Source organism: Actinomadura sp. NBRC 104412, from assembly GCF_030269515.1.
Taxonomy (GTDB): Bacteria; Actinomycetota; Actinomycetes; order Streptosporangiales; family Streptosporangiaceae; genus Spirillospora.
This window is the reverse complement of record NZ_BSTM01000024.1, coordinates 1-57,671: the sequence shown is the minus strand read 5'-3', so window position 1 is coordinate 57,671 and position 57,671 is coordinate 1. Positions and strand designations below refer to the sequence as shown.

Below are 57,671 nucleotides of genomic sequence, written 5' to 3'. Positions count from 1 at the left end.
CGGTCACCGCGTACGAGATCCATCACGGGATCGTGGAGGTGGAAGGCGGGGAGCCGTTCCTGGACGGGTGCCGCGTGGGCGCGGTGTGGGGGACCGCCTGGCACGGGGCGATGGAGAACGACGGTTTCCGCCGCGCATTCCTGGCCGATGTGGCGCGCCGGGCGGGACGGGACTTCACCCCCGCTCCGGACGTCGAGTTCTCGGCGTTGCGCGAGGCGGCGCTGGACGCGCTCGGCGATCTGGTCGAGGAGCACCTGGACACCGAGGCGATCTGGCGGCTGATCGAGCATGGAGCGCCCCGGGGCCTGCCGGTCGTCCCGCCCGCCGGCGGAGACCGGTGATTCACGGCGTGTGCTTGGGGCGCCTGGGGGTGCGCGGGCCGGTAGTGTGATCCGCTCGGAACCTCACCGGCCTCAGGAGGATCGTGCCGTGACCGAGCCGCGGACCAGTCTCATCGTCCCGATGATGAAGGCACGGGTGCCGGCGGAGGTGCAGTTGGAGTTCCCGCTGCCGGCGGAGGAGGAGCCGATCCGCGACCCGTTCGCGGGCGACCTGTACGTCACCTACGCGCTGGAGTCGGCGGGTGAGCCGGGCGCCGGGTCGCTGCGTCCCGAACTCGGGGGACGGCGGTACGAGCACGTCGCCCGCAGGCATTGCGCGGAACTGGGGATCGACCCCGGGGACCTGCGCCGCCTGGCGACGGTGAACCTCCGCAATCTCCGTCCCGACCTGCGGATGAGCTGGTACCCGGACGCCCGCGCCGTGACGGTCTCGCTCGGCCCCGGCTCCACGGCCCCGCCCCCGGAGGCCGGTGCGGTGGCCGGGCTCGAGGCGGGACTGATCCTGGACGACGGGTTCCTGGAAAAGCTGGCCCAGGACGTGGAGGGCGATCTGGTGGTGGCGACGCCCGCCAGGGACGTGTTCGTCGCGTCCGGCACGGCCCACCCCGACGGCCTGGACAAGCTGCGCTGGGCCGTCGAGCGGGTGTGGTCGGAGGACCGGGACGAGGACGACGACCCGGCATGGGACGTTCCACCAGGCCACCTGCTGACCCGCGACCTCATGGTGTGGCGCGAAGGGAACTGGACGGCTCTCGCCTGAGTCCTCCCTCGTCGGGGTCCGGGACGCCTGGTACGGTGCCTGACCGTGGATGGACGTAAGGGTGAGTCCCTGGCCGGGCAGGTTCCCGGCCCGGTCTGGAGGGTGAAGGGGGATCCCCTGGTGCGCGGCTCCGGCAGCGGGCCGCTTGCCGGGACCAGGGTCGCCGTCAAGGATCTCTACGCGGTCGCGGGGCAGCGGATCGGCGCGGGCAATCCCGACTGGCTCGCGGAGGCGCCCGTACAGGAACGCAACGCCTGGGCCGTGCAGGCGCTCCTGGACGCCGGCGCGGACATCACGGGGATCACGCAGACCGATGAGCTCGCCTTCAGCCTGAACGGCACGAACAAGCACTACGGCACCCCGCCCAATCCCGCGGCGCCGGGCCGTATCACCGGAGGTTCCAGCAACGGTTCCGCGTCGGCGGTCGCGCTCGGCGTGGTCGACCTCGGGCTGGGCACGGACACCGCGGGTTCGGTACGTGTCCCGGCCTCGCACTGCCGGCTGTTCGGGTTGCGTCCCACGCATGGTGTGGTGTCCACGGAAGGGTTGCAGCCGCTGGCGTCCTCGTTCGACACGGTGGGCTGGTTCGCCCGCGACGCCGGGCTGCTCCGGCGGGCGGGCGACGTGCTCCTCCCGCCCGCCGAGGTCGAGCCCGTCCGCACCTTCCTGATCGCCGAGGACGTGCTGGAGCTGGCCGAACCCGCGACCCGGGCGACCTTCGAGGAGGCCGCCCGCACGCTGGCCGAGCGTCGCGCCGGCAAGGTACGGCGTGTGGAGTCGCTGCTCGGTGGACGCGTGGAGACGTGGTTCGCGGCGTTCCGTGCCGTCCAGGCCGCACAGGCGTGGGCGGAGCACGGCGCGTGGATCGAGGCGCACCCCGGTTCGCTGGGCGAGGGCGTGATGGCGCGGTTCGCGCTCGGCCGCGACCTGGACCCGCGCGACCGCGAGACCTCCGAGGCCCTTCTGGACGAGGCGCGCGGCGTGCTGTACGCGGCGCTCGAGCCGGGCACGGTGCTCCTCCTGCCGGCCGCGACCGCCCCGGCGCCGCTCGTGGGCCTGGAACGCGCCGCGATGGAGGAGTACCGCTTCAGGACGCTACGCCTGACCAGCCTGTCCTCGATCGCCGGACTGCCCGCCGTGGTGATGCCCATGGCGCCGGTGGACGCGCTCCCGGTCGGCCTTTGCGCGGTCGGCCCCCGCGGCACCGACCGCACGCTGCTCGACCTCGCCGCGTCCTTCGCCGATGGGGGCGCCGCCTCGCCGGAGGCATGACACGGGATCGGGCCTGGTCATGGCCCGGATAATGCGATGCGAGCCGCGTCCCGCCGTGCCTACAGTGCGGGGATGGTCTCGATCGAGCAGGTGCTGGGGTTCTCGGCGATCGCCGTGGTGATCATCGTGATCCCCGGCCCGAGCGTTCTCTTCGTGGTCGGCCGGGCCCTGGCGCACGGCCGGCGGACGGCGCTGACCAGCGTCGTCGGCAACGAGCTCGGCGCGCTGGTGGCGGTCGTGGCGGTGGGGCTCGGGGTCGGGTCGGTCATCGAGCGTTCCGCGCTGCTGTTCACGGTCCTCAAGCTGGCCGGTGCCGCGTACCTGTGCTACCTGGGCGTCCAGGCGTTCCGGCACCGCCGTTCCCTGGAGGGCGCGCTGGACGAGCTGGGCGCCGCGTCCCGCGCGGCCGGGAGACGCGAGCTGTGGCAGGGATTCGTGGTCGGTGTGACCAACCCCAAGACGCTGGTGTTCTTCGCGGCGGTGCTGCCGCAGTTCGCCGACCCCGCGCGCGGCCACGTGCCGCTGCAAATGATGACGTTCGGCCTGATCTTCTGCCTGATCGCGCTGCTGTGCGACAGCATGTGGGGCCTGGCCGCCGCCACCGCGCGCCAGTGGTTCGCACGGTCCCCGCGCCGCCTGTCCGTGGTCGGCGGCACCGGCGGGCTCATGATGATCGGCCTGGCGGTGACCGTGGCGGCCACCGGACGGAAGGACTGAGCACGGCATGCCCGAGACCCCGCGCGAGACCCCGCCTGAGATCATCCGGCACTACCGTTCGGCCGACGAGGGGGCGCGGATCACCTCCGGCTTCGGGCGGCTGGAGCTACTGCGCACCCAGGAGATCGTGCGCCGGCATCTCGCGGGCGACGGCCGGACCCTCGACCTCCTCGACATCGGCGGCGGCACCGGTGTGCACGCGGCCTGGCTCGTGGCCGACGGGCACCGGGTCCGGTTGTTCGACGTCGTCCCCGAGCATGTGGAGGCGGCCCGGCGGCTGGCGGAAGCGGCCCCGGGCCTCACCGCGTCCCTCGGGGACGCCCGGGAGCTGCCCGTCCCCGACTCGGCGTTCGACGGCGCCCTGCTGCTCGGCCCGCTCTACCACCTCACCGGACGGGACGACCGCGTGGCGGCGTTGCGCGAGGCGGGACGCGCCGTCCGTCCCGGCGGACCCGTCTTCGCCGCCGCGATCTCACGTTTCGCGTCGCTGTTCGACGGGCTGGCCCGCGGTTTCCTGTTCGACCCGGAGTTCCGGCGGATCGTGGAGGACGACCTGGCCACGGGTCGGCACCGCAACGAGCGCGACCGGCCCGGCTGGTTCACCACCGCCTACTTCCACCACCCCGACGAGCTGCGCGGCGAGTGCCTGGACGCGGGCCTGGACGTGGTGGAGATCGTGGGGGTCGAAGGGCTGGCGGGCTGGCTGCCGCAGCTGTCCGACCGGTGGGACGACCCCGCGTCCCAGGAGATCATCCTTCAGGCGGCCAGGGCCACCGAGACCGAGCCGGGCCTGCGCGGGCTCAGCGGCCACCTGATCGCTGTGACCCGCGTCCCCGGATGAGCACGGCGCCGGGTTCAGCCTTCTCGCCAGTTCAGGTGGATGAGGCGGTTCCTGGCGTCCTCGGCCACCTCGGCGTCGGCCACCACGTCGTAGGAGGAGGCGACGATCTGGCTGCGGGACGTGAAGTCCCGGCGGCCCCGGGTCAGGGCGTGGGCGATGAAGCCGAACACGGCCCCGAACACCGCGCCGATGACGATCGCGCCGAGGAACAGCGGGACGGCGGCGCCGCGCTCGATGGTGAAGAGGGTGAGCAGGAGCCCGACCAGGAGACCGAACCAGGCGCCGCTGCCCGCTCCGGCCATGGCGGCACGGGACGTGGTGAGGCGGCCCAGGACGGTCTCGACCATCTTGAGGTCCGAACCGATGATCGCGGTCCGTTCGACCGGGAACCCTGCGTCCGACAGGAAGTCGACCGCCCGTTGCGCGGACGCGTAGTCGTCGTAGGAGCCGACGACCGGGCGTCCGGTCGCGGGCGGGATGGATGGCATGGACATGCCCATGCCCTACCCGAAGACGGCGGGGCTACGATGGCGGGGCGATGGCGGGTGAGGAATCCGGTGTGAGTCCGGAGCTGTCCCGCAACTGTGACCGGGGAGTCCTCCCTCGACTAGGGCCACGGCGGTGACGCTGGAAGGCCGGGGGCAGGGCGCCGATCCGGGAGCCAGGAGACTCCGCGTCGTCGTTGCCCTCGTCACCCGAGCCGGGGCGTGGAGACCCCGGGGGAGGCTTGCCGATGCGTGTCCTGCTGCTGTCCACGGCCGATACCGAACTGCTCGCCGCACGCGCGGCGGACGCCGGGTACGTGACCGCCAACCCCGTCCGGCTCGACCTCGATGAACTGGAACGGCTCGTCGACGGCGTGGACGTCGCGGTCGTGCGGCTGCTGGGGGGACGCAAGACCTGGCCCGAGGGCGTGGAACGGCTGAGGGACACCGGGCTCCCGCTCGTCCTGCTGGGCGGGGAGGCCGATCCGGACGCGGAGCTGATGGCCCTGTCGACCGTCCCGGCGGGTGTGGCGGCGGAGACGCTCGATTACCTGCGCGAGGGCGGCGTCGAGAATCTGCGGCAGTTGTCGCGTTTCCTGAGCGATACGGTCCTGCTGACCGGTGAGGGATTCGCTCCGCCGGTGCCCATGCCCTCGTACGGAATCCACGGCGACCGCCCGCGGAAGGACGGGCCGACGGTCGGGGTCGTCTTCTATCGGGCCCATGAACTGTCGGGCAACACCGCCTTCGTGGACGTCCTGTGCGAACGCATCGAGGCGCACGGGGCCAACGCGCTGCCCGTTTTCTGCGGCTCCCTTCGCGGTGCCGGCCAAGGGCTGCTCGACCTTCTGGGACGGGCGGACGCCCTCGTCGTCACCGTGCTCGCGGCCGGTGGCGCGGTGGCCGCGGACGCGGCGGCGGGCGGGGACGAGGACGCCTGGGACGCCGGCGCCCTGGCCGCCCTCGATGTCCCGGTCGTCCAGGGGCTGTGCCTGACCTCCAGCAGGGCGGCCTGGCGGGACTCGGACGGCGCGCTGACCCCCATGGACGCCGCCATGCAGGTCGCGATCCCCGAATTCGACGGCCGCCTGATCTCCGTGCCGTTCTCGTTCAAGGAACACGGACCGGACGGGATCCCCGTCTACGTCGCCGACGAGGAACGCGCGGATCGGGTCGCGGGAATCGCCGTACGGCACGCCGCGCTGAGGCACAAGCCGAACGCGGAGAAACGGGTGGCGCTCGTCCTGTCGTCGTATCCGACCAAGCATGCGCGTGTCGGGAACGCCGTGGGGCTCGACACGCCCGTGTCGGCGGTCCGGCTGCTGAGGCGCATGGCCGAGGCCGGATACCACCTGGGCGACGACCACGGCCTGTGGGCGGATCCCGACGACGGCGACCCGCTGATCCACCGGCTGATCGCCGCCGGGGGGCACGACGTGGAATGGCTCACCGAGGAACAGCTCCGCCAGGCGCCCGTGCGCGTCCGGCTCGACGATTACCGGGAATGGTTCGAGGCCCTGCCGGAGCCGCTGCGCGCGGGCGTCCGGGAGCACTGGGGCGAGCCGCCGGGCGACCTCTATGTCGACGGGGACGAGATCGTGCTCGCCTCCCTCCGCTTCGGCAACGTGATCCTGATGATCCAGCCGCCCCGCGGCTTCGGGGAGAACCCGGTCGCGATCTACCATGACCCCGCCCTGCCGCCCTCGCACCACTACCTGGCCGCGTACCGCTGGCTCGATCGCGGGTTCGGCGCGGACGCGGTCGTCCACCTGGGCAAGCACGGCACGCTGGAGTGGCTGCCCGGCAAGGGGCTCGGCCTGTCGGACGGGTGCGCCCCGGACGCGGCGCTCGGCGACCTGCCGCTGATCTACCCGTTCATCGTGAACGACCCGGGCGAGGGGACGCAGGCCAAGCGGCGCGGCCACGCCACCGTCGTCGATCATCTGGTGCCGCCGATGGCCCGCGCCGAGTCGTACGGCGACCTGGCGAGACTGGAGCAGCTCCTGGACGAGTACGCGACCGTCGCCGATCTCGACCCGGACAAGCTGCCCGCCGTACGGGCGCAGATCTGGACGCTGGTGCAGGCCGCGCAACTGCACCACGACCTGCGCCAGGACGAGATGCCCGGCGAGGCCGAGTTCGATGACTTCGTCCTGCACATCGACGGGTACCTGTGCGAGATCAAGGACGTGCAGATCCGCGACGGCCTGCACGTCCTGGGGCAGCGCCCGGAGGGGGAGGCGCGCGTCAACCTCGTCCTGGCGGTGCTGCGCGCGTCGCAGGTGTGGGGCGGGGTCGCGGGGGCGATGCCCGGCCTGCGCGCCGCCCTGGCCGCCGAGCACGGCCTGGACGAGCGGCGCCTTCTGGACGACCCCGGCCGCCCGTTGGAGCATCCCGTCCCGGGGCTGGGCGACGGCCCGTCCCGCACCGCGTCCGACGCGATCGACCTGCTGGAACGCACCGCGCGGACGCTCGTCCAGGGCATGGAGGACGCGGGATGGGACGTCGGCGCCGCCAAGGCCGTCTGCGACACGGTGCTGGGCCGCGAGGTGCCCGATGTGGTGCGCCTGCTGGAGTTCGGGGCGTCGGAGCTGGTGCCGCGGCTGAACGCCACGGAGGGTGAGGTCACCGCCGTCCTGCACGCCCTGGACGGCGGGCACGTCCCGTCCGGGCCGTCGGGCTCGCCCACCCGCGGCCTGGTCAACGTGCTCCCCACCGGCCGCAACTTCTACTCGGTCGACCCGAAGGCGATCCCGTCCCGCAACGCCTGGGAGGTGGGCGTCGCGCTGGCCGACTCGCTGATCGCGCGGCATCTGGCCGACACCGGCGAGTACCCGTCCAGCGTGGGCCTCACCGTGTGGGGGACGTCCGCGATGCGCACCCAGGGCGACGACATCGCCGAGGTGCTCGCGCTGATCGGCTGCCGTCCCGTGTGGGACGACGCGTCCCGCCGCGTCACCGGCTTCGAGATCGTCCCGGCGGCGGAGCTGGGACGGCCGCGCATCGACGTCACGCTCCGCGTCTCCGGTTTCTTCCGGGACGCGTTCCCGCACGTCATCGCGCTCCTCGACGACGCGATCAGCGCGGTCGCCGACCTGGACGAGCCGGCCGACGCCAACCATCTGCGGCGGCACGCCCTCCAGGACCACGCCGCGCACGGCGACTGGCGGCGCGCCACGTCCCGGATCTTCGGGTCCAAGCCCGGCGCCTACGGGGCGGGCCTGCTGCCCCTGATCGACGCCCGCAACTGGCGTGACGACCGTGACCTGGCCGAGGTGTACGCGGTGTGGGGCGGCTACGCCTACGGACGCGGGCTGGACGGGCGTGAGGCGCGCGCCGACATGGAGAACGCGTTCCGCCGCATCGCGGTCGCCGCCAAGAACCAGGACACCCGCGAACACGACATCGTCGACTCCGACGACTACTTCCAGTACCACGGCGGCATGGTCGCCATGGTCCGTTCCCTCACGGGGACGAGCCCCGCCGCCTACATCGGCGACTCCGCGCTACCGGACCAGGTGAAGACCCGTACCCTCGCCGAGGAGACCCACCGCGTCTTCCGCGCGCGCGTGGTCAACCCCCGCTGGATCGCCGCCATGCGCAGGCACGGCTACAAGGGCGCGTTCGAGCTGGCCGCGACGGTGGACTACCTGTTCGGTTACGACGCGACCGCCGGTGTGGTGGACGACTGGATGTACCAGAGGCTCGCCGAGGAGTACGTGTTCGACGAGGAGACCCGCTCGTTCATGGAGCAGTCGAACCCGTGGGCGCTGCGCGGCATCACCGAACGCCTTCTTGAGGCGGCGGACCGGAACCTGTGGGCCGAGCCCGACCCGGACGTCCTGCGCCGCCTCCAGGCGACCTATCTGGAACTGGAGGGGAACCTGGAGGACGGCGCGTAGGCGGGGCGTCGTCCTATGGCTTGCGGCCGACCGCGCCGTAGGCGTCGACCGCCTCGGGCTCGCCGAAGGGATTCGGGTCCGGGCGCCACTGGCTGACCGGGACCAGGCCCGGCTCCAGGATGTCCAGCCCCTTGAAGAACCGGGCGATCTGCTCGGGACTGCGCAGGACGAGCGGCGCGTTCCCGGACTCGTTCCACACCTCCACGATCCGGTCCGACGCCTCCCCGTGAATGACGTTCGTCCCGTCGTACATCACCAGGTAACTTCCGGGGGCCAGCGCGCCGACCAGGTGGTCCACGATCCGGTACGCCTCCTCGTCGTCGGTGATGAACTCCAAAATGCCCATCAGCATCAACGCGACCGGCCGGTCGAAATCCAGGGTGCGTGCCGCATTCTCCAAGATGTACTCAGGATTCCGCAGGTCGGCGTCGATGTAGTCGCACGCCCCCTCCTCGGTGCTGGTGAGCATCGCCTGGGCGTGCGTCAGGACCAGCGGGTCATTGTCGACGTACACGATCCTGGCATCGGGCGCGAGGCGCTGCGCGACCTCATGGGTGTTGTCGACGGTGGGCAGGCCCGTACCGATGTCGAGGAACTGCCGGACCCCCGCCTCCCCGGCCAGATGGCTGACCGCCCGGTTGAGGAATTGCCGCGACGCCCGCGCGAGCACGGGCACGGTCGGCAGCATCCGCGTGATCTCGTCGCCGACCTGCTGGTCCACCTCGTAGTTGTCCTTGCCGCCCAGCCAGTAATTCCAGATCCGCGCCACATGCGGCACCGTCGTGTCGATCTTCGGCCGATCTCCGGAACCGTCCACCAACGTCTCCTCCGTCCATAGGCGATTCCCAGAGCATCGCATTTTCCGGGCGGTTCCGGTGGACCGAATGGGGACAATTGCGCTGCGGCCGTGGGCACGTGGTGCGCCGCTACGGATGGCGCATGAAGTCGATGCCGCCGGCTATGGCGGGGCGCCGGTCATGTGCCGGGCGGATCCATGATGCTCTCCGGGGTCATGGGCAGTCGCCGCACCCGGTGGCCGGTCGCGTGGTAGACGGCGTTGGCGATCGCGGCGGCCGCGCCGACCTGGCCGATCTCGCCGACCCCCTTGGCTCCCAGAGGGCCGACCAGCTCGTCGTCGACCTCGACGAATTCGACGGTCACCTCGGGGGCGTCGGCGTTGACGGGGACGAGGTACTCGGCCAGGTTGCTCGCGGCCCAGCGGCCCTGGCGCGGGTCCATGTGGTTGCCCTCCATGAGCGCCTGGCCGAGGCCCCACAGCATGCCGCCCATGAGCTGGCTGCGGGCCAGCTTCGGGTTGAGGACGTGACCGGGCGCGAAGACGCCGACCATCCGGCGCACCCGGGTCAGTCCCAGGTCGGGGTCGACGGCGACCTCCGCGAACTGGGCGCCGAAGGTGAGCAGGCCGTGCGGGGTCTCCGGGGACGGCGGCGTCCAGCTTCCCAGCGCCTCGACATCGGCCAGGCGGTGCCGCTGCATCAGCTCGCTGTAGGTCTCCGAGATGCCCGGCTGCTCGGGGAGCGTCATGCCGCCGTCGGCGATCCGTACCGACGCGGGGTCGACGCCGTGCAGGGGGGACTCCTCGTCGGCGACCGCCATGCGCACCAGCTTGTCGCGCAGGTTGGTGACGGCGGCATGGACGGCGGAGCCGATCATGAACGCGCCGGACGAGCCGACCGGGGCGGAGGTGTTGGGCAGGTCGGTGTCGCCGATCTCGGGCCGTACCGAACGCACCGACAGGCCGAGGACGTCCGCGCAGATCTGCGCCATGATCGTCATGACGCCGGTGCCGAACTCCGGGGTGCCGGTCGCCACGGTGGCGCTGCCGTCCGCGTACAGGCGGGCGCGGGCGCGCTGGGTGGGCATGAAGAACGCCACCGGGTACCCTGCCGCGGCCATGCCGGTGCCGAGCAGCCAGTGGCCGTCGCGGCGGACGCGCGGCCGCGGGTCGCGGGTGCCCCAGCCGAACAGGTCCGCGCCCCGCCGGACGCAGTCCGCCAGGCCGTCGCTGGACCAGGGGTTGCCATGCTGGTCGACGCCGGTGTGGTTGAGGAGCCGCAGCTCGACCGGATCCATCCCGAGCTCGTAGGCGAGTTCGTCCATGGCCGTCTCCAGGGTGAACACGCCCAGCGTCTCGCCCGGTCCCCGGGTGAAGGTCGGGGTCATGGTGTTGCCGCGGATCAGCTTGTGGACGCCCTGGTAGTTCTCGCACGCGTACATCTGCGACGACACGCCCGTCGCTGGCTCCGCCCAGTCGTCGAACGGCGACCCGACCGACAGCTTGTGGTGCCGTATGGCGGTCAGCCGCCCGTCCCGCGTCGCGCCCAGCGTCATCCGCTGCTCCTGCTCCTCCCGGTGGCCGTGGGAGGTGAACGTCTGCGCGCGGGTGAGCGACAGCCGTACCGGGCGGCCGACCTTGCGGGCGGCCATCGCGGCGAGCGTCACGTGCGGCCAGGTCATCGCCTTGGAGCCGAAGGCGCCGCCGACGAAGCGGGTGATGACGCGGACGTCCGCGAGGGGCATCCCGAGCAGGTGCGCCACGGTGAGCTGCGTCGACCGGACGCTCATCGTCGAGTCGTAGAGCGTCAGCCTCCCGTCGTCCCAGCACGCCGTGGTGGCGGACGGCTCGATCGGGTTGTGGTTGTTGGCGGCGAGCCGGTGCGCCACGTCGACGCGCACGTCCGCGGCGGCGAGCCCGGCCTCGACGTCCCCCCGCTCGTCGCGGGCGGGCATCAGCCCGCCGAACAGCCGCTCGGGCTCGTAGGCGGCGTCGCGGCCCTCCTCGATGGTGGTGACCGACTCGTCCGCCTCGTAGGTCACCGTCACCAGCGACGCCGCGTACCGCATGCGCTCCTGGGTGTCGGCGACGACGATGGCGATGGGCTGGCCCGCGTAGTGCACCTTCTCGTCCTGCATCGGGAAGAAGCTCTCGCCGGGGGAGGGCCCGCCGGCGAGGGACGGCAGCAGGCGCGGCTGCGCGGCGATCCTGCCGATGTCGCGGTGGGTGAGGACGGCCAGCACGCCCTCCTGCGCGAGGGCGGCGCGGACGTCGATCCCGACCACCCGCCCGCTGGGGATCGTGGCGCCGACGATGACGGCGTGCACCAGGCCGGGCAGGTCGATCTCGGTGGTGTAGCGGGCGGCCCCGGTGACCTTCAGGTGCCCGTCGACCCGGTCGTGCGGCTTGCCGATCACCGTGCCGGTGCCGGTCGCCGTGGACGCGACGCTCATGGCCGGCCTCCGTCGGTCGTTCCCATGACCTGGTGCAGTGCCCGGACGATGGCGCGCCGCGCGAACGCCACCTTGAACGCGTTGTGCCGGCGTACCGACGCGGCCGCGAGCTCGGCGTCGGCCGCCTCGGCGAAGGACTCCGTGGTGGGGGCGGCGCCGCGCAGCCGTTCCTCCGCGCGGCGGGCGCGCCACGGCTTGGTGCCGACGCCGCCGAGGGCGAGCCGGACCTCGCTGATCGTCCCGTCCGCCACGCGCAGCGCGGCGCACACCGACACCAGGGCGAACTCGTAGGACTGCCGGTCGCGGTACTTCAGGTAGAGCGAGCGCGCCGCCACCGGCGCCGCGGGTATCTCGATCGCGGTGATGAGCTCGCCGTGGCCGAGCGCGTGCTCGATGTGCGGGGTGTCGCCGGGCAGCAGGAAGAAGTCGTCGATCGGGATGCGCCGGTCGCCGTCCCGGCCCATGGTGTGGACCACCGCGTCGAAGGCGGTGAGCGCCACGGCGACGTCCGACGGGTGCGTGGCGATGCAGTGCGGGCTCGTTCCCAGGATCGCGTGGTTGCGGTTGATGCCTTCAAGCGCCGCGCAACCGGTGCCGGGGTTGCGCTTGTTGCAGGGCGAGATACCGTCCCCGAAGTACGGGCAGCGCGTCCGCTGGCAGAGGTTGCCGCCCATCGACGCCATGTTCCGCAACTGCTGGGACGCGCCGAGCAGCAGCGCCTCGGAGATGGCCGGGTAGCGGCGGCTGACCGCGCCGTCCTTCGCGACGTCGCTCATCCGCGCCAGCGCCCCGATCCGCAGGCCGCCGCCGGGCAGGTCCTCGATCCCGCTCAGCGGCAGGTCGTTGATGTCGACCAGCAGGTCGGGCTCGGCCAGGCCGAACCGGATCAGGTCGATCTCCGTGGTGCCCCCGGCCAGGAACGCGCCGGCCGGGTCGCCGCTCACCCGCTCCACCGCGTCCTCGACCGCCATGGCCCGCACGTAACTAAGAGGCCGCATGGCCGTCTCCCCTGGATCGGTCGCGCACATCCCGGATCGCCGCGCGGATGTTCGGGTACGCGGCACAGCGGCAGAGGTTGCCGCTCATGTACTCGGCGATCGCCGCGTCGTCCTCGGCGTTGCCCTCCTCCAGCAGCGCGACCGCCGACATGATCTGCCCGGGCGTGCAGTAGCCGCATTGGAAGGCGTCGTGCTCGATGAAGGCCCGCTGCATCGGATGCAGCTCGCCGCCCGGACCGGCCAGGCCCTCGATCGTGGTGACCTCCCGCCCCTCGCAGGAGATCGCCAGGGTCAGGCAGGCCAGCACCCGGCGGCCGTCCACCGACACCGTGCAGGCGCCGCACGTGCCCGCGTCGCACCCCTTCTTGGTCCCGGTCAGGTCCAGGTGGTCGCGCAGCGCGTCGAGCAGGCTCACCCGCGGCTCCAGATCGGCCACCATGGCGGAACCGTTGACCATCAGGGTCACCGGCAGGGCGCCCGGGCCGCTGACGGTCGCCGGGGGCCGCGTCACCTGCGAGGTCGATGACATCGTCGTCTCCGTTCCGGAGCCATGGGCCGTGCGGCCAGAGGCAGGGTGATGAGGGCGGTCACGGGTGGCGACCACCCTCGTACGTTGTACCGGCGGGCCACCCGGCGGATCCTCCGTGTGATCACTGTGGGACCTCGGCGGGGAGGACGCCGCCTTGCGTGTGATCACTGAACCGCCGTCCGCGCGGTGACGACCCGCGACCCCCGTTCCAGGCCGGGTCGCCCGGGACGGCGCCGCCCGGTCTCACCGAGACCGCGAGCGGCCTGATCGACTAGAGTCCCCGGGGTGACCGACAGAGTCATCGAAGTGACCACCGATGTGCTCGGGGACGGGTACGAGGCGATCGAACTGCCGCTGGGCGAGGACGAGGAGGGTGAGGTCGTCGCCACGCTCGTCCGGCGGCGCTCGACCGATCCCTGCCGGCGCGCGGTGCTGTACGTGCACGGCTTCGTCGACTACTTCTTCCAGAAGCACCTGGCCGACTTCTACGTGGAGCACGGCTTCGACTTCTACGCCCTCGACCTGCGCAAGTACGGGCGTTCGCTGCGCCCGCACCAGACCCCCAACTTCGTGCGCAGCCTCACCGAGTACTTCCCGGAGATCGATGAGGCGGTGCGGATCGCGCGGGAGGAGGACGGGCACGACGTCCTGCTGGTCAACGCCCACTCCACCGGCGGCCTGGTCGCCGCGCTGTGGGCGGACCGGGTCAGCGGCCGGGGCCTGGTGGACGGGCTGTTCCTGAACAGCCCGTTCCTGGACATCAACGAGCCGCTGGTGATGCGGAAGCTGGGCGCCGGCCTGGCGAGGGCGCTGGGACGGCGGTTCCCCACGGCCAGGCTGCCCGCCGGGGTGTCCGACCTGTACGTGCGCAGCATCCACCGCGACCACGACGGCGAGTGGGACTTCGACCTGGAGTGGAAGCCGCTGGTGGGCTTCCCGGTGCGGGCCGCGTGGCTGGCGGCCGTGCGGCGCGGTCAGCTTCGCCTGCACGCCGGGCTGGACATCGACGTCCCCGTGCTGGTGATGTCGTCGGACCGCAGCGTCCGGCCCAAGCCGGGCGTCGCCGACCTGAGCAGCGCCGACGCCGTCCTGGACGTGGAGCACATGGCGCGCTGGGCGCCGCGGCTGGGGCGGCATGTCACGCTCGTCCGGATCGAGGGCGGGGTCCATGACCTGGTGCTGTCCGCCAAGCCGGTCCGCGACCAGGTCTTCGACGAGCTGGCCCGCTGGATCGACGGCTACCTGCCGGTGCCGGACTGAGCGTCCCTCAGTCGAGGATCTTCGACATGTCGAAGTCGTCGAAGTCGACGATGGTCTGCTGGGCGGCGTTCCCGCCGCGTTCGACGACCAGCCCGGCCCAGCCGTGCGAGAGCGGCTGGTCGGTGTCGGTGTAGTCGAGCACCAGCGAGCCGTTCACCCACATCCGCAGCCTGACCTGCTTGTCGTTCTCCTGCGGCTCGCAGGCGATCTGGAGCCGGTTGGCGCTTCCCGGCTTCATGCCGGGCACCTTGTCGGCGTTGTCCAGTTCCTTGTTGCCCTGTTTGCCGTTGACCTTGCGCAGGAGCACGCCCTTGCCGTCGTTGCGGACCAGGAACAGGTACTTGAAGATCGTGCCCCTGTTGTTGTTGGCACGGCAGAGCAGCCCGTACCGGCCGTCGGGGGCGGACCGGACGACGGCGGTGGTCGCGCTGACCAGGATCCGCTTGGGGATGTCGTCCGCCTCCCGCTGGGGGACCCAGCGGTCCTGTCCCGCGTCGATGTCGGTGGTCTCCAGGCGGTATTTGTTGTTCAGGTAGCCGTACCGGCCCATCCAGTAGGGCCCGGGTCCCCAGCCGGAGCCGCCGTCGGAGAAGTCGTCGGAGAACGCGGTGGCCAGCTTCTCCGGCGGGCCGTCCCCGCCGAGCAGCGGGTACAGGACGGCGGCGGTCAGCAGGACGGCGGCCGCCGCACCGCCGACCATCAGGGCCTTCGCCGGGAAGCGGCCCCCGCTCCGGCCGCCGGAGGGCCGCTGCGGGGACGGCGGGACCACGGGCCCGGCCGGGGTGTCGCTGCGGGTGTTCTCGCCGCCGAAGGCGGTGTACTGGTAGCCCACGGGCTGCGTCGGCGGCGGCGCCGAGTGCGACTGGGGCGTGGTCGGTGGCACGGGGGCGCCCGGTCCCGGGCCGTGCCAGCTCGCCTGGACGGTCTCGGTGATCCGGTCCAGGTCGTCGGGACGCGTGTGCCCGACCAGCCGGGCCAGCAGGTCCTGGACCGACGGGCGGTTGCGCGGGTCCTTGTCCAGGGCGGAGGCCACCAGGCCGCGCAGGCCCGCGTCCAGCCCGTCCAGCCTGGGCTCGTCGTGCGCCACCCGGTAGAAGATCTCCGGGACGGTGCGCCCGGCGAACGGGGGGCGTCCCGTCCCGGCGTAGGTGACCACGCAGCCCCAGGAGAACACGTCGGAGGCGGGCGTGACCGGCTCGCCGCGCAGCAGCTCGGGCGGCAGGTAGTTGGGGGTGCCGACGAACTGCCCGGTACGGGTGGGGCCGTCGGCGGCGTCCAGCGCCCGCGCGATACCGAAGTCGATCACGCGCGGGCCGGTCGCGGACAGCAGCACGTTGGCGGGCTTGAGGTCGCGGTGCACGATGCCCGCGCCGTGGATGGCGGCCAGCGCCGTGGCCACCCCGACCGCCAGGCCCTCCAGGTCCGAGCCCGGGAGGGGGCCGCGCTCGGCGACCGCGGCCTCCAGGCTCGGCCCCTCGATGTACTCGGTGACGACGAACAGCGGCTCGGTGTCCAGCTCGGCGTCCAGGACCGGCGCCGTGCAGAACCGGCGCACCTGGCGGGCGGCGGTCACCTCGCGGCGGAACCGCTCGCGGAACGTCTCCTCGCTGGCCAGCTCACGGTTGATGACCTTGACCGCGACGCGGCGGCCCGAGGAGCCCTCACCCAGGAACACCGTTCCCATGCCGCCCCGGCCGATCCGGGAGAGCAGGCGGTAGTCACCGAGTTCGCGCGGGTCCTCCGGCCTCAGCGCCCCGGATTCCGCGCCCGTGTGCGTCATCATCTCCACAAACCTTAGCGTCAGTCCTGGATCGATGTGGTTCGCCCCGAGGATCCCTGGATCGACGGGCCGTCGCCGGGGGTGGCCGCGGCCGGGAGGGGATTTCCGGTACGCCGCTGACCTGCGCTTTTGTGGCGAACGTCGGGAACTGGGGGGAATCTCCCGCCTTGCTTACGAAGGTCGGCTTCCCTAGACTTTCTTGCGAACGTATGTTCGAGACAGGCCGCATGCCTTCCCCTGTGCGGTGAGCCATACGACTCAAGGCGGGGGAGGCAGATGACGCGCGTGTTCGGCGATCCGGTGGACGTCTGGGTGACCGACGGGCGCCCGGTCCGGTTCGTCTGGCGGGGGCGGCTCTACAGCGTACGGCGCGTACTGGAGCACTGGGTCACCACCCGGGACTGGTGGCGCGAGCAGCAGCCGGAGGCCGAGGTCACCGGGGAACGGGAGTTCTGGCGGGTCGAGGCCACGCCGGAACAGGAGATCGGGGTGTACGAGCTGCGGCACGACACCGCGTCCGACACCTGGCTGCTCTCCCGGGTGTGGGACTAGCGGGAGAAGGGGGTCGGCTCCCATGCACCTGCATGTCGCGTCCTCGTTCTCCTTGCGCCATGGCGTCGCGCCGCCGCGCCTGCTCGCCGCGCGCGCGGCGGAGCTGGGCATGGAGACGCTGGCGCTCACCGACAGGGACGGCCTGTACGGCGCGGTCAAGCATGTGCTCGCCTGCCGCGCCGCGGGACTGCGCCCCGTCCTGGGAGCCGACCTGGCCACCGGCGCCGGACGGGTGGTGGTGCTGGCGACCGGGCGCACCGGGTGGGGATCGCTGTGCAGGCTGGTCACGGCCGCGCACGAGGCGGGGGAGCGCGGCGCGCCCGTCGCGAGCCGGGAGCTGATCGGAGCGCACGCCGGCGGGCTGGTGGTGCTGCTCGGCCCGCGCTCGGACGTGGGACGCGCGATCGCCGACCGCCGTCCCGACCTGGCGGCGGCACGGCTGGCGGCCTGGCGGGAGACGGCCGAGACGGTCGTGGAGATCGTCGACCAGCACGGCAAGGGGGAGACGTTCGAGGCCGCCCGGATGCTGGCGCTGGCACGCGAGGCCGGGGTCCCCGCGGTGCTGACCAACCCCGTGCGCTACCTGGAGCCCTCGGACTACCCCGTGGCGCAGGTGCTGGACGTGGCGCGCCGCCTCGTCCCGCTGCATCGGCGACACCTGGAGGACCAGACCGGCCACGCCTACCTCAAGTCGGTCCCGGAGATGCGGCGCATCGCCGAGCGGGTGTGCGGCCCGGACGCGGCCGAGGCGCGGGCACTGCTGGACGCGACGCGGCGGCTGTCGGAACGCTGCGCCCTCGACCCCGGCCACGACCTGGGGATGGACGACGTCCACCTGCCGGAGACCGGCGCCGACCCGTACGGGCGGCTGGTCGCCAGGTGCGGCGAGGGCCTGGTGCGGCGCGGGCTGGACCGCTCGGCCGAGGCGGCACGGCGCCTGGAGCACGAGCTGGGCATCATCGCGCGCAAGGGCCTGGCCGCCTACTTCCTCACCGTCGCCGACGCCGCCGCGCTGATCCGCTCGCAGGGCATCCGCTGCGCGATCCGCGGGTCGGGCGCGGGCAGCCTGGTCAACTACCTGCTCGGCATCGGCGACCTCGACCCGCTCCGGCACGACCTGGTGATGGAGCGGTTCCTGGCCGACAGCCGTCCCGGCCTGCCCGACATCGACCTGGACGTGGAGTCGGCGCGGCGGCTTGAGGCGTACCGCGCGCTGTTCGAGCGGTTCGGCGAGGACAGCGTGGCGTGCGTGTCGATGATGGAGACCTACCGTGCGCGCAGCGCCATCCGGGACGTGGGCGGCGCGATCGGGCTGCCGCCCGCCGAGATCGACGCGATCGCCAAGGCGTTCCCGCACATCAGGGCCAAGCAGATCCGCGCCGCCCTGCACGACCTGCCCGAGCTGCGGCAGAGCAACCTGGCGCACGGACGGCTCGGGGTGATCTTCCGGATCGCCGAGCGGCTGGACGGGCTGCCCCGGCACGTCGCGATGCACCCCTGCGGCGTCCTGCTGTCGAACGCGACGCTGCGCGACCGCACGCCGGTGGAGCCGAGCCTGCTCGGCTTCCCGATGAGCCAGTTCGACAAGGACGACGTCGAGGCCATGGGCCTGCTCAAGCTGGACGTCCTCGGGGTGCGGATGCAGTCGGCGATGGCGCACGCGGTGGACGAGATCGAACGGGTCGAGGGCACGCGGATCGACCTGGAGGCCGTCCCGCACGACGACGGCCCCACCTACGAGATGATCTGCGCGTCCAGGACGCTGGGCTGCTTCCAGATCGAGTCGCCGGGCCAGCGCGAGCTGGTCGGCAAGCTGCTGCCGCGCACCATGGGCGACCTGATCATCGACATCTCGCTGTTCCGGCCGGGGCCGGTCAACTCCGACATGGTCACCCCGTTCCTGGCGGCACGGCACGGGCTCCGCGAGCCCGCGTACCCGCATCCCGACCTGGCCGGGCCGTTACGCGAGAGCCTGGGCGTGGTGGTCTTCCACGAGCAGGTGCTGCGCGTCCTGGACGTGATGACCGGCTGCGGGCTGTCGGACGCCGAGGCGGCGCGCCGCGCCCTCTCCGACGAGGAGGGGCAGGCCGAGGTCGGCACATGGTTCCGGGAACGCGCGCTGGCACGCGGCTACAGCGAGGGGACGGTCGCCAGGGTCTGGCGGACGCTGACCGCGTTCGGGGCGTTCGGGTTCTGCAAGGCGCACGCCGCGTCGTTCGCGCTGCCCACGTACCAGTCGGCCTGGCTGAAACGGCATCACCCCGCGGCGTTCTATGCGGGCGTGCTCACCCATGATCCCGGCATGTACCCCAAGCGGGTGATCCTGGACGACGCGCGGCGCTTCGGCGTCCCGATCCTGCCGCTGGACGTCAACGCCTCGGGCGCGTCCTGGCAGGCCGAGCCCACGGCGGACGGCACGCGGGGCATCAGGGTGGCGCTCAGCGAGGTCCGGGGGATCAGCGAGGCCGAGATCGAGCGGATCGTCGCGGGGCGGCCCTACCGGTCGCTGACCGAGTTCTGGCGGCGTGCCCGCGTGTCCCGTCCCACCGCCGAACGGCTGGTGCTCGCCGGAGGGTTCGACGCCCTGTACGGCATCGGGGACGCCGGGGTGCCGACGCGGCGGGATCTGCTCTGCCGGGTCGGCGCGCTGGACCGCTCGTCCGCGCGTCCCGGGACGGTCGTGGAGGGGCAGCTCGCCCTTGAGGATCCCGTGGCGGAGGGCGGGACCCTGGAGCCGATCCCGGTCGGGGAGCTGCCGCCGATGACGCCCGGCGAGATGGTCGAGGCGGAGCTGGACATCCTCGGCATCGACGTCAGCCGGCACGTGCTGACCTTCTACGACGCGCTGCTCGACCGGCTCGGCGTGGTCCGCGCCCGCGACCTGCCGTCCCGCCGCGAGGGGGAGGACGTGCTGGTCGCCGGGGTCAAGGTCGCCACCCAGACACCGGCGGTGCGGTCGGGGCAGCGGATCATCTTCGCCACGCTCGACGACTCCACCGGCCCGGTCGACCTGGCGTTCTTCGAGTCCGTCCAGGACCGCTGCGCCGCCACCGTGTTCGGCTCGTGGCTGATGGTCGTCCGGGGCAGGCTCCGCCGTCCCTGGGTACGGGTGGCGCGGCGGGCGGGGAAGCCGTCCGCCGGACCGCCCTCGGAGGTGGTGTCGATCACCGGGTCCGACTGCTGGGACCTGACCGTCCTGTACGAGGCGTGGCGGCAGGGCGGGGACGAGGCGCTGCGGCGGGCGATGGCCCCGGCGCGCGGGGGTGGGCCCGCGCGTCCGGTGGCCCGTCGCGTCCTGTACGCCAACGGGTTCGCGATGTCCCCGTACGCCGACATCGGGCACGCGGGGGAGACGGTGAAGCGCCCGCCCGCCAGGCTGTGGTACGCCAGCGGCGGCAGTTCGGGGCCGACGTCGCCCTAGCGGGTCAGGTCTCTCTGGCGACCTGGGCGCGGGTGATCTCGAAGACGGTGGCCATGCACAGCGCGGCGGCCAGCGCCTGGCAGGCCGCCGCGGCGACGCCGACGTGCACGGCGAGCCGCGCGTCCGGGAGGGTGTGGACGCCGAGGCCCGAGAACAGCCGGGCCAGGAGGATGCCCAGCAGGACGCACGTCCACCAGGCGCCCACGACCGCCGCCGCGACATGCCGTTGCGCGGTGCGGAGCCGCCCGCTGGTGACCCACACGTCGTACACGACCCTCGGCGGGATCCACAGGACGCCCAGGGGGACGACCCAGCCCAGCACCACCCACGCCCTGCCGTACCGGTGCGGGCCGGGGGACTGCCGGTGCGCGCGCCAGAGCCACCCCAGATACAGCAGGCCCGTGACCCCCGCCATGACCGCGCCGAGGATGAACACCTCGACGTACGGGGACAGCGCCCGCCAGGTGACCGCCGGGTCGTAGGTGTCCCGGGTCGCGTCGCGCAGCGGGCCGATGAGCCGGACCATGCTGATCCCGGAGCCCAGCGCGATGAACGCGTTGAAGCCGAGCAGCATGAACACCGCCACCCCGACGGCGCGGAAGTCCCGCCGGCGCGCCCAGGCACCGCAGGCCGGGCACCGGGCGACCTCGGTCGGGATGATGTCGCCGCACAGCGCACACGGCATGAGCCACCTCCGAGGGGACGGGCCTGCCCGGATACTACGTACCTTTAATGAGATCAGGTCGTTCGCCGGACGATTGTGCCGAAAATCGCGTGATCAGCCGTTCGGCGCCAGATGCACCAGATGGGTGCCGCCGAGCAGGGCGAGCGCGGCCAGCGCCGACCAGACGGCCAGCCGGGGCGGCGAGCCCGACGCCACCAGCCGCTCGGGCCGCAGCCTCGTGGCGACGATCAGCGCCCACCACTCGGCGGTCAGCGCGACCGTCGCGTACAGGAAGCCGAACCCCAGGGTCGCGCAGACCAGCACCACCCCGGGAGCGGTCATGACGTGCGCGATCAGTGCGGCGCGGCGGGCCTGCCCGGACAGCCCTCGGCGCAGGCCCGCCGCGACGGCGATCCAGCCGCCGGCGGCCACCAGCCACACCAGCGGCACCACGGCGGGCAGGCCGTAGAGCGACTCCGGTACCAGTGCGATCCCTCCCGGCGAAGAAATGTCAGTGCTGATGCCTACGTTAGAAATGTGATGACGGGGTACATCGTTGAGTAGGGCATCGAACCGGGGAGATTGTTCGGTGCGTATCTCCGGATACATCCCGTTTCCGGTGAGGCGGTCTCAGGGGGAGGGCGCCACCGGTGTGCCGAAAGGGGTAGTGGCAGTGAGCGCAGCGACCGGCACGTCTCACATCTCACGTCCGCGGTTGCACGGTCCCGCCGAGCGGACCGTCATCGAGCCGTGGCTCACCGAGCTGTCCCACCTCGCGATCAACGCCTACGCCGAGACCGCCGCCGTCGAGGCACTGCCCGCGCTGGCCGTCGTCGAGCCCCTGCCCGCCACGCGCCGGATGCCCGCGCGCCGCCGGACCTTCGCCGAGGCCGCGTAGCCGCACCCTACCTGACCCGAAACGGGGCGGAGACGAATCGTCGTCTCCGCCCCGTTGCTCTTGGCACCGCCATCTCACATCCCAAGACACCATTCTCAAATACTGGTCGGCTGGGTTACCGTCTCCGGCATGGACTACCTCCACGGACACGACGCGACAGTGCTGGCCTCCCACCAGTGGCGCACCGCCGAGAACTCGGCGGCGTACCTGCTCGGGCACCTGCGTCCCGGGCTCTCCCTGCTGGACGTGGGCTGCGGACCGGGCACGATCACCGCGGGCCTGGCCGCACGGGTCGCCCCCGGCACCGTGACCGCCATCGACTCCGCGCCCGGCATCCTGGACGAGGCACGGCGGACGGCCGAGGCGCACGGCGTGACCAACGTCGAGTTCACGGTGGGGGACGTGCTCGCCCTGGACTTCCCGGACGCCACCTTCGACGTCGTCCACGCCCACCAGGTGCTCCAGCACCTGGCCGACCCCGTCCAGGCCCTGCGGGAGATGCGGCGGGTGTGCAAGCCGGGCGGCGTGGTGGCGGCGCGCGAGGCGGACTTCGGCGGGATGGTCTGGCATCCGAGGCCGCCCGGCATGGACGACTGGCTGCCGATCTACTACCGGGTGGCGCGCGAGGTGGGCGGCGAGCCGGACGCCGGGCGACGCATGCTCGCCTGGGCCCGCGAGGCGGGCTTCAGCGAGATCGACGCCGGCGCCTCCACCTGGTGCTTCTCCACACCGGAGGAGCGCGAGTGGTGGAGCGAAACCTGGGGCGGCCGGATGGTCCGCTCCCACGTGGCCGAGCGCGCCATCGCGGGCGGACACGCGACACGCGAACGCCTGCAGCGCGTGTACGAGGGCTGGAAGTCCTGGGCCGCAGCAGAAGACGCCTGGTTCGCCGTCCTCCACGGCGAAATCATCTGCCGCCGCTCGACATGAGCGCGTCGGTGAGGCGGAGGTTGTGGGAGTAGTCGACGGGGACGGTGACGACGGAGACGCCGTTGTCGGAGAGGGCTTTGCGGAGGGTGGGGAGCAGTTCGTCGGCGGAGGTGATTCGGTAGCCTTTGGCGCCGAAGCTTTCGGCGTAGGCGACGAAGTCGGGGTTGCCGAACGCGATGTTGGAGCTGCGGCCCAGTTCCAGGTCCATCTTCCATTCGATCAGCCCGTACGCGCCGTCCTCCCAGATCAGTACGGTGATGGGGACGTTCTCTCGGATCGCGGTTTCCAGTTCCTGCGAGTTCATCAGGAACGCGCCGTCTCCGGTGGCGGCCAGGACCTTGCGGTCGGGGAGGGCGAGTTTGGCGGCGATGGCGCCCGGCACCGAGAAGCCCATGGAGGACAGGCCGTTGGAGACGAGCAGCGTGTTGGGCTCGTAGGTCGGGTAGAGCCGGGCCATCCACATCTTCACCGCGCCGGTGTCGGCCAGCACGATGTCGTGGCGTCCCATCGCCTCGCGGATGTCGGCGACCACGCGTAGCGGCGACATAGGGAAGCCGTCGTCGGCGCGGCCCCGGTCCAGTTCCTCGCGGATCATCCGGCGGATGGTGTGCTCGGTGCCGTTGAGGTCGAAGCGGCGGCGGGTGGCCTCGCCGAGTTCGATGAGGGAGCGTGAGATGTCGCCTTGGATGCCGACCTGCACCGGGTAGTGTTCGTCCACTTCGGCGGGGAACCGGTGGATATGAATGATCTTCTTGTCGCCCTTGGGGTTGATCTTGGCGGGGTCGAACTCCTGGAGCTCGTACCCGACCGTGATCAGCACGTCGGCCGCGTCGAAGCCGAAGTTGACGTAGTCGTGCCGCATGAAACCGACGGCGCCGAGCGCCTTGGGATGGTCGTCGGGGAACACGCCCTTGCCGTTGAAGGTGGTCGCGACCGGCAGCCCGAGGAGCTCGGCGAAGTCGATCAGCGCCTGTGACGCGTGGTTGCGGGTGGCGCCGTGCCCGGCCAGGACGATCGGCCGTTCGGCGAGGGCGAGGACGTCGGCGGCGCGGGCGATCTGCGAGGCCGACGGCTCCTGCGGGCGGACCACGTTCACGGGCAGCGGCCTGAGTTCGCCGTCGACCGTCGCGGCCTCGACGTCCTCGGGGATGGCGAGGTAGACGGCGCCGGGACGCTCGGTCTGCGCGGTCTTGAACGCCTTGCGCACCATCTCCGGCAGCGCCTCGGCGGTGAGCACCAGGTCCGCCCACTTGGTGATGGGCTTGAACATCGCGACCAGGTCGACGATCTGGTGCGACTCCTTGTAGATCCGGTCGAGGCCGACCTGTGCGGAGATCGCCACGACCGGGGTGCTGTTGGTGGTGGCGTCCGCCACGCCGAGCTGAAGGTTGATCGCGCCGGGGCCGAGCGTGGCCGAGGCCACCCCGGCCCGCCCGGTCAGCCGGCCGTAGATCTCGGCCATGAACGCCGCGCCCTGCTCGTGCCTGACCAGCACGTACCGGATCGGCGAGTCGCGCAGCGCGTCGACGAAGTGGATGTTCTCCTCGCCGGGCAGGCCGAACACGTACCGCACGCCTTCGGCCTCCAGCGTGCGGACCAGCAATCGCGCGGCCTCGACCTGCGTGGACATCATCGTCCCTTCCCCCGAGTTCCGATCATGTACCCGGTTCAGCGCCGGGGACGCGCCGCGCATTCCCCGGCGTCAGCCGTCCACCAGTTCCTTGAGCGCGCGGAGCGTGGGCTCGTCGTGGACGCCGGCGATGAGCAGGGTGGTGATGGGGCTGTCGCGCCACAGCGCCAGCCGCTCCTTGATCCGGCCGATCGGCCCCAGCAGCGAGATGGAGTCGGCCAGCTCGTCCGGCACGGCCTTGACCGCCTCGGCGCGGCGCCCGTCCAGGAACAGCTCCTGGACGCGGGCGGCCTGCTCGGCGTAGCCGAGCCTGCCGATCAGGTCGAGGTGGAAGTTGCGGTCCCTGGCGCCCATCCCGCCGATATAGAACGCGAGCGGGATCTTGGCGAACTCCAGCGCGGAGGCGAGGTCGTCGGTGACGATCGTGGTGACGGTCGCGGCGATCTCGAACCCGTCGGGGCGTCCCGCCAGCGCCTCGCCGAACAGCGGTTCGATCCGCGTCGGGTCGATGAACAGCGGCAGCCAGCCCTGGGCCAGCTCGGTGGCGAGCGCGATGTTCTTCGGTCCCTCCGCGCCGAGATAGATCGGGATCTCGGGCCGGACGGGGTGGACGATCGACTTCAGCGGCTTGCCGAGGCCGGTGCCGCCGGGGTACGGCAGCGGGTAGTGCGGCCCCTCGCTGGTCACCGGTTCCTCGCGGCGCCAGACCTGGCGGAGGATGTCGACGTACTCGCGGGTGCGCGCGAGCGGCTTGGGGAACGGCACCCCGTACCAGCCCTCCACCACCTGGGGCCCGGACGCGCCGAGGCCCAGGATCACCCGTCCGCCGGAGAGCGCGTCCAGGGTGAGGGCGTGCATGGCGGTGGCGACCGGTGTGCGCGCGGACATCTGCACCACCGAGGTGCCGAGCCTGATGGTGGAGGTACGGGCGGCGTACCAGGTCAGCGGGGTGAAGGCGTCGGACCCGTACGCCTCGGCGGTGAACACCGAGTCGTAGCCGAGCCGTTCGGCGGCCAGCACGGTCTCGGTGCGGTCCTCGGGGTCGCGCTGCCAGTACCCGACATGGATGCCGAGCTTCATTTCCGCGGTCATCGGGCGTCCTCCCTCACCGGCCCCGTGGGTGCCGGGGCGCACGGCGATACTAGAACACGTTCTAGTTCTGGGCGAGGGGCGGGGAGCCCGGGAGGGATGGGGAGCCCGGGAGGGGCGGAGGCGGGGCGGACATGGCGAAGGGCCGCGGCGGGTGCCGCGGCCCCTGGGTACCCGACATCAGGATGACCCTGCGTCACCCGGATGGCGCGGACGGCGCGGAGAAGCCGTGTCACCGGGCCGGGCCGCCGGGACGATCGGCGGCCGGGACGGGTCAGGCGCGCCGGACGGCCTCGATGAACGAGCGCCATTCGGCCGCCGTCAGCGTCAACGCGGGGCCGTGCGGATCCTTGGAGTCGCGCACCGCATGCGTTCCGGCGTCGAGTTCCGCCACTTCGACGCACTGGTCGCCGCTGCCGCTGTAGGACGACTTGCGCCAACGGGCGGAGGTGAGGGCGTGATGGGGGTGGTTCACGGGCTACTCCTTGCTGCCTCGGCGATGAGGGGCGCGGAATCCTCAGGGGACATGGCCTGCTTCATGATGCGCTCGAAGCGTTCCCCATGTGATGCTATTGCCTCGGCGCTCTCGAGATAAACGTCGCCCATAGTGCCCTCGACATAGGCGATATCTGGGTCTGCCGGGTCCGGAAACGAAAGTATCGTGAAACGACCGTCAAGTCCGGCGTGTTCCCTGGCCTCGAACGGCAGCACCTGGATGGTGATCTGCGGCCGTTCCGCCAGCTCCAGCAGCCACTCGAGCTGCGCCCGCATCACGCCGGGCCCGCCGATCGGGCGCTTCAGCACGCACTCGTCGAAGATCAGGTGGATCTGCGGCGCCCGCTCGCGGTTCAGTAAAGCCTGCCGGGCCTTGCGGGCGTCGATCCGGCGCTCGATGTCCTCCGTGGTGGGCAGCATCCGGCCCGCGGTGATCACCGCCCGCGCGTAGTCCTCGGTCTGCAGCAGGCCGTGGATGAGCTGGGTGTCCCAGGTCCTGATCAGCGACGCCTCGTCCTCCAGCGCCACGTAGCTGCCGGTGAACACGTCCGCGTAGGCCGTCCACCAGCCGCGCTGGCCGGCCTCGCGGGCGAGGGTGATCAGCGCGTCCCGCTGGGGGCTCGGGACCCCGTACAGGTCGAGCAGGTCTGCGATGTCGTTCGGCTTGGGGCGGGTCTGCCCGGTTTCGAGCCGCGAGACGGTGGCCCTGGACCAGTCCAGCCGGTCCGCCACCTCCTGCAACGTGAGCCGCTGCAGTTCGCGCAGTCTCCGCAGTTCGCGGGCCAGCCTGCGGCCGCGAACGGTGGGCCGGTATGTCATGTGGCGAGAGTCTTCCTATTCGGTCGGCTCAGTTCAACAGAAACGACTAAGCCGGTAAGGCCAATCTCCGGAAGTCTCCAGAAGCGGTTGCGGTCGTGAGAATCCCAGGCGAAGCTGAGGGGTGACCGCGCGTGGACGGTAAGTAACGGGGCGAAGACCGAGGACTACGGAGAGCGCAGGCGGCCGGGGCACCGGGCGCCGGTGCGGGAGGATCCCGTGATGACCACGCCGAAGACAGCCGACGGCGCGCAGAGCGCCGTCCGTCCGCACGAGCCGGTGGAGCCCGGCGGCCCGGTGGGCGACGGGGGGCGTGACGTCCCGGACACGATGCCGCTCGCGGGCCCGCCCGCCTGCGTGCCGCGTTCCTGCGCGCCGCCGATCGGGCAGGTGTGGGCGCTGCCTCCGGGCCCCGGCTGCGCCCGCTACGCCCGTGCGATCCTCGGCGAGGCGCTGGCCCTGGCGGACGCCCCCCGCTCCGTGATCAGCGACGCCCGGCTGATCGTGAGCGAGCTGGCCACCAACGCGCACCAGCACGCCCACGACCACGGCCCGCACGAGCTGTGGCTCTACCCCGACCAGCCCTTGGGCGAGGCGGCGGACGGCCCTGACGACATGGCGGGCGGGATCGTCGGTGAGGCGCGCTGCGCGGTCTTCGACCGGCACCGCGCCGCGCGGCTGCCCGGCTACTCCTGGACGTCCGGCGACTACGGCCGCGGGCTGAGCATCGTGAACGAGCTGTCGGAGGGGCGTTGGGGCATGCTGCGGACGCGCTCGCGCTGCTACCCGCACGGTCCGGGCAAGGCCGTGTGGTTCGCGATCCCCGTCCTCCTCCGGCTGCCCGCCGACCCTCCCTGCTCAGCCTGAGGGACCAAGGTGGGCCGGCGCGCGGACGTCGGAAAGGGCTCGGGGAACGGGCTCGGGGAACGGGGCGAGGGCGCCGGAACTCAGGGACGTCGGGTGCGGGTCCAGGAGACACCCGTCGCCCGGTGATGCTGGGAAGTCGGCTCAAGGGTGCGATCCATCGCACCAGTGAAACACGGTGCCGCCGGTGTGCCAATGCGCTCCGGCCAGGTCCTACGCGCCGTCGCCGCCCGGTCGCGGAACGGATCTCACCCATGCGCGGCTTGGGCGGTCGCCGCGGGTGTGCCATCCTGTGCAGTCGACGGACGCGGAGGAACCCGGTGCGAATCCGGGGCTGTCCCGCAACTGTGACCATGGGGAGCTTCCCCTCGCGAGGTGCCACGGCGGCGACGCTGGAAGGCTGAGGGGGAGCGGCGATCCGGGAGCCAGGAGACTCCGGCCGTCGGAGGGACATGGGTCCCCCGCCAGGGGACGTCCCTCACATGAAGCCACGGGCGTGGACACCCGAGGGAAGGACAAGAGGCATGCCCTGTCTGATGGGCCGATGAGCCGCGCGGGCGCGCCCCGCCAGGCGCGTTACCCCTTTTCCGCGGTCGTCGGGATGGACGATCTCAAACTCGCGCTTCTGGTCAACGCGGTCTCGCCGGGCGTCGGGGGCGTGCTGGTCCGGGGCGAGAAGGGCACCGCCAAGTCGACGATCGTCCGGGCGCTGGCCGACCTGCTGCCGCCGGTGCCGGTGGTGACGGGCTGCCGGTTCTCCTGCGACCCGCGCGAACCCGACCCGGCCTGCCCGGACGGCCCGCACCCGCCGCTGGAGCCGGCGGCGATCGACGCGGTCGCGCGCGGCCACCTGGAGGCCCACGACGATCCGGACGACGATCCGGACGGCGAGGAGCCGCACATCCCGGCGCGGGAGCGGCCCGCCCGCCTGGTCGAGCTGCCCGTCGGCGCCTCCGAGGACCGGCTCACCGGCTCCCTCGACATCGAACGCGCGCTCACCGAGGGCGTGAAGGCGTACGAGCCGGGGCTGCTGGCCTCCGCGCACCGCGGCGTCCTGTACGTCGACGAGGTCAACCTGCTGCACGACCACCTGGTGGACCTGCTGCTGGACGCCGCCGCGATGGGCGAGTCCTACGTGGAGCGCGAGGGCGTCTCGATCCGCCACGCCGCCCGGTTCCTGCTGGTGGGCACCATGAACCCGGAGGAAGGGGAGCTGCGCCCGCAGTTGCTGGACCGTTTCGGGCTGACCGTGGAGGTCGCCGCGACCCGTGACCCCGCCGAGCGCGCCGAGGTGGTGCGGCGGCGGCTGGAGTTCGAGCGGGACCCGGCCGGGTTCGCCGCGCGCTGGGCGATGGCCGACGCGGAACTGGCCGCCCGGATCGCCTCCGCGCAGGCGCGGCTGCCCGCGGTGACGCTTCCGGACGCCGCGCTCGCCCAGATCACGGCGGTGTGCGCCGCGTTCGAGGTGGACGGTCTGCGCGCCGACCTGGTGACGGCGCGGGCCGCGATCGCGCTGGCCGCCTGGCACCGCCGCACCACGGTGACCGCGGAGGACGTACGGACGGCCGCCCGGCTGGCGCTGCCGCACCGGCGCCGCCGCGACCCGTTCGACGCGCCCGGACTGGACGAGGAGAGGCTCGATGAGGTCCTGCGCGAGCACGGGGACCCCGAGCCGGATCCGGGCCCGGACGAGGACCCCGGCCCCCAAGACGACGGCCCTGACGACGGCCCCGGCGGCGGGGGCGGCGGAGGAGGCGGCGAGAGCGTGCTCAGCACCCTGGACGCCCTGCTGAACGGCCGGTCGGCGAAGGACGGTGAACGCCTGCCCGCCAAGCACCACGATGCCGGTGAAGGCGAGCCCGCCCAGGCCGATGCCGCGTACCGTCCCCGGCTGTTCACGGTGCCGGGCACCGGTACCGGCGCCCCCGGACGCCGTTCCAAGGCGCGCGGCCCGTACGGGCGGATCTCGGGCTCCCGCCCAGGGCACGAAGGCGGTCTGCATCTGACCGCGACCCTGCGTGCCGCCGCGCCGCACCAGAGGGCGCGCGGGCGCTCCGGGCCGGGGATCCTCATCGCGCCGGGCGACCTGCGCGCCGCCGTACGGGACGGACGCGAGGGCAACCTGGTGCTGTTCGTCGTGGACGCCAGCGGTTCGATGGCGGCGCGGCGCCGGATGCGCGCGGTCAAGGGCGCCGTGCTGAGCCTTCTCCTGGACGCCTACCAGCGCCGCGACAAGGTCGGCCTGATCACGTTCCGGGGCGCCGAGGCGGAGGTGGCGCTGCCGCCGACCTCGTCGGTGGAGGCGGGGGCGCGGCGCCTGGAGCGGCTGCGCACCGGCGGAAGGACGCCTCTCGCGGCGGGCCTGCTCCGTGCCGCCGAGGTCCTGCGCGTGGAGCGGATGCGCGATCCCTCCCGCCGTCCGCTGCTCGTGGTGGTGACCGACGGGCGCGCCACCCATGGCCCGGCACCGGCGCCGGCCGCGGGTGCGCTCGCCGCCGCCGGGGTGGCGTCGGTCGTGGTGGACTGCGAGTCCGGTCCCGTCAGGCTGGGCCTGGCGGCCGAGCTGGGGACGCTGCTCGGCGCCGAGACGGTACGGCTGGACGACCTGGCGGCCGAGGGCCTGGCGGGCGTGGTGCGGGCGACCAGGCGAAGGGTGGCGTGAGCGACGATGCCGCAGGGCAAGCCGGAGTACGTGCCCGACGACGGGCTGACCACCAGGCAGCGGCGCAACCGCCCGCTGGTGATCGTTCACACGGGTCCGGGCAAGGGCAAGTCGACCGCCGCGTTCGGGATGGCGCTGCGCGCCTGGAACCAGGGCTGGCCGATCGGGGTGTTCCAGTTCGTCAAGTCGGCCAAGTGGCGGATCGGCGAGGAGCGGGCGCTGCGCGTGCTCGGGGAGAGCGGCGAGGGCGGCCCGGTGACCTGGAACAAGATGGGCGAGGGCTGGTCGTGGATCCAGCGGCCCGGCACCGAGGCCGACCACGAGGCGGACGCCCGCGAGGGCTGGGAGCAGATCAAGCGGGACCTGGCCGCCGAGACCTACCGGTTCTACGTGCTGGACGAGTTCACCTACCCGATGAAGTGGGGCTGGGTGGACGTGGACGACGTCATCTCCGCGCTGAAGGACCGTCCGGGCGACCAGCATGTGGTGATCACCGGCAGGGACGCCGATCCGCGGCTGGTGGCGTTCGCCGATCTGGTCACCGAGATGGGCAAGGTCAGGCATCCGATGGACCGCGGGCAGAAGGGCCAGAAGGGCATCGAATGGTAGCCCGGCTGGTCGTCTCCGCGCCCGCGTCGGGCAGCGGCAAGACGACGGTGGCCACCGGGCTGATGGCGGCGCTGGCCGCGCGCGGGACGCGCGTCTCGCCGCACAAGGTGGGCCCCGACTACATCGATCCGGGCTACCACGCGCTGGCCACCGGCCGTCCGGGCCGCAACCTGGACCCGTGGCTGACCTCCGAGGAACTGGTCGTCCCGCTGTTCCTGCACGGAGCGGCGGGCGCCGACGTGGCGGTGGTCGAGGGGGTCATGGGGCTGTTCGACGGCGCCCCCCCATCTACGGGCGAAGCCCGGGGGGTCTGGGGGTCCGACGCCCCAAAAGGTGGCACAGAGCAGGGCGGTTTCGCCTCGACCGCGCATGTGGCCGGGTTGCTGGACGCCCCGGTCGTCCTGGTGGTGGACGCGTCGGCGGCGGGCCGTTCGGTCGCGGCGACCGTGCACGGCTTCCGTACCTACGACGACCGGGTCAGGCTCGGCGGGGTGATCCTGAACAGGATCGGCTCGGACGGGCACGAGCGGTTGTGCCGGGACGCGATCGAGGAGCTGGGCGTGCCGGTGCTGGGGGCGCTGCGGCGCGATCCCGGGATCGAGACCCCGTCCCGGCATCTCGGGCTGATCCCGGCGGCCGAGCGGAACGCCGAGGCGGTCGCGACCGTGGAGCGGCTCGGCGCGCTGATCGCCTCGTCCTGTGACCTCGACGCGGTGACGGCCCTGGCGCGCAGCGCGCCGCCGCCACGAGGCAGGCCGTGGGAGCCGGGTGACCAGGTCGGCGAGCAGGGCGGACGCCCACGTGTCGCGGTCGCCGGAGGCCCGGCGTTCACGTTCGGGTACGCGGAGAACGAGGAACTGCTGGAGGCGGCGGGCGCGGAGGTCGTCCGGTTCGACCCGCTGCGCGACGAGGCCCTTCCGGACGGGACGCGGGCCGTGGTCATCGGCGGCGGCTTCCCGGAGATGTACGCGGCCGAGCTGTCGGCGAACGAGCCGCTGCGCCGCTCCCTCAGGGCCTTCGCCGCCCGCGGCCCCGTCTACGCCGAGTGCGCCGGTCTCCTCTACCTGGCGCTTGAGCTGGACGGAAAGCCGATGTGCGGCGTCCTGGACGGGGTGTCGGCGACCATGGGGCCGCGCCTGACGCTGGGCTACCGGTCGGCCGTCGCGGTCAGCGACTCGGTGGTCGCCCGTGTCGGTGAACGGGTGAGGGGCCACGAGTTCCACCGCACGGTCACCGAGCCACGGCATGGCAGGACCGCGGCCTGGCAGTGGACCGAATCCGGCCCGGCACGACCGTCCGAGTGCCCGGAGGGCGGTCGTGCGGTTGTTCCGGGGGGTGTGGGGGGTCGTCCCCCCACAAAGGAAGGTTTCGTCCAAGGGGATTGCGTCGCCTCCTACCTGCATCTGCACTGGGCAGGAGAACCCGCGTTCGCGGAACGCCTGGTAGCGGCGGCAAGGGGATCGGGATGACGCGCTTCGACGGAGGGCTGCGGCTGGAGGGCGAGCGGGTGCTGCTGCGTCCCTTCGGTCCCGCGGACCTGGACGCGATCACGGCGGCGATGCGGGAGGGCGAGAACTTTCTGCCGCCCAACGTCCCGTCCGGGGGCGACCCGTTGCACTGGTGGCTCTCGCAGGGCGTCCACGACCTGGCCCGGACGGGTCTGGGGCTGCACCTGGCGGTGACCGATCGGGTGACCGGCGGGCTGAGCGGCGCGATCGGGATCTGGGGGGTGGACTGGGCGGCGGGCGCGGCCGTGTGCGGGTACGCGATCCGGCCTCCGGAGCGTGGGCGGGGACTGGCCACCGACGCCCTCAGGACGCTGAGCCGGTGGGCGCTGAGCGAGGGCGGGCTGCGCCGGCTGGAGCTGCGGATCAGGGAGGGCAACGTCCCGTCCCTGCGGGTGGCGGAGAAGTCCGGCTTCCGGCATGAGGGGCTGCTGCGTTCGGCGGACCGGGACCCGGACGGCGTCATCGCCGACCAGCACGTGTTCTCGCTGCTGGCCGCCGACCTGGAGGACGGCGGCTCCCCGGAGGGGACGCGGCGGCTCGTCGGGGTGGGCGTGGGACCCGGGGACCCGGAGCTGGTGACGGCCAAGGGCGTGCGGGTCCTGCGGGAGGCCGACGTCGTCCTGGTGCCGGTGATGGCGCCGGACGAGGAGGGCCGCGCCGAATCGGTCGTCCGCGCGTACACGACCAGGGCCGAGCGGGTGGTGTTCGCCCTCAACGACAGGGGCGGCGTCACCGAGCGGCGCGCCGCCGCCTGGGACGCCGCCGCCGAACGGGTCGTGCGGGCCTTCGACGAAGGCGCCGCGACCGTGGCGTTCGCGACGATCGGCGACCCCCACGTCTACTCGACCTTCACCTACCTGGCGCAGACCGTGCGGGAGCTGCGGCCCGGCACCGAGATCGCGGCGGTGCCCGGCATCACCGCGATGCAGGACCTGGCCGCCCGGTCGGGCACCGTCCTGGCCGAGGGCGGGGAGTCGGTCACGCTGGTCCCGATGACCGGCGGGGACGCCGCGTTCGCCGCGCTCCGCGCCGCGCTGGAGTCGGGCGACACCGTCGTGGCCTACAAGTTCGGCTCGGTCGCGGACGAGGTGATCGGCGCGTTGAAGGACGCGGGACGGCTGGACGGCGCCGTGTACGGGGCCCGGCTGGGCCTGCCGGGCGAGGAGGTCGGGGCGGCGCGGGAGCTGACCGGTCCCGTCCCGTACCTGTCGGCGCTCATCGTGCCCGGCGTCCGCCGCGGCGGCAGGGGAGGGAGGCTGTGATGGCCGAGCCCGAAGGCGGGTCCAGGGGCCGGGTCGTGTTCGTCGGTGCCGGGCCGGGCGCCGCCGACCTGCTGACCTTCCGCGCGGCCCGGTCGATCGCGGCGGCGGACGTGGTGATCTGGGCGGCCAGCCTGGTCCACCCGGACGTGCTGGAGCACGCCAGGCCGGACGCGGAGATCGTCGACTCGGCCCGGCTGCCGATGGAGGGCGTCCTGCCGTACTACGAGCGGGCGGCGGCCGAGGGGCTGACGGTCGCCCGTATCCATTCCGGCGACCCCGCCTTGTGGGGCGCCTTGCAGGAGCAGCTCGACCGCTGCAAGGCGATGGGCCTGGACACCGAGGTCGTCCCCGGCGTGTCCAGCTTCAGCGCGGCTGCCGCGGCGGTGGAACGCGAGCTGACCATCCCGGAGGTCGCGCAGTCGGTGGTGCTGACGCGGCTCGGCGGGGGCAAGACGCCGATGCCGCCGGGCGAGGAGGTCGGCGAGTTCGCGCGGCATGGGACGACGATGGCGCTGTTCCTGTCCGCGGCGCGCTCGGCGCGGTTGCAGGACGAGCTGCTGGACGGCGGCTACCCCGAGGACACCCCGTGCGTGATCGCGTACCGGGTGAGCTGGCCGGACGAGCTGGTCGTGCGGTGCGCGCTGGGCGAGCTGGCGGCCACGATGAAGGCGCACAAGCTGTGGAAGCACACGCTGGTGCTGGTGGGTCCGGCGCTGGCGGCGGGCGGCACCCGTTCGCACCTGTACCACCCGGGCCACTTCCACGGGCACCGGCGCGCCGAGCCGGCCGCCCGGCGCCGTCTCAGGGAGGCTCGATCCTCATGAGCGGCGGTGACATCGGGGCACGGGTGGCGGCGATCTCGGCGGAGGGGCAGCGGACCCTCGTCCTGCACGGCCCCGAGCCGTCGGGGCGGACGGCGGCGCGGATGCTGCCCGCGCTGCCCGGGGTGTGCTTCGCCGAGTCGGCGGACCCGGCGCGGGCGCTGCGGCAGGCGGTGGAGCACGGGCTCGGCCGGCTCGTCCTGTTCGGCACGGCGGACGACCTGGTGGCCGCGCTCGGCCCGGGGGCGGACGTGCTGCTCGGCGAGATCACGACCGACATGGGCGGGACGCCCGAGCTGGCCGCCGAGGTGGCCGCGGCCGGGTCCGCGCGGCGGGCCTGCGCGCTGTGGCGGGACGCGGGACTGCTCGGGCCGTGCGGCCGCGAGCTGTGCCGGCGCGTCGCCGCCGAGCTGGAGAGCGTGGCCGCGGGAGCAGGCGACGATCCGATCGCGGCGCAGGTGGTGCTGCTGGACGACGCCGGCGAACGCATGATCGGCATGTACGGGCGGCTGCGCCGATGAGCTCCCTGGTGGTGCTCGGCCACGACGGTTCACCGCCCGCCGGCGAGGCCCGCGAGCTGCTGGAACGCGCCTCGCTCGTGGTCGGGGGCGCGCGGCACCTGGCCGCGCTGCCCGTACCGGAGGGCGTCCGCACGGTCGTGATGGGGGAGCTGCGCCCGGCCCTGGACGCGATCGACGCCGAACTCGACCGCGACGACGACCGGGGCCGGGTCGTCGTGGTGGCCAGCGGCGACCCCGGGTTCTTCGGGATCGTCCGGGCGCTGCGCAGGCGCGGCCGGCGGCCCCGCGTCATCCCGGCGCTGTCGTCGGTCGCGCGGGCGTTCGCGCGGGCCGGGATGCCGTGGGACGACGCGCTGGTGGTGTCCGCGCACGGCCGTGAGCTGCGTCGCGCCGTGAACGCGTGCCGCGCCCACCCGAAGGTCGCGGTGCTGACGGCGCCCGGTTCGGGCCCGGCCGAGCTGGCGCGCGAGCTGTTCCCGCAGACGCCCCGCACGTTCGTGGTCTGTGAGGACTTGGGCGGGCCTCATGAACGGGTCGTCAGCGTGCGTCCGGCCGAAGCCACCACGCGGCCCTGGCGTGACCCGAACGTGGTGCTGGTGCTCGACCCGAGGCGGGTGGCGGCGGGCGGTGAGCCCGGCTGGATCGCCGGTCCGCGCCCGGGGCCGTCCGAGTGGGCGCTGCCGGACGCGGCGTTCGGGCCGGGGCGTCCGGCGTTCGGCCCCGAGGTGAGGGCGTTCGCGCTGGCCAAGCTGGGGCCGCGCATCGGCGACATGGTCTGGGACGTGGGCGCGGGACGAGGCGAGGTCGCGATCGAGTGCGCGCGTTTCGGAGCGGCCGTCGTCGCGGTGGAGAAGGACGAGGCGGCCTGCGAGCGCATCCGCGCCAACGTGCGGGCGCACCGCGTGAAGGTGGCGGTGTCACGCGGCACGGCCCCCGGCGTGCTGGACCACCTGCCCGAGCCGGACGCGGTGTTCGTCGGCGGGGGCGGGCCTGAGGTGGCGCGGGTGTGCGCGTCCCGCGCCCTGCGCAGCGTGGTGATCGTCCTGCACCGGGCCGATCGCGTCCAGGCGGCGATCGAGGCGATCAAGCGTGCGTCCTTGACCGCCCATGCCGTCCGTTTGCAGGCGGGCCTGGTCGGCCGTTCGCCGACCGGCGTGTTCGTCGTGTGGGGTGAACGCAAGGTGGACGTCCCGCCGGTGACGAGGGCGGTCCGGCGCGAGCCGCCGCCATCGGTGACGATCGCTCCGCTTCCCGAGCCGGGGGGCCCGCGATGATCGGGGTGGTGGCGGCCACGGCCGCCGGACGTTCCGCCGCGGCGGCTCTGGAGGCGGCGTGGCCCGGCGAGGTGCGCTCCTTCACGGGCGGCAAGGCGTCCGCCGCGCTGCGTGAGGCGTGGGGGACGTGCGACGCGATCGTCAGCTTCCTGGCGGTGGGGGCGACGGTCCGGGTGCTGGCGCCGCTGCTCGGGCACAAGACCACCGACCCGGCCGTGGTGTGCGTGGACGAGGGTTTACGCCACGCGGTGGCGGTCCTGGGCGGGCACCATGGCGCGAACCTGCTGGCCCGGCGGCTGTCCGGGGTGCTGGGCTGCGAGCCCGTCGTCACGACCGCCAGCGACGGCGCCGGGATCACCCCGCTCGACTCCTACGGCGCGGACCTCGGCTTCACCGTCCACAACCCGGAACTGCTCGCCCGTGTCGGCGCGGCCGTCCTGTCCGGGGAGCCGGTGACGATCGAGGGCGCGGACGGATGGCCGCTGCCCGCCCTGCCGTCCAACGTCGTCCGCGAGCACCCCGGGGCGTCGGCGGGGATCCTGGTCACCGACCGGGCGGAGCCCGCCAGGTCGCGCCGCGACCGCTTGGTCTACCGGCCTCCGTCGCTGGTCGTCGGGGTCGGGTCCGCGCGGGGCGTCACGGCCGCGGAGGTGGGTGAGCTGATCGACGGGACGCTCGCGGACGCCGGCCTGGCGCCCGCGTCGGTGCGCTGCCTGGCGACCGTGGACGTGAAGGCCGGCGAGCAGGGGATCCTGGACGCGGCCGAGGCGCGCGGCTGGGAGGTCGTCACCTTCCCCGCGGACGTGCTGGCGCGGGTAGAGGTGCCCAACCCGTCCGAGGTCGTCCGTGCCGAGGTGGGGACGCCCAGCGTCGCCGAGGCGGCGGCGCTGCACGCGGCCCGCGGCCTCGGACGCGGTGCCGAGCTGGTCGCGGAGAAGCGCAAGTCGGCCGCCGCGACCGCGGCCGTGGCGCGGCTCCGCCCCAAGGGGCGGCTCGGCCTTGTGGGGATCGGTCCGGGCGCCCGTGACCTGCTCACCCCGCGTGCGGAGGCGGTGCTGCGGCGGTCGTCGGTGGTGGTGGGGCTGGACCAGTATGTCGAGCAGGTCCGCGACCTGCTGCGTCCTGGGACGCGGGTGATGGCGAGCGGCCTCGGCCGTGAGGAGGAGCGTGCCCGTGCCGCCGTCGAGGAGGCGGAGTCGGGACGGGCCGTGGCGCTCATCGGCTCCGGGGACGCGGGCGTGTACGCGATGGCGAGCCCCGCGCTGGAGTTCGCCTCCTCCGGCATCGAGGTGGAGGGCGTCCCGGGGATCACCGCCGCGCTGGCCGCGTCCGCGCTGCTCGGCGCCCCGCTCGGGCACGACCACGCCGCCATCTCCCTGTCCGACCTGCACACCCCCTGGGAGGTCATCGAGCGGCGGGTGCGGGCGGCGGCGGAGGGCGACTTCGCGGTCTGCTTCTACAACCCCCGCAGCCGAGCCCGCGACTGGCAGTTGCCCGCCGCGCTGGAGATCCTGTCCGCGCACCGTCCGCCGGACACGCCGGTCGGGCTGGTCCGCGACGCGTCCCGTCCCGGCGAGTCGGTCACCCTGACCACGCTGGCGGAGGTGGATCCCGCCATGGCCGACATGGTCACCGTGGTGGTGGTCGGGTCGAGCCGCAGCCGGACGGTCGCCGGGCGATTTATCACCCCCAGGGGGTATCGATGGGCCTGACCGGACGCCGCGTCCACCCGATCGAGGTCAGGTCGATGGAGATCCTGCGCTCCCGCGTCGACCTGTCCGCGCTCCCCCCGCTGACCCGTGCCGTGACCGAGCGCGTGATCCACGCCAGCGCCGACCTGAAGTACGCCGCCGACCTGCGCACCGCCGAGCCCGACCTGGAACGCGGCCTGGCGGCCCTGCGGTCGGGGGTGCCGGTCGTCACCGACGTCGGCATGGTCGCGGCCGGGATCACCTCCAGGGACGTGATCTGCCGGGTCGGGACCCCGGAGGCCGCGGCGCTGGCGAAGCAGGAGGGCATCACCCGTTCGGCCGCCGCCGTCCGGCTCGCGTCGGACGAGGCCGGTCCGGGCGCGGTCTGGGTCGTGGGCTGCGCCCCGACCGCGCTGTTCGAGATCGTCGCGCTCGGCGCGGGGCGGCTGCGCCCGGCGCTGGTCATCGGCCTTCCCGTGGGGTTCGTGGGAGCCGCCGAATCGAAGGAGGCGCTGCGCGCCTCCGGCCTCCCGCAGCTCAGCAACGTCTCGGAGAAGGGCGGCTCGGCGGTCGCGGCCGCCGCCGCGAACGCCCTGCTTTACCTGCTGGACGAGGAGGGCGAGGCGCCATGACCGAACGCGACGAGAACACGGGACGGCCGCTGCTGGTCGTGGGACACGGCACGCGGGACGCCGAGGGCGTCGCCGACTTCGGGCGGTTCCTCCGGAGGCTCCGCAGGCGGATGCCCGTGCCCGTGGCGGGCGGATTCATCGAGCTGTCCCCGCCGCCGCTGACCGAGGCCGTGTCCGGGCTCTACGCGGACGGGCACCGGCGCGTGGCCGCCGTCCCGCTGGTGCTCGTCGCGGCCGGGCACGGAAAGGGCGACATCCCCGGCGCGATGGCGCGTGAACTGGCCCGCCATCCAGGGCTGTCCTACCGCTACGGGCGTCCGCTCGGGCCGCATCCCACCCTCCTCGCCCTCCTGCAAGAGCGCATGGAGAGCGTCCTGGACGGCACGCGCCCCGACCGTGACACGGCGGTGCTCCTGGTGGGGCGCGGCTCCACCGACCCAGACGCCAACGCCGAGATCCACAAGGTCGCGCGGCTCTTCTGGGAGGGACGCGGAGCGGGCGGCCCCGAGCAGGGGCACGGTCTGGCCTGCGTCGAGCCCGCCTTCGTCTCGCTGGCCAGGCCCAGCGTCCCCGAGGGTCTGGAACGGCTGCGCAGGTTGGGCGCCCGGCGCGTCGTCGTCCTGCCGTACTTCCTGTTCAGGGGCCTGCTGCCGGACCGGGTCGCCCAGCAGGCCCGCGCCTACGCGGCCTCGCATCCCGAACTGGACGTGCGCTGCGCCGAGGTGATCGGCGACTGCGACGGGCTCGCGGACGTCGTGGCCGAACGGTACGAGGAGGCCCTGGCCGGCGACATCCGGATGAACTGCGACACCTGCGTCTACCGGATCGCCATGCCGGGCTTCGAGCACCGGGTGGGGGCGCCGCAGGCCCCCCACGACCATCCCGACGACCCGGCCGACCCGGCGCACACGCACACGCATGGGCACGGGCATGTCCACTGGCAGTGAACCGGGTCGCGACCTCGACGAAGGGAGCCGGGCGTGAGCACCATGGCGGGACCGGGCGAGCACGAGGTGGACCTGCGGCATCACGGCGACGCCGAGGTCGGCGACGGGCTTCGGGACCACGCGGTGAACGTCCGCGCGGGCACGCCCCCGGCATGGCTCGCCGAACGCCTGCGCGCCACGATGTCCGACCTCGCCGCCTACCCGGACCCCGCCGCCGCCCGGCGCGCGGTGGCCCGGCGGCACGGGCGCGCCGAACGCGAGGTGCTGCTCACCGCGGGCGCCGCCGAGGCGTTCGTCCTGATCGCCCGCGCGCTGCGGCCACGGCTCGCCGCCGTCGTCCACCCCCAGTTCACCGAGCCCGAGGCGGCCCTGCGCGCCGCCGGTCACCGGGTCGAACGGGTGATCCTCGGCAAGGACTTCACCTTCGACCCGTCCGCCGTGCCCGCCGACGCCGACCTGGTCGTGATCGGCAATCCGACCAACCCGACGTCCGTCCTGCACCCGGCCGCCGCGGTCGCCGGGCTGGCCCGTCCCGGCCGTACCGTCGTGGTGGACGAGGCGTTCATGGACTGCGTCCCCGGAGAGCCGGAGAGCCTGGCCACCCCGCTGCCCGCCGGGGTGGTCGTCGTCCGCTCCCTCACCAAGACCTGGGGACTGGCCGGGCTCCGCGCCGGCTACGTCCTGGCCGACCCGACGACGATCGACGTGCTGGCCGGGGCGCAGCCGCTCTGGGCGGTGTCCACGCCGGCCCTGGTCGCCATCGAGGCGTGCTCGGCACCCGAGGCCGTCGCCGAAGCCGAGGCGTGGGCCGCCGGCATGGCCGCCGAACGGGACCGGCTCGCCGCCGAACTGTCCGGCCGGGGCCTCTACGTCGTCCCGGAGGCGCGGGCGTCGTTCCTGTGCGTGCGCATGCCCGACGCGCTCGGCATCCGGGCTCTGCTGCGGCAGCGCGGTTACGCGGTGCGGCGCGGCGACACCTTCCCAGGGCTCGGCCCGGACTGGCTGCGCATCGCCGTCCGCGACCGTGCCGCCAACGACTCCCTGCTCAAGGCGCTCGGCGACCTGGGCGCCTGACCCCTTCCCCCCTTTTGGATTGGAGATCCCATGACCCCCAGCGAGGACCGCGCGCTCATCGAGGAGACGATCGCCGCCATCCGTCCCCTGGACGAGGCCGCCATGCGGGACGCCCGCGAGCACCAGGCCCGGCTCACCAAGCCCCTCGGGTCCCTGGGCGCCCTGGAAGAGGTCCCCGTACGGCTGGCCGGGCTGGCGGGGCAGTGCCCGCCGCCCATGCCCAGCCCCGCCGCCGTCGCGATCTTCGCCGCCGACCACGGCGTCCACGCGCGCGGCGTCTCGCCCTGGCCCCAGGAGGTCACCGCCCAGATGGTGGCCAACTTCCTCGCCGGAGGCGCGGTCGTCAACGCGTTCGCCGCGCAGGTCGGCGCGTCCGTCACCGTCGTGGACGCGGGCGTCGCCGCCGACCTGGAGCGCGCCCCCGGCCTGCTCATCCGCAAGGTCGCCCACGGGACGGCCGACATCACCGAAGGTCCCGCGATGACGCCCGACCAGGCCGTGCGGTCCGTCGCGGTCGGCATCGAGGTGGCCCGCGAACTGGTGGCCTCCGGAGCCCGCTGCCTGCTCACCGGTGACATGGGCATCGCCAACACCACCGCGTCCGCCGCCCTGGTCGCCGCCTTCACCGGCCTGCCCCCCGAGGACGTCACCGGACGCGGGACCGGCATCGACGACGCCACCCACGCCCGCAAGATCGAGGTCGTCCGCACGGCCCTGACCCGCCACGGCCTCCTCGACCGGGAATCCGCGGACGGCGACCCGCTGGGCGCGCTCGCCGCCGTCGGGGGGCTGGAACACGGGGCGCTGGCCGGGTTCATCCTCGGGGCGGCGGCGCTGCGCGTCCCCCTCGTGCTGGACGGCGTGATCGCCGGGGCCGCCGCGCTGGTGGCCGCCGCGCTGGCGCCGCAGGCCCTCGGCGGGTGCGTTGCCGGGCACCGTTCGGCCGAGCCCGGTCATTCGGCTACCGTAGGTCACCTGGGGCTTCGCCCGCTGGTCGATCTCGAACTGCGGCTCGGTGAGGGCACCGGCGCCCTGCTGGCACTGCCGCTGGTCCAGGGCGCGGTACGGGTCTTTCACGAGGTCGCCACGTTCGACTCGGCCGGGGTCAGCGCGAAGCGCCCGGACCGGGACGCCGCCCGGGACGCCACCCCGCGCGGCCCGGACCCGGCACGGTGAACCGGCGGAGTAACGACATGATCACGGAATGAGTCACGCTCGGCTATCGACTGGAGGAGCCCTCTCCATGACGACGGCAACCCGAGTACCTTTGGTCCACATCATCACGAGTCCGTCACCGGTGCCGGCGAACGATTCCACAGCCCCGATCGGAAGAACCCTCACGTGCCCCCGTACCTGCTAGCCCTGCGACTGGGCGGGCGACGAGTGCTCGTCGTCGGCGGGGGGCGCGTCGCCCAGAGGCGGGTGCCCGCGCTGCTGGCCGCGGGCGCGGAGGTGGTGCTCGTCGCCCCCGAGGTCACCCCGTCCCTTGAGGACCTGGCCGCGGGGGACGGCAACCTCACCTGGCTGCGCCGCCCGTACCGGAAGGGCGACTGCGACGGCGCCTGGCTCGTGCAGGCCGTCACCGACGACGCCAAGGTCAACGCCGCCGTCGCCGCCGAGGCCGAGGCGTCCCGCATCTGGTGCGTTCGGGCCGACGACGCCGACGCGTCCGCGGCCTGGACGCCCGCGAGCGGCCGGGTGGGGGAGACCACCGTCGGCGTGGTGGCGGGCGGCGACCCCCGGCGCGCCGCCGGGATCCGCGACGCCGTCGTGGACGGGCTGCGCGACGCCACCCTGGAGGCCCGGCATTCCCGCGCCAAGCCGGTCGGCGTGGCGCTGGTCGGCGGCGGCCCCGGCGACCCCGGGCTGATCACCGTGCGGGGACGGCAGCTCCTGGCGCAGGCCGACGTGGTCGTCACCGACCGGCTGGCCCCCCGCGAACTGCTGGACGAGCTGCCCGCCGACGTCCAGGTGGTGGACGCCGCCAAGATCCCCTACGGCCGTACCGTCACCCAGGAGCGCATCAACGACTACCTCGTCGAGCACGTCCGGCAGGGCAGGTTCGTGGTCAGGCTCAAGGGAGGCGACCCGTTCGTGTTCGGGCGCGGCGCCGAGGAGGTGCTGCACTGCGCCAAGCACGGCATCCCCGTGACCGTCGTCCCGGGCATCACCAGCGCCGTCGCCGTGCCGTCCGCCGTGGGCATCCCGGTCACCCACCGGGGCGTCACCCAGGAGTTCCACGTGGTCTCCGCGCACGTGCCCCCGGGCGACCCCGCCTCCACGGTCGACTGGCCCGCGCTGGGCCGGTCCCGCGGCACCCTGATCCTCCTGATGGCGGTCGAGCGGATGACGCTGATCGCCGAAACCCTCATGCGCTATGGTCGGTCGTCTGATATGCCGGTCGCCGTGGTCCAGGACGGCACCCTCCCGGGCCAGCGAGCGCTGACGGCAACGCTGGGCACGGTGGCCGAGGAGATGGCGGCCGCCGGGGTACGGCCGCCGGCGATCGTCGTCGTGGGTGACGTGGTCAACGTGGCACGAGAGATCGACATGATGCGAGCGGACTTGGGACGGGACCCGTGACACCCCCCGCAGAGCAGAGCGCGGTACACGACGAGGAGGCAGGCGTGGCCCCCGGCCCCCACGGCGAGGCCGACGTGCCCGCCGCCTCGCCCGGTGGTGAGGGCTCGCCCGGTGGTGAGGGCGAGACGCCGGTGAGCGAGGCCGCCCCCCAGGGTGCCGCCGCCTCGTCGCCCGGAAGCACGTCAGGCGGCAAGAAGCCGTCCAGCGGAAAGGGCAGGCGGTCAGGGCGCGCCAAGGACGAGGACAGGGACAAGGACAGGGACGAGGACAGGCCCAAGGGCGGCGCCGCCCCGGTCGAGTTCGACACCGGCGCGGGCGGCCCCGCGGGCGGCGACACCGGCACCCAGGGCTCGGCGACGCAGTGGGCGCACTGGTTCGACCGTCCCGAGCGGTCGGGCGGGTCCGGTGACGCGGGCGGCGGCCCGGGAGCCGGTGACCCGTCCGGTGATGCCGAGGCCCTCCAGGCGGGCATCGAGATACGGCGCGGCGAGCTGATCAGGATCCTCACCGACCTGCGCGACCGGATCGCCGCGCTGGACTTCCTGCTGGAGGTCCCGGGCGTGGAGGCGGCCCGCGAGGCCCAGCTCGAACTGCGCAACCAGCTCGACGACTACGTCCTGCCCCGGATCCAGGCGTCCGCGAGCCCGATGCTGGTGGTGCTGGGCGGATCCACGGGAGCGGGCAAGTCCACCCTGGTCAACACGCTGGTCGGGGCGCGGGTCAGCGCCACCGGCGTGCTGCGCCCCACCACCAGCAGCCCCATCCTGGTGTGCCACCCCGACCACGCCGACTGGTTCCTGAACGGGCCGATGCTGCCCGGCATGGGACGGGTCCGCGGCCCCGCCCCCGACGCCATCGCCGGCGACCAGCTCGTCGTGATCGGCAGCGAGTCGCTGCCGCCCGGGCTGGCGCTGCTCGACAGCCCCGACTTCGACTCGGTCTTCGAGGACCACTACGAGTTCGCCACCAAGCTGATGGCCGCCGCCGACCTGTGGCTGTGCGTCACCACCGCCGCCCGCTACGCCGACGCCCAGGTCTGGGAGATGCTGCGGCGCGCCAAGGAGAACGGCGCCACCGTCGGCGTCGTGCTGTCCCGCGTGCCCGACGGGGCGGGCGCCGAGGTCGTCGAGCACTTCGGCGAGATGCTCGCCGAACACGAGGTCGGCGAGACCCGCAGGTTCACCGTCCCGGAGACCCGGGTGGAGGACAGCCGGCTCCCCGAGGAGGCCGTCGAGGACATCCGGGAGTGGCTGGTCGGCATGGCCGAGAGCGCCGACGACCGCACGATCGTCATCGGCGACACCCTGGCCGCCGTCCTCAACAGCTTCCGCACCCGCGTACCCGAGCTGGCCAAGCAGGTCGAGGCGCAGGTGGAGCAGCGCGCCGAGCTGGCCCACGCGGTCGACACCGCCTACGGCACCGCGCTGGCCGAGCTGGACGAGGCCACCCGCAACGGCTCCCTGTTGCGCGGCGAGGTGCTCGCCCGCTGGCAGGACTTCGCCGGCACCGGAGACCTGCTGCGCTCCCTGCGCGCGCCGCGCGGCCGTCCCAGCCGCAGGGCCTCCAGCAGGCGCCGCAACCCCGCCCGGGTCCGCGCGCTGAAGGCCGCGCTGCGCAGCGCCCTGGAATCGCTGATCTGCTCGACCGCCGAGCACGCCGCCGAGCAGGTCGTCGTCTCGTGGCGGGAGCACCCCGCGGGCCGCCAGGTCCTGGCCGGTCCCGCCGCCGGCCTCGGCCACGCGTCCCCCGAACTGTCCCGCCGCGTCACCCGCGCGGTCAGCGCCTGGCAGGACCACGTTCAGGAGCTGATCCGCACCGAGGGCGTCACCAAGCGCTCCGTCGCCAAGCTGGTCTCGTTCGATTCGGAGGCGGTCTCCCTGGTCCTGACGGTCGGTCTGCTCGGGTACGGTACGTCCGAGGTCGCGGTCGAGGGCGGCACGAGCGCCGTGCCGCAGCGGCTGCTCAACGCCCTGTTCGGCGCCGAGTCGCTGCGCGGCATGGGCGCCAAGGCCCGCGCCGACCTGCGCAACCGGATCGGGATGCTCTTCGACGAGGAGGCGATCCGCTACGGGCAGGCCATCGACGCCGCCGGCATCCCCGACGAGACCGTGCCCGTCCAGTTGTACCAGGCCACCTACAACCTCGAGGTCGCCCGATGACCACATCGGCCATCCCCGCCTCAGCGAACGTCCCCCCGGACGGCGCGGGCGGCCGTCGCTCCCATACCGCGCCACCCGTGCCCGCCGCCGAGCCCGGCTCCGGCGTGGCCGCCCGCCTCGACGGCCTCGACCGGCTCGTCCAGTACGGCGGCGGCAGGCTCGACCCCGTCCTGCTGGAGGACGCCGTCGAACTGCTCGACCGTGCCGGCCAGCGGCTGCGCCTGTCGGGCGACCACACCGTCGTGACCCTCGCCGGCGGGACGGGCAGCGGCAAGTCGTCCCTGTTCAACGCCGTCTGCGGGCTGGAGCTCTCACCCACCGGGCTGCGCCGCCCGATGACCTCGCGCGCCCACGCCTGCGTCTGGGGCCTGGACGGCGCCGGGCCGCTCCTCGACTGGCTCGACGTCGACAAGCGGCACCGCTACGCCCGCGCCAGCGCCCTGGACACCGAACGCGACGACAGCTCCCTGCACGGCCTGGTCCTGCTGGACCTGCCCGACCACGACTCCATCCAGGCCGTCCACCGCGCCGAGGTCGACCGCTTCGTCAGCATCGCCGACCTGCTGGTGTGGGTGGTGGACCCGCAGAAGTACGCCGACGCGGCCCTGCACCGCAACTACATCGTCCCGTTCGCCCGGCACGCCGCCGTGACGCTGATCGTCCTCAACCAGATCGACCGGCTCCAGTCGTTCGAGGTCGAGGACTGCGTCGCCGACCTGCGCCGCCTGCTCCAGGCCGAGGGCCTGGCCGACCCCCGCATCGTCACCACGTCCGCGCTCGACCAGGCCGGGGTCCGCGGCTTCCGGGAGGTGCTGGTCGACACCGTCGCCGCCCGGCGGGCCCGCGGCGAACGCCTGCACGCCGACATCGACAGGCTCGCCGAACGCCTCGCCGCCTACCGGGGCGACATCGAGCCACCGTCCGGCGTCGCCCCCGACCGCCGCGCCCAGCTCGTCCAGGCCCTCGCCGACGCGGCCGGGGCGCCCGCCGTCGCCGAGGCCATGGAGAGCGCCTACGAGCTGCGCGCCGCCGACTTCGTCGGCTGGCCCGTCGGCGCGCTGGTCACCCGCCTGCGCAGCGACCCGCTGCGCCGGATGCGGCTGACCGAGCTCCGCGACGAGCTGCGCAACGCCTTCACCGGCCCCATCGGCGCCCAGCAGGGCGACATCGACACCGCCCTCCAGGGCGTCACCGAAGGCGTCACCCGCACCCTGCCCGAGCCGTGGGCCCGTTCGGTACGGGCCGCGGCCCGCTCCCACGCCTCCGAGCTCCCCGAGTCGCTCGGCGCCGCCCTGATGGACGCGCTGCCCTCGTTCAACCAGATCCCCGGCTGGTGGTGGCTGGTGAAGACGTGGCAGTACTTCCTCGTCCTGGTCAGCGGGCTCGGCGTGCTGTGGATCGCCCTCCTCCTGGTCTACGCCGTGGTCGGCCCCGACGGCGGCGACCCCAACGCCCTGCTGGGCGGGACGGGCCTCATCCCCTACGTCACGGTCCTGGTCGCCTGCACCCTGGGCATGGGCGCCCTCACGTCCGCGGCCTGCCGCAACCTGGTGGCGCTCCAGGCCGCCAAGCACGGCCAGCGGATGGAGACCCACATGCGGGAACGCATCGAGGAGGTCGCCCAGGAGAAGGTCCTCGACCCGGTGGCCGCCGAGCTGGACCGCTACGGCCACTTCCGCCACGAGGTGACCAACGTCCTGAACGGCTGAGTTATCCACAGCCCATTGGGTCTCTTGTCGCGCTCCGTTCTCATCGGTCACCGTTGTGTGGTCGTCCGATGAGAACGGAGCAGCCATGAACGAAGCGAACGTCACCGTGGTCGGCTGGCTCGCCGCCGAGCCCTTCTTCACCATCACCGCCAACGGCACCCCGTTCCTGTCGGTGCGGGTGGGCGTCACCCCGCGCCGTTTCGACAGGGGGCTCGGCCAATGGCAGGACGGCGAGACCATGTTCCTCACCGTCAACTGCTGGCGCGGCCTGGCGGACAACGTCAACGCCTCCGAGCTCAAACGCGGCCAGCCCGTGGTCGTCACCGGCCGCCTCCGCGTCCGCCAGTACGAACGCGACGGCCAGTGGCGCTTCTCCGCCGAGATCGAGGCCACCACCCTGGGCCACGACCTGTCCCGCGGCACCGCCCACTTCCGTCCCGTCCAGCGCGGCGGCGCCCTCACCGAAGAAGACCGCCGAGAGGCCCGGGAGGTGACCGACCAGTGGGCCCTGACCGGCCCCGCCCCCGAAGCCCCGACCAGCACCGCTCTCGAAGACCAACCGACCACGGAAACCCCTGAAACCGACCAAGACCCCCAACAACAACCCCAAGCCGCCTAACCCCTGGGCGGCCGTTCATTGGGCGGCCTCCTCCTCCGTCGAGGCCAGAATCTCGGCCAGGTGGACGGTCCGGACGCCGGCCGCATCGGGGAACGAGGGGCATCCCAACGTAGGTGGGCATCGCTCCGCCATGCGTCCCACCAGGGGCACCCGCGACCCGCCCCCGCCAGAGGACGCTCACGGTGGCCGTCGATCCCGTGGTCGCCGTGTCCCCGTCAGGTGGTGCCCACCAGGACGGGAATGGTCAGCGAGATGAGGATGGTGAGGATCCAAAGCGCGGGGGCCGAGCCCAGGATCTGTTCGCGGCGTGCGGTGGCTCGTGCGGCTTCGGCCCGGCTGCGGGCTATCCACCAGGGGTTGTGCCGGTGTTCCAGCCGGGCGTATGTGGCGCCCAGGGCGGCGCCGTAGGCGAGATGTCCGATGAGGCCCGAGAAGGCGGCGGCGATGGCGGTGGCGTTCCAGCGCGGGGGCAGGCCCAGCAGCACGGGGAGCAGGGTCAGGGCGCCGAACGTCCACCAGAAGAAGCCGTACGAGAGGCCCCAGCCGATGCCGGAGGTGAGGTCGTAGCTGCGTCCCCGGAACAGGACCGCATAGGAGACACCGATGATCTGGGCGATGACCAGGTGGACGAGCCATCCCGCGACGACGCCGCGGGCGCCGACCAGTCCGGCCACGGTGGGCAGGACGTCCACGGCGTACCAGACGAAGCCGAAGATGATGCCGCCGAGGAGCCCGGAGACGGCGCCATAGCCGACGACCCGCAGGCCGCGTGTGCTGGTCTCGTGGTGGAGGAGCCTGACGTCGTCCACCAGCAGGCTGCGTGAGAGCGAGCCGAGCAAGCCGAAGACGGCCGCGATGCCGGCGCCCGCCAGCAGGTACGGCGGAAGCCGCGTCATGGCCGCGGCGACCGTGGTCTGGTCCCAGCCGAGCGCGCCCTCGTCCACCAAGGGCGTGAAGGTGAGGCTGACCACGATCCACCAGAGGAACCCGTAGGCGGTGCCACGGACAAGCGCCGGCCCGGTGCCCTCGGTACGGCCGGTGAACACCACCGGATAGCAGATGCCCATGCACATCGCGACGGCCGGCAGCCAGCCCAGGCGTGCCCCGGCGCCGACACCGAAGGCGAGGACGAGGAAGCAGGCGACGACGAGCGCGGAGAGCAGGCCGCGCAGCAACGTACGAGGCCGCAGGTGGTCATCGCCTTGGCCGTCCCTGTGCAGCAGGGCGAAGGCGACGGCGGTGACCGCGCCGTAGTAGAGGTGGCCCAGAAGGCTCGGCACGGCGGCTTGGGCGGCCTCAAGGCTCCAGGTAAGCGGCGTCCCGGTCAGCAGAGGAAGGAGGGTCAGTGTCCCGAGGAACCACCAGAACACCCCATAGGCCAGGCCCCAGAACAGCAGCTCGCTCGAACGGATCCGCTGGTGCGCCGCGAGGAGCCCGAACCCGGCCCCGACCAGGGCGGCGATCGCCAGGTGCAGCGCGAGGCCGACCCAGGCCGAGTCCGACCGGACAAGCGCCGCCACGGCCGGGAGCGTGCCCAGCGAACCCATCGCGGCAGCGAACACCACGCCCCCGGCCAGCCCCGCCAACGCACCCGGCAAAGCCCCACGTACCCCAGGCAACCCCCCACGCGCCGTGGGAAGCCCCCCACCCGCAGCAGGCCCCCCTCGCGGCGTCGCGTGCGCCACGGGCGGCATCGTGTGGGGATCCGCCATCCCTCCCTGTGCTGCGGACAGCCCCCCACGCACTGCGGCCGGCGTTGTGTGCGCCACGGGCGGCGCCATACGGGGATCCGTCAGCCTTTTGCGTCCTGCGTGCGGCTCCCCAGGGTTTGCAGACGGTGGCGTGTGCTCTGCGCGCGGCATCGTGCGCGGATCCGGTGCCTTCCCCTGTGCTGCGTGCGGCCCCTCACGCGCGAGGGGCGGTGTCGCGTGCGCTGCGTGCGGCGCCGTACGGGAGTCCAGCAGCTCTCCGCTTGCTGTGGATGGTCCCCCGATTGCTGTGGGCGGCGCCTCACGGTTTGCGGGTGGTGTTGTGTTGGGTGTGGGTGGCGTTGTGCGGAGGTTCGGCGGCTGTCCGTGGGGCGGGGGTGGTGGTTGGTGGTTGGGGATGGGGGTCATTGGGGGCCTCGCGTTGTGAGCGGGGTTGTGGTCTGGGTGCCGGTGACGACGATGTCGCGGGGGAAGACCAGTTCGAGCGCCCAGTCGAGGAGGACCCGGACACGGCGTTCGAGGCCGGGGAGTTTGGCCAGGTAGATGCCGCGCCAGAGGAGCCAGGCGGTCAGTCCCGAGAACGGGCGGCCGCGGATCTCTCCGGCGGCGGTGCGATGGCCGAGCGCGACGAAGATGCCGAGGGTGGTGAAGCGGAACGGACGGGGGCGGCGGCCCTTGAGGACGGCCGCGATGTTGTCGGCGACGGCCTTGCCTTCGCGGATCGCGTGCTGGGCGGTCGGCGGGTACGGGGCGCCGTCCGGGCCGGGGATGTGGGCGCAGTCGCCGATCGCCCAGACGTCCTCCAGCTCGAAGGCGCGCAGTGTCCGGTCGACGGGGACCGAGCCGCCGCGGCCGCGTTCGCCGGGCAGCGACCGCAGCAGTGGGTTGGGCCGGTTGCCCGCCGCCCAGACGAAGGTGGCCGTGGAGATGACCTCCCCGTCGTTCAGCGTCACCTCGCGGTCGCCGGCCGAACTCACCCGGACGCCCAGGCGGAACTCGATACCGCGTGCACGCAGCTTGCCGAGCGCGTAGTCGCCCAGACGCTCCGACAGTTCGGGCAGGATGCGCTTGCCCGAGTGGACGAGGACGAAGCGCGGCTCGTCAGGGTCGATGCCGGGGTAGAAGTGGAGCACGCCGTGGGTGAGGTCGTAGAGCTCGGCGACCGCCTCCGTCCCGGCGAACCCGCCGCCCGCGACGACGAACGTGAGAAGCCGCGCCCGCTCGCGGGGGTCGGTCTCCTGGTCGGCCCGCTCCAGCATGGTCAGCACCTGGTCGCGCAGCCGTGCCGCGTCGGCGAGCGACTTGAGCGTGAAGGCGTGCTCGGCGACGCCCGGCAGGTCCAGGAAATGAGGAACGGACCCGACCGCCAGTACCAGGTGGTCGTAGGGGACGCTCTCGCCCGGGCCCTCCAGGTGGACGAGCCGCCGCGCGATGTCGATGTGGGTCACGCGGCCGTGGCGGAACCTGGTGTGCGTGACGGCCGCGCGGACGGGTGAGCTGATGTGCTGTGCCTCCAGCCCGCCCGAGGCGACCTCGGCGAGCATCGGGGTGAACAGCAGGAAGTTGGAGTCGCTGATCAGGGTCACCGCGAAGCGGTCGGAGCGCAGGTTCAGCCGCTCGAACCTGCGGGCGGCGCTGACGCCGCCGAACCCGCCGCCGACGATGACCACGAGCGCCGCGGGAGGCCGCGCCGCCCTGATCTTGGGTGGACGGCGGGCGCCCACGCGCACCGGGAGAAGGGTGGTGCCCAGGTGATAGAGCGTCCCGGCGAGGGCGCCTTGCAGCAGTGAGCCGACCAGTTCGGGGTAGGCGTCCCTTGCCGCCGCGATCGACCAGGTCAGGGTGGTGGAACGCAGCAGCGGGTCCACGGTCGGCCACCAGACCACCCAGCCGAGCAGCCCGAGGAGCAGCCCGCCCGACGCGGACACCGCCGTGCCGTAGGGCCGCCGTCCGACGATCGCGCCCAGCAGCCCGCCGGTGACGGTCGCGTACGCGGCGAAGATGGCCCAGCCGTAGGCGCCATGCGACTCGATCAGGCCCTGCCATGCCATCAGCCCGCCGACCGCCAGTCCCGATACGAGACCGGCGCCCACCCCGGTGAGCAGCCGGGCGCCGCCACCCGGTGCCGTGGGCTCGTACTCCTGCAACGACATGCCGCATCACCGTCCCGCGAGCGGTCACCCCGTTGCCGCGGTCGCCCGTCACCTCGACCGCGCCTCGGCGTCGCGTCAACCGGCCGCCTGTCCCAGCCTGTCGTACGAGGGTGTCCGAGAGAACGGTTCAGGGCGGTGCCACCGCGGGTGTGGACGGATGGGCCGGTTCGGGCCGATCCGGAGTGGAGCGGGGAGGTGACGGCTCGCGGGGGACTCGTTCGGGAGAAGGGGGCGCGGCGGCGGGCGGGGATCCACCGGCTGGCGCCCCCGCGTCGTCGGGTCGCGGCCGCGCTATATCCAGGAAATGCCGCTCATGTCTACTCCCCCTCTGGATGTGCGGCGGACAGCGGTTTCGCTGCTCCTACGGTGGGTCACGGCTCGGCTACCCACTTGTGCGTTATCGAAGGTACCGGTTTCCAGCCCGCTCCGCACACCTTGCAATTATCGTGTTACACAACGTGAGGCTTAGGGGGAAGGATGACGGCTGTGCGGTCGTCCGCTGGTGACCGCGGCGGGGATCTGGCCAGGAAGCCCAGGCTGCTGGCGGTTCCGTTGCGCCCGTCCCTGCTGGCGGTGTATGTGCCTCTGGTCGTCGCGACGCATCTGGCGCTGACGGTCGTGGCGGTGCTGAACGCCGTTCCGCGCTCGAATGATCTACTGACTCTTGCCGCACTGCTGGCCTGCGGCGTCGTTTGCATCGAGGCGTCCCGGCGGCTCGGGATGCCGGCGGGCGTCGCCCGCGACATGCTGTCGGCCTGGTGGCTGCCGGTCGCACTGCTCCTGCCGCCGGTGTACGCGTTGCTGATCCCGGTGCCGGTGCAACTGCTGATGCAGTTCAGGGTGCGGCGCACGCTGCTGTACCGGCGGGTCCTGGTCATGTCGGCGCAGGGCCTGGCGGGCGGCGCCGCGTCGCTGGTGTTCCACTTGGCGGTGCCCGAGCCGCTGGGCGGGACGCCGACCTGGGTGGTCGGGGGCTCCCTCGACCTGCTCGTGGCGGTGGGCTGTGCCGCGCTGTTCACGGTGCTGGACACGATCCTGGTGGTGATCGCGGCGCATGCCGCCAACCCGGGCGGGCGCTGGCGGGACCTCCTGTGGAACCGCGAGAGTCTTCTTCTGGACGTGGTGGAGCTGTGCGTCGGCGTCCTGGTCGCCATCGTCAGCGCGCTGTCGCTGGGACTGCTGGTGCTGGCGTTGCCTCCGGTGGTGCTGTTGCAGCGGAGCCTGATGCATCAGCAGTTGCAGGCGGCGGCCCGCACCGACGCCAAGACGGGCCTGCTGAACGCGGCGGCCTGGCAGCGCGAGGCCGACACCGAGCTGTCCCGCGCGCAACGCACCCACGACCCGCTGGCGCTGCTGCTGATCGACATCGACCACTTCAAGCGGGTGAACGACACCCACGGCCACCTGGTCGGAGATCAGGTGCTGGTGGGCGTCGCCACCACCCTCTGCGGCCAGTTGCGGGACTACGACATCGTGGGACGGTTCGGCGGCGAGGAGTTCGTCGTACTGCTGCCCGGAGCGGACACGGTGGAGGCGTGCCGCGTCGCCGAACGCCTGCGCGGCCGCGTGCGGCGCCTGGCCGTCCCCGCCGAGGACGGCACGGTCGCCGTGACGATCTCCGTGGGCGTGGCGCTGTTCCGCATGCACGGCGAAGACCTGATCGAGCTGCTGGCCGCCGCCGACCTCGCCCTCTACCGGGCCAAGCAGTCCGGCCGCGACCGAGTCTGCCTCCCCGCCCTGGACGGCTCGAAGGCCGCCGGCGAATAGCCCGCTAACTTTCACCCCAAAACCGACCAACCACCAGTAATCACCACCACCTACGCGGGGCCGAGCGAAGCCACGCCCCCGGCCGCGCGTCGCCGCACGGAAGACGCCCCGCGCCCGCCGCCAATAAACACACCACCCCCCGGCACCCAATAGGCTTGAGCATATGGCGGAGTACATCTTCACGTTTCAGCGCGTGCGCAAGGCGCACGGTGACAAGGTCATCCTTGATGACGTCACCATGAGCTTCCTGCCCGGAGCGAAGATCGGCGTTCTGGGGCCGAACGGGATGGGCAAGTCCACGCTGTTGCGGATGATGGCCGGCCTGGAGCAGCCGTCCAACGGCGACGCCCGGCTCATGCCGGGGTACACGGTGGGGCTGCTCCAGCAGGAACCGCCGCTCAACGAGGAGAAGACGGTCCTCGGCAACGTCGAGGAAGGGGTCGCCGAGACCAAGGCGATGCTCGACCGGTTCAACGAGATCGCCGAGAAGATGGCGACCGACTACTCCGACGAGCTGATGGAGGAGATGGGCAAGCTCCAGGAGCAGCTCGACCACCGCAACGCCTGGGACCTCGACAGCCAGCTCGAACAGGCCATGGACGCGCTCCGGTGCCCGCCCGGGGACCTGCCGGTGACGCGGCTGTCGGGTGGTGAACGGCGCCGGGTGGCGCTCTGCAAGCTGCTGCTCGAACATCCCGACCTGCTGCTGCTGGACGAGCCCACCAACCACTTGGACGCGGAGAGCGTCCAGTGGCTGGAGCAGTACCTGGAGAAGTACGAGGGGACGGTCCTGGCCGTCACCCACGACCGGTACTTCCTGGACAACGTGGCGGGCTGGATCTGCGAGGTCGACAGGGGACGGCTGTACCCGTACGAGGGCAACTACTCGACGTACCTGGAGAAGAAGGCGGACCGGCTCAAGGTCGAGGGCAACAAGGACGCCAAGCGCAAGAAGCGCCTCCAGGAGGAACTGGAGTGGGTCCGCTCCAACCCGAAGGCGCGGCAGACCAAGAGCAAGGCGCGTCTCCAGCGGTACGAGGAGATGGCGGCCGAGGCGGCCAAGACCCGGAAGCTGGACTTCGAGGAGATCCAGATCCCGCCGGGCCCGCGGCTGGGCAGCACGGTGATCGTCGCCGAGGACCTGACCAAGGGGTTCGGCGACCGGGTGCTGATGGAGAAGCTGTCGTTCAACCTGCCTCCGAACGGCATCGTCGGCGTCATCGGCCCCAACGGGGTCGGCAAGACCACGCTGTTCCGCATGATCATCGGTGAGGAGCAGCCGGACGCGGGTGAGCTCAGGATCGGCGACACCGTCAAGATCTCCTATGTCGACCAGAGCCGGGGCGGCATCGACCCGTCCAAGACCGTGTGGCAGGTCGTCTCGGACGAGCGCGACCACATCAGGGTCGGCCAGGTCGAGATGCCGTCGCGGGCGTATGTCGCCGCGTTCGGGTTCAAGGGGCCCGACCAGCAGAAGCCCGCGGGCGTGCTGTCGGGCGGCGAGCGCAACCGGCTGAACCTGGCGCTGACCCTCAAGCAGGGCGGCAACGTTCTGCTGCTGGACGAGCCCACCAACGACCTCGACACCGAGACGCTGAGTTCTCTGGAGAATGCGCTACTGGACTTCCCCGGCTGCGCGGTGATCACCTCGCACGACCGGTGGTTCCTGGACCGCATCGCCACCCACATCCTGGCGTGGGAGGAAGGCTCCAACTGGTTCTGGTTCGAGGGCAACTTCGCCGACTACGAGAAGAACAAGATCGACCGGCTGGGCGCCGAGGCGGCCCGCCCGCACCGGGTCACGCACCGCAGGCTGACCCGCGACTGACCTGGCTCTCGCTCACCGTTCGGTTTCCCGGAACGCCGCACCCGGTTCACGCAGGTCCACGGGTGCGGCTCCCGGTGTTACCGAACGGGCCGAACCGTCCCCGACCATCGCGCGTAGTGGAGATGTGGAAATCCAACATCCGCCGCCGACGCTCACGGAGCTTTAGATGAACGCCTCCGGCGGTGGCGCGCCCCGGATGACCTCGTCCGCCGAAGACGAGCCGCGCCCGTGCCCCTATGTGCGTGACTTCGCGCGGGCGAACGGCGTGTATCCCGAGATCGACATCCAGCGGCTCAGCCGCCATGCCGCCCACTGCCTGACGTGCATGGAGGAGTTCGTCCGGCTCGTGGGGTCGGCCACATCCTGAAGTACTATGCCCACATGATCACGGACGAGTAACAAGCACGACAGAGACCCGTTTTGCCCGTTCTTTTCCCCTTAGTGTCGCCTCGCTAATTGTGCTCCCAGGCGAAGGGGATGACGATGCGGCGCGTCTCACGAGGTGTGCTCGCCCTGCTGCTGGCCGCCGGGCTGACCGGTACGGCGGCGCAGGCCGTCCAGGCCGCTCCCGCGGTCGGGGACATCGCCGACCGGCTGAAGGCGATCCCCGGCATGAAGGTCGAGGAGAGGACCTCGACCATCGCCGGTGTCCGGTGGTTCTGGCTGACGTACCGGCAGCCGGTGGACCACAGGCGACCCCACGGGCGGTGGTTCGAACAGCGGCTGATGCTCCAGCACAAGTCCGAGGACAGGCCGGTGGTGCTTTACACCAGCGGCTACAACACGCCGGAGACGATGTTCACGGCCGAGCCGACGACGCTGGTGGACGGCAACCAGATCTCGCTGGAGCACCGCTACTTCACCCCGTCCAGACCCGAACCCGCCGACTGGACCAAGGACACCATCTGGCAGGCGGCCACCGACGAGCACCGGCTCATCGGCGCGCTCAAAAAGATCTACAACCGCAAGTGGATCTCCACCGGGGCCAGCAAGGGCGGCATGACGGCCGTCTACCACAAGCGCTTCTACCCCGGCGACGTGGACGGCAGCGTGGTGTACGTCGCGCCCAACGACTCCGACAACGACGAGGACAGCCGGTACGACGAGTTCTTCCGGACCGTCGGCACCGACGACGAGTGCCGGGCCCACCTGAAGAACCTGGCCCGCGAGTTCCTCAAGCGGCGTCCCGCCATGCTCGCGAGGTTCAAGGCCGAGGCCGCGCGCAACGGCTGGACGTTCTCCCTCCTGCGGACGCCCGACCGGGCCTTCGAGAACTCCGTCATGGACTACGAGTGGGCGTTCTGGCAGTACAGCCTCCAGACCGACTGCCCCGATCTGCCCCCACTGGACGCCTCCGACGACGACCTGTACGCGAGCCTGAACGCCATCTCCGGCCTGTCCTTCTACACCGACCAGGGACTTGCGCCGTACATCCCGTACTACTACCAGGCAGGTACGCAACTGGGCTGGCCGACACCACAGTTCACCTGGCTGCGCCCCCTCCTGCGGTACGAGAGCAGCTACCAGCCCCGTACGTACGTCCCCATGAACATCCCGATGCGGTTCGACGGCGGACGGGCCATGCGGGACATCGACCGCTGGGTGCGCAACCACGGCAGCCGCCTGATGTTCATCTACGGCGAGAACGACCCGTGGGGCTCGGAGCGCTTCTGCCTGGGCAAGGGCAGCACCGACTCTGCCGTCTACACGGCGCCCGGTATGAACCACAGCGCCAGGCTCATCACGAGGCTGCCCGCCGACCAGCAGGCCAAGGCGATAGCCGACCTGAACCGCTGGGCCGGGACCACCCCGAGCCCGCAACTCTTCAAGTCGGCACCGAACGTGGAGACCGACCCCCTGCGCCTCCAGCGCCCACCCCTCTGAGCCGACACCGGCTGGCACAGGGGCACCCTGTGCCAGCCGTCAGGTCGGCGAGTTGACCATGCTGCGCGCGGCCATCGTGAAGTAGTCCCAGAGCATCCGTTCCAGATCCTCGGGAAGCTCCAGCTCGTCCACCGCGTCCCGCATGTGCCGCAACCACGCCTCGCGCTCGCGCTCCCCGATCACGAACGGCGCGTGCCGCATCCTCAAGCGCGGATGGCCGCGCTGCCGGCTGTAGGTGTTGGGGCCGCCCCAGTACTGGATGAGGAAGAGCAGCAGCCGCTCCTCGGCAGGGCCGAGATCTTCCTCGGGATAGAGGGGACGGAGTACCGGGTCCTCCGCGACACCCTGGTAGAAGCGGTGGACCAGGCGCCGGAAGGTCTCCTCACCGCCGACCGCTTCGTAAAAGGTCACCTCTTGAGCCATAGCGCCCTCCACCCTAGCCGCCCCAACCCCCCACCCGAGACACGCCCACCACCAAGGACCCAACCCGTCCCCAAACAAGCCCCAAGCACACCTCAGCCAGTCACCCCAACCCCGAACAGCACCCAAGCGTTCCGACCGCGCAGCCGCCAAGCCGAGTCCAAGCGATACAGCGATCGCACGCAGTGCCGGAAAAGGAGGGCGCCCAGCGCCCGACGCCTGTTGATTCCGCCTGAAGACTGACCCTGTGGTTCCGGCCGAATCGTGACCCGCCCCTGGACCCTGGTGAGGTGTTGAAGGTGGAGGACTGGGCGGAGATCCGTCGGTTGCACCGGGCTGAGGGGCT

46 protein-coding genes, 1 pseudogene and 2 riboswitches (1 of these 49 running past the window's edge) are annotated in these 57,671 nt (G+C 72.6%); of the genes and pseudogenes, 32 read left to right on the top strand and 15 right to left on the bottom strand.

Annotated elements, in window-relative coordinates:
* From QSK21_RS25970 to QSK21_RS25950, 5 genes are all read left to right on the top strand, one after another.
* On the top strand, positions 1 to 341 hold the final stretch of the coding sequence (locus tag QSK21_RS25970; protein WP_285699667.1) for a cobyric acid synthase. Its footprint begins 1,156 nt before the window's first position; the window shows 341 of its 1,497 coding nt (coding positions 1,157–1,497); its start codon lies off the left edge, out of view; it ends in the stop codon at positions 339 to 341.
* Positions 342 to 429: 88 nt separating this feature from the next.
* Positions 430 to 1,101, top strand: a complete 672-nt coding sequence (locus QSK21_RS25965) for a DUF1444 domain-containing protein (RefSeq protein ID WP_285699666.1) — start codon at positions 430 to 432, stop codon at positions 1,099 to 1,101.
* 45 nt (positions 1,102 to 1,146) lie between these two features.
* Entirely contained in the window at positions 1,147 to 2,373 is a 1,227-nt protein-coding gene (locus tag QSK21_RS25960; RefSeq protein WP_285699665.1) for an amidase, read from the top strand.
* Positions 2,374 to 2,445: 72 nt separating this feature from the next.
* Entirely contained in the window at positions 2,446 to 3,090 is a 645-nt protein-coding gene (locus QSK21_RS25955) for a LysE family translocator (protein ID WP_285699664.1), read from the top strand.
* Positions 3,091 to 3,097: 7 nt separating this feature from the next.
* Positions 3,098 to 3,931: a class I SAM-dependent methyltransferase gene (locus QSK21_RS25950; protein WP_285699662.1), complete on the top strand. Its 834-nt coding sequence runs from the start codon at positions 3,098 to 3,100 to the stop codon at positions 3,929 to 3,931.
* Between the two features lie 14 nt (positions 3,932 to 3,945).
* Here QSK21_RS25950 and QSK21_RS25945 read toward each other — a convergent pair whose 3' ends face one another.
* Positions 3,946 to 4,425: a YflT domain-containing protein gene (locus QSK21_RS25945; protein WP_285699661.1), complete on the bottom strand. Its 480-nt coding sequence runs from the start codon at positions 4,423 to 4,425 to the stop codon at positions 3,946 to 3,948.
* A 53-nt stretch (positions 4,426 to 4,478) separates the two neighbouring features.
* A riboswitch (cobalamin riboswitch) is annotated at positions 4,479 to 4,603 on the top strand.
* 61 nt (positions 4,604 to 4,664) lie between these two features.
* Between QSK21_RS25945 and cobN the strand changes: the two genes are divergently transcribed.
* Positions 4,665 to 8,318, top strand: coding sequence for a cobaltochelatase subunit CobN (gene cobN / locus QSK21_RS25940; protein ID WP_285699659.1), 3,654 nt, complete (start codon positions 4,665 to 4,667; stop codon positions 8,316 to 8,318).
* A gap of 13 nt (positions 8,319 to 8,331) precedes the next feature.
* On the opposite strand, the gene QSK21_RS25935 is transcribed toward cobN, so the two are convergent.
* The 4 genes from QSK21_RS25935 to QSK21_RS25920 form a co-directional block, all read right to left on the bottom strand.
* On the bottom strand, positions 8,332 to 9,138 hold the full coding sequence (locus QSK21_RS25935) for an SAM-dependent methyltransferase (protein ID WP_502871600.1): 807 nt from the start codon (positions 9,136 to 9,138) through the stop codon (positions 8,332 to 8,334).
* Positions 9,139 to 9,293: 155 nt separating this feature from the next.
* Positions 9,294 to 11,567 carry a xanthine dehydrogenase family protein molybdopterin-binding subunit gene (locus QSK21_RS25930; protein ID WP_285699656.1) on the bottom strand — a complete coding sequence of 758 codons (2,274 nt, stop codon included), beginning with the start codon at positions 11,565 to 11,567 and terminating at the stop codon, positions 9,294 to 9,296.
* On the bottom strand, positions 11,564 to 12,565 hold the full coding sequence (locus tag QSK21_RS25925) for an FAD binding domain-containing protein (protein ID WP_285699655.1): 1,002 nt from the start codon (positions 12,563 to 12,565) through the stop codon (positions 11,564 to 11,566). The genes QSK21_RS25930 and QSK21_RS25925 overlap by 4 nt, the downstream gene beginning before the upstream one ends.
* Positions 12,552 to 13,094, bottom strand: coding sequence for a (2Fe-2S)-binding protein (locus QSK21_RS25920; RefSeq protein ID WP_285699654.1), 543 nt, complete (start codon positions 13,092 to 13,094; stop codon positions 12,552 to 12,554). The genes QSK21_RS25925 and QSK21_RS25920 overlap by 14 nt, the downstream gene beginning before the upstream one ends.
* Positions 13,095 to 13,379: 285 nt before the next feature.
* On the opposite strand from QSK21_RS25920, the gene QSK21_RS25915 reads away from it, so the two are divergent.
* The gene (locus tag QSK21_RS25915) at positions 13,380 to 14,354 is read left to right on the top strand and encodes an alpha/beta hydrolase (RefSeq protein ID WP_285699652.1); all 975 of its coding nucleotides are present in this window, start codon (positions 13,380 to 13,382) and stop codon (positions 14,352 to 14,354) included.
* Positions 14,355 to 14,361: 7 nt separating this feature from the next.
* Here the strand turns inward: QSK21_RS25915 and QSK21_RS25910 are convergent, their stop codons facing one another.
* Positions 14,362 to 16,137, bottom strand: a complete 1,776-nt coding sequence (locus QSK21_RS25910) for a serine/threonine-protein kinase (protein WP_285699650.1) — start codon at positions 16,135 to 16,137, stop codon at positions 14,362 to 14,364.
* A gap of 273 nt (positions 16,138 to 16,410) precedes the next feature.
* Between QSK21_RS25910 and QSK21_RS25905 the strand changes: the two genes are divergently transcribed.
* Together QSK21_RS25905 and QSK21_RS25900 are read left to right on the top strand one after the other, a co-directional pair.
* Positions 16,411 to 16,686, top strand: a complete 276-nt coding sequence (locus QSK21_RS25905) for a DUF6504 family protein (RefSeq protein WP_285699649.1) — start codon at positions 16,411 to 16,413, stop codon at positions 16,684 to 16,686.
* A gap of 22 nt (positions 16,687 to 16,708) precedes the next feature.
* Positions 16,709 to 20,107, top strand: a complete 3,399-nt coding sequence (locus tag QSK21_RS25900) for a DNA polymerase III subunit alpha (protein ID WP_285699648.1) — start codon at positions 16,709 to 16,711, stop codon at positions 20,105 to 20,107.
* Positions 20,108 to 20,111: 4 nt separating this feature from the next.
* Here QSK21_RS25900 and QSK21_RS25895 read toward each other — a convergent pair whose 3' ends face one another.
* On the bottom strand, positions 20,112 to 20,792 hold the full coding sequence (locus QSK21_RS25895; RefSeq protein ID WP_285699647.1) for a DUF4328 domain-containing protein: 681 nt from the start codon (positions 20,790 to 20,792) through the stop codon (positions 20,112 to 20,114).
* Between the two features lie 93 nt (positions 20,793 to 20,885).
* Positions 20,886 to 21,224, bottom strand: coding sequence for a hypothetical protein (locus tag QSK21_RS25890; RefSeq protein WP_285699646.1), 339 nt, complete (start codon positions 21,222 to 21,224; stop codon positions 20,886 to 20,888).
* 220 nt (positions 21,225 to 21,444) lie between these two features.
* Here QSK21_RS25890 and QSK21_RS25885 point away from each other — a divergent pair, with 220 nt between their 5' ends.
* Positions 21,445 to 21,669, top strand: coding sequence for a hypothetical protein (locus tag QSK21_RS25885; protein WP_285699644.1), 225 nt, complete (start codon positions 21,445 to 21,447; stop codon positions 21,667 to 21,669).
* 129 nt (positions 21,670 to 21,798) lie between these two features.
* Positions 21,799 to 22,599, top strand: coding sequence for a methyltransferase domain-containing protein (locus QSK21_RS25880; protein ID WP_285699642.1), 801 nt, complete (start codon positions 21,799 to 21,801; stop codon positions 22,597 to 22,599).
* Here QSK21_RS25880 and QSK21_RS25875 read toward each other — a convergent pair.
* The 4 genes from QSK21_RS25875 to QSK21_RS25860 all read right to left on the bottom strand — a co-directional run bounded on the left by QSK21_RS25875 (position 22,577) and on the right by QSK21_RS25860 (position 26,632).
* The gene (locus QSK21_RS25875; RefSeq protein WP_285699640.1) at positions 22,577 to 24,232 is read right to left on the bottom strand and encodes an acetolactate synthase large subunit; all 1,656 of its coding nucleotides are present in this window, start codon (positions 24,230 to 24,232) and stop codon (positions 22,577 to 22,579) included. The genes QSK21_RS25880 and QSK21_RS25875 overlap by 23 nt on opposite strands.
* A 69-nt stretch (positions 24,233 to 24,301) precedes the next feature.
* Positions 24,302 to 25,321, bottom strand: coding sequence for an LLM class F420-dependent oxidoreductase (locus tag QSK21_RS25870; protein ID WP_285699639.1), 1,020 nt, complete (start codon positions 25,319 to 25,321; stop codon positions 24,302 to 24,304).
* 271 nt (positions 25,322 to 25,592) lie between these two features.
* Positions 25,593 to 25,793 carry a DUF397 domain-containing protein gene (locus QSK21_RS25865; protein ID WP_285699638.1) on the bottom strand — a complete coding sequence of 67 codons (201 nt, stop codon included), beginning with the start codon at positions 25,791 to 25,793 and terminating at the stop codon, positions 25,593 to 25,595.
* On the bottom strand, positions 25,790 to 26,632 hold the full coding sequence (locus tag QSK21_RS25860) for a helix-turn-helix domain-containing protein (RefSeq protein ID WP_285699636.1): 843 nt from the start codon (positions 26,630 to 26,632) through the stop codon (positions 25,790 to 25,792). The genes QSK21_RS25865 and QSK21_RS25860 overlap by 4 nt, the downstream gene beginning before the upstream one ends.
* A 219-nt stretch (positions 26,633 to 26,851) precedes the next feature.
* Between QSK21_RS25860 and QSK21_RS25855 the strand changes: the two genes are divergently transcribed.
* From QSK21_RS25855 to QSK21_RS25775, 17 genes are all read left to right on the top strand, one after another.
* Positions 26,852 to 27,496, top strand: a complete 645-nt coding sequence (locus QSK21_RS25855) for an ATP-binding protein (protein ID WP_285699635.1) — start codon at positions 26,852 to 26,854, stop codon at positions 27,494 to 27,496.
* 307 nt (positions 27,497 to 27,803) lie between these two features.
* Positions 27,804 to 27,929, top strand: a riboswitch (cobalamin riboswitch).
* A 108-nt stretch (positions 27,930 to 28,037) separates the two neighbouring features.
* A complete protein-coding gene (locus tag QSK21_RS25850) occupies positions 28,038 to 30,155 on the top strand; it encodes a putative cobaltochelatase (RefSeq protein WP_285699634.1) in 2,118 nt (705 codons plus the stop codon).
* 6 nt (positions 30,156 to 30,161) lie between these two features.
* Positions 30,162 to 30,764, top strand: coding sequence for a cob(I)yrinic acid a,c-diamide adenosyltransferase (gene cobO, locus QSK21_RS25845; protein ID WP_285699632.1), 603 nt, complete (start codon positions 30,162 to 30,164; stop codon positions 30,762 to 30,764).
* Entirely contained in the window at positions 30,758 to 32,233 is a 1,476-nt protein-coding gene (locus tag QSK21_RS25840) for a cobyrinic acid a,c-diamide synthase CobB (RefSeq protein ID WP_285699630.1), read from the top strand. Before cobO ends, QSK21_RS25840 begins: the two co-directional genes overlap by 7 nt.
* Positions 32,230 to 33,534 carry a precorrin-2 C(20)-methyltransferase gene (gene cobI, locus QSK21_RS25835; protein ID WP_285699629.1) on the top strand — a complete coding sequence of 435 codons (1,305 nt, stop codon included), beginning with the start codon at positions 32,230 to 32,232 and terminating at the stop codon, positions 33,532 to 33,534. Before QSK21_RS25840 ends, cobI begins: the two co-directional genes overlap by 4 nt.
* Positions 33,534 to 34,358, top strand: a complete 825-nt coding sequence (gene cobM / locus QSK21_RS25830) for a precorrin-4 C(11)-methyltransferase (protein ID WP_285699627.1) — start codon at positions 33,534 to 33,536, stop codon at positions 34,356 to 34,358. The genes cobI and cobM overlap by 1 nt, the downstream gene beginning before the upstream one ends.
* Complete coding sequence (locus tag QSK21_RS25825; protein ID WP_285699625.1) at positions 34,355 to 34,876, top strand: hypothetical protein; 522 nt, start codon at positions 34,355 to 34,357, stop codon at positions 34,874 to 34,876. The genes cobM and QSK21_RS25825 overlap by 4 nt, the downstream gene beginning before the upstream one ends.
* Positions 34,873 to 36,150, top strand: coding sequence for a precorrin-6y C5,15-methyltransferase (decarboxylating) subunit CbiE (cbiE, locus tag QSK21_RS25820; protein ID WP_285699624.1), 1,278 nt, complete (start codon positions 34,873 to 34,875; stop codon positions 36,148 to 36,150). The genes QSK21_RS25825 and cbiE overlap by 4 nt, the downstream gene beginning before the upstream one ends.
* Entirely contained in the window at positions 36,147 to 37,862 is a 1,716-nt protein-coding gene (cobJ, locus tag QSK21_RS25815) for a precorrin-3B C(17)-methyltransferase (RefSeq protein WP_285699623.1), read from the top strand. Before cbiE ends, cobJ begins: the two co-directional genes overlap by 4 nt.
* Positions 37,853 to 38,473: a precorrin-8X methylmutase gene (locus QSK21_RS25810; RefSeq protein WP_285699622.1), complete on the top strand. Its 621-nt coding sequence runs from the start codon at positions 37,853 to 37,855 to the stop codon at positions 38,471 to 38,473. Before cobJ ends, QSK21_RS25810 begins: the two co-directional genes overlap by 10 nt.
* Complete coding sequence (locus QSK21_RS25805) at positions 38,470 to 39,420, top strand: sirohydrochlorin chelatase (protein ID WP_285699621.1); 951 nt, start codon at positions 38,470 to 38,472, stop codon at positions 39,418 to 39,420. Before QSK21_RS25810 ends, QSK21_RS25805 begins: the two co-directional genes overlap by 4 nt.
* Positions 39,421 to 39,462: 42 nt before the next feature.
* The gene (gene cobC / locus QSK21_RS25800; protein WP_285699744.1) at positions 39,463 to 40,494 is read left to right on the top strand and encodes an Rv2231c family histidinol phosphate aminotransferase CobC; all 1,032 of its coding nucleotides are present in this window, start codon (positions 39,463 to 39,465) and stop codon (positions 40,492 to 40,494) included.
* 30 nt (positions 40,495 to 40,524) lie between these two features.
* Positions 40,525 to 41,670 carry a nicotinate-nucleotide--dimethylbenzimidazole phosphoribosyltransferase gene (cobT, locus tag QSK21_RS25795; protein ID WP_285699620.1) on the top strand — a complete coding sequence of 382 codons (1,146 nt, stop codon included), beginning with the start codon at positions 40,525 to 40,527 and terminating at the stop codon, positions 41,668 to 41,670.
* A 165-nt stretch (positions 41,671 to 41,835) separates the two neighbouring features.
* Positions 41,836 to 43,077 (top strand): uroporphyrinogen-III C-methyltransferase, encoded by a 1,242-nt coding sequence (gene cobA / locus QSK21_RS25790; protein ID WP_285699618.1) that lies wholly within the window; start codon positions 41,836 to 41,838, stop codon positions 43,075 to 43,077.
* A 44-nt stretch (positions 43,078 to 43,121) separates the two neighbouring features.
* Complete coding sequence (locus QSK21_RS25785; protein ID WP_285699617.1) at positions 43,122 to 45,236, top strand: AAA family ATPase; 2,115 nt, start codon at positions 43,122 to 43,124, stop codon at positions 45,234 to 45,236.
* On the top strand, positions 45,233 to 46,945 hold the full coding sequence (locus QSK21_RS25780; RefSeq protein WP_285699616.1) for a P-loop NTPase family protein: 1,713 nt from the start codon (positions 45,233 to 45,235) through the stop codon (positions 46,943 to 46,945). The genes QSK21_RS25785 and QSK21_RS25780 overlap by 4 nt, the downstream gene beginning before the upstream one ends.
* 85 nt (positions 46,946 to 47,030) lie before the next feature.
* Positions 47,031 to 47,564 (top strand): single-stranded DNA-binding protein, encoded by a 534-nt coding sequence (locus QSK21_RS25775; protein WP_285699615.1) that lies wholly within the window; start codon positions 47,031 to 47,033, stop codon positions 47,562 to 47,564.
* A gap of 215 nt (positions 47,565 to 47,779) precedes the next feature.
* Here the strand turns inward: QSK21_RS25775 and QSK21_RS25770 are convergent, their stop codons facing one another.
* Together QSK21_RS25770 and QSK21_RS25765 are read right to left on the bottom strand one after the other, a co-directional pair.
* Positions 47,780 to 49,162, bottom strand: a complete 1,383-nt coding sequence (locus tag QSK21_RS25770) for a hypothetical protein (RefSeq protein ID WP_285699614.1) — start codon at positions 49,160 to 49,162, stop codon at positions 47,780 to 47,782.
* Between the two features lie 515 nt (positions 49,163 to 49,677).
* A complete protein-coding gene (locus QSK21_RS25765; protein ID WP_285699613.1) occupies positions 49,678 to 51,426 on the bottom strand; it encodes an NAD(P)/FAD-dependent oxidoreductase in 1,749 nt (582 codons plus the stop codon).
* Positions 51,427 to 51,903: 477 nt separating this feature from the next.
* On the opposite strand from QSK21_RS25765, the gene QSK21_RS25760 reads away from it, so the two are divergent.
* The 4 genes from QSK21_RS25760 to QSK21_RS25745 all read left to right on the top strand — a co-directional run bounded on the left by QSK21_RS25760 (position 51,904) and on the right by QSK21_RS25745 (position 56,905).
* On the top strand, positions 51,904 to 53,193 hold the full coding sequence (locus tag QSK21_RS25760; RefSeq protein ID WP_285699612.1) for a GGDEF domain-containing protein: 1,290 nt from the start codon (positions 51,904 to 51,906) through the stop codon (positions 53,191 to 53,193).
* A gap of 163 nt (positions 53,194 to 53,356) precedes the next feature.
* Positions 53,357 to 55,021 carry an energy-dependent translational throttle protein EttA gene (gene ettA, locus QSK21_RS25755; RefSeq protein WP_285699611.1) on the top strand — a complete coding sequence of 555 codons (1,665 nt, stop codon included), beginning with the start codon at positions 53,357 to 53,359 and terminating at the stop codon, positions 55,019 to 55,021.
* Positions 55,022 to 55,187: 166 nt separating this feature from the next.
* Positions 55,188 to 55,388 carry a hypothetical protein gene (locus tag QSK21_RS25750; RefSeq protein ID WP_285699610.1) on the top strand — a complete coding sequence of 67 codons (201 nt, stop codon included), beginning with the start codon at positions 55,188 to 55,190 and terminating at the stop codon, positions 55,386 to 55,388.
* 116 nt (positions 55,389 to 55,504) lie between these two features.
* Positions 55,505 to 56,905: a S28 family serine protease gene (locus QSK21_RS25745; protein WP_285699608.1), complete on the top strand. Its 1,401-nt coding sequence runs from the start codon at positions 55,505 to 55,507 to the stop codon at positions 56,903 to 56,905.
* A gap of 45 nt (positions 56,906 to 56,950) precedes the next feature.
* Here the strand turns inward: QSK21_RS25745 and QSK21_RS25740 are convergent.
* Positions 56,951 to 57,316 (bottom strand): annotated as a pseudogene (locus QSK21_RS25740) (globin); the annotation flags it as partial.
* Between the last annotated feature and the right edge of the window lie 355 nt (positions 57,317 to 57,671).

Coding starts and splice junctions, on each gene's coding strand:
- QSK21_RS25765 (WP_285699613.1), bottom strand. CDS start 51,426: ATGTCGTTGCAGGAGTACGAGCCCACGGCACCGGGTGGCGGCGCCCGG.
- QSK21_RS25910 (WP_285699650.1), bottom strand. CDS start 16,137: ATGATGACGCACACGGGCGCGGAATCCGGGGCGCTGAGGCCGGAGGAC.
- QSK21_RS25810 (WP_285699622.1), top strand. CDS start 37,853: ATGGGCCTGACCGGACGCCGCGTCCACCCGATCGAGGTCAGGTCGATG.
- cobN (WP_285699659.1), top strand. CDS start 4,665: ATGCGTGTCCTGCTGCTGTCCACGGCCGATACCGAACTGCTCGCCGCA.
- QSK21_RS25760 (WP_285699612.1), top strand. CDS start 51,904: ATGACGGCTGTGCGGTCGTCCGCTGGTGACCGCGGCGGGGATCTGGCC.
- QSK21_RS25870 (WP_285699639.1), bottom strand. CDS start 25,321: ATGACCGCGGAAATGAAGCTCGGCATCCATGTCGGGTACTGGCAGCGC.
- QSK21_RS25930 (WP_285699656.1), bottom strand. CDS start 11,567: ATGAGCGTCGCGTCCACGGCGACCGGCACCGGCACGGTGATCGGCAAG.
- QSK21_RS25855 (WP_285699635.1), top strand. CDS start 26,852: ATGACCACGCCGAAGACAGCCGACGGCGCGCAGAGCGCCGTCCGTCCG.
- cbiE (WP_285699624.1), top strand. CDS start 34,873: ATGAGCTCCCTGGTGGTGCTCGGCCACGACGGTTCACCGCCCGCCGGC.
- QSK21_RS25950 (WP_285699662.1), top strand. CDS start 3,098: ATGCCCGAGACCCCGCGCGAGACCCCGCCTGAGATCATCCGGCACTAC.
- QSK21_RS25780 (WP_285699616.1), top strand. CDS start 45,233: ATGACCACATCGGCCATCCCCGCCTCAGCGAACGTCCCCCCGGACGGC.
- cobO (WP_285699632.1), top strand. CDS start 30,162: ATGCCGCAGGGCAAGCCGGAGTACGTGCCCGACGACGGGCTGACCACC.
- QSK21_RS25805 (WP_285699621.1), top strand. CDS start 38,470: ATGACCGAACGCGACGAGAACACGGGACGGCCGCTGCTGGTCGTGGGA.
- QSK21_RS25825 (WP_285699625.1), top strand. CDS start 34,355: ATGAGCGGCGGTGACATCGGGGCACGGGTGGCGGCGATCTCGGCGGAG.
- QSK21_RS25880 (WP_285699642.1), top strand. CDS start 21,799: ATGGACTACCTCCACGGACACGACGCGACAGTGCTGGCCTCCCACCAG.
- cobJ (WP_285699623.1), top strand. CDS start 36,147: ATGATCGGGGTGGTGGCGGCCACGGCCGCCGGACGTTCCGCCGCGGCG.
- cobI (WP_285699629.1), top strand. CDS start 32,230: ATGACGCGCTTCGACGGAGGGCTGCGGCTGGAGGGCGAGCGGGTGCTG.
- QSK21_RS25750 (WP_285699610.1), top strand. CDS start 55,188: ATGAACGCCTCCGGCGGTGGCGCGCCCCGGATGACCTCGTCCGCCGAA.
- cobC (WP_285699744.1), top strand. CDS start 39,463: ATGGCGGGACCGGGCGAGCACGAGGTGGACCTGCGGCATCACGGCGAC.
- QSK21_RS25905 (WP_285699649.1), top strand. CDS start 16,411: ATGACGCGCGTGTTCGGCGATCCGGTGGACGTCTGGGTGACCGACGGG.
- QSK21_RS25920 (WP_285699654.1), bottom strand. CDS start 13,094: ATGTCATCGACCTCGCAGGTGACGCGGCCCCCGGCGACCGTCAGCGGC.
- QSK21_RS25955 (WP_285699664.1), top strand. CDS start 2,446: ATGGTCTCGATCGAGCAGGTGCTGGGGTTCTCGGCGATCGCCGTGGTG.
- QSK21_RS25925 (WP_285699655.1), bottom strand. CDS start 12,565: ATGCGGCCTCTTAGTTACGTGCGGGCCATGGCGGTCGAGGACGCGGTG.
- ettA (WP_285699611.1), top strand. CDS start 53,357: ATGGCGGAGTACATCTTCACGTTTCAGCGCGTGCGCAAGGCGCACGGT.
- QSK21_RS25900 (WP_285699648.1), top strand. CDS start 16,709: ATGCACCTGCATGTCGCGTCCTCGTTCTCCTTGCGCCATGGCGTCGCG.
- QSK21_RS25860 (WP_285699636.1), bottom strand. CDS start 26,632: ATGACATACCGGCCCACCGTTCGCGGCCGCAGGCTGGCCCGCGAACTG.
- cobM (WP_285699627.1), top strand. CDS start 33,534: ATGGCCGAGCCCGAAGGCGGGTCCAGGGGCCGGGTCGTGTTCGTCGGT.
- QSK21_RS25945 (WP_285699661.1), bottom strand. CDS start 4,425: ATGTCCATGCCATCCATCCCGCCCGCGACCGGACGCCCGGTCGTCGGC.
- QSK21_RS25775 (WP_285699615.1), top strand. CDS start 47,031: ATGAACGAAGCGAACGTCACCGTGGTCGGCTGGCTCGCCGCCGAGCCC.
- QSK21_RS25840 (WP_285699630.1), top strand. CDS start 30,758: ATGGTAGCCCGGCTGGTCGTCTCCGCGCCCGCGTCGGGCAGCGGCAAG.
- cobT (WP_285699620.1), top strand. CDS start 40,525: ATGACCCCCAGCGAGGACCGCGCGCTCATCGAGGAGACGATCGCCGCC.
- QSK21_RS25745 (WP_285699608.1), top strand. CDS start 55,505: ATGCGGCGCGTCTCACGAGGTGTGCTCGCCCTGCTGCTGGCCGCCGGG.
- QSK21_RS25875 (WP_285699640.1), bottom strand. CDS start 24,232: ATGATGTCCACGCAGGTCGAGGCCGCGCGATTGCTGGTCCGCACGCTG.
- QSK21_RS25850 (WP_285699634.1), top strand. CDS start 28,038: ATGAGCCGCGCGGGCGCGCCCCGCCAGGCGCGTTACCCCTTTTCCGCG.
- QSK21_RS25895 (WP_285699647.1), bottom strand. CDS start 20,792: ATGCCGTGTGCGCTGTGCGGCGACATCATCCCGACCGAGGTCGCCCGG.